The sequence below is a fragment of the Haematospirillum sp. 15-248 genome (genome assembly GCF_012102665.1).
Lineage (GTDB): Bacteria > Pseudomonadota > Alphaproteobacteria > Rhodospirillales > Rhodospirillaceae > Haematospirillum.
Genome location: NZ_JAAVTF010000008.1, coordinates 1 through 57,546, shown reverse-complemented (window position 1 = coordinate 57,546; position 57,546 = coordinate 1). Strand labels below are relative to the sequence as shown.

The 57,546-nt window shown below is 56.0% G+C and carries 50 protein-coding genes, 1 tRNA gene and 2 pseudogenes; 20 read left to right on the top strand and 33 right to left on the bottom strand.

The annotated features are described in order from the left end of the window. Positions 1–91 precede the first annotated feature (91 nt). The 4 genes from HEQ72_RS08100 to HEQ72_RS08085 form a co-directional block, all read right to left on the bottom strand. Positions 92–772, bottom strand: coding sequence for a phosphatase PAP2 family protein (locus tag HEQ72_RS08100; protein ID WP_168020819.1), 681 nt, complete (start codon positions 770–772; stop codon positions 92–94). Further along, positions 769–2,460 (bottom strand): ArnT family glycosyltransferase, encoded by a 1,692-nt coding sequence (locus HEQ72_RS08095; protein WP_245183218.1) that lies wholly within the window; start codon positions 2,458–2,460, stop codon positions 769–771. Before HEQ72_RS08095 ends, HEQ72_RS08100 begins: the two co-directional genes overlap by 4 nt. Next, complete coding sequence (locus HEQ72_RS08090) at positions 2,441–3,001, bottom strand: helix-turn-helix domain-containing protein (RefSeq protein WP_245183219.1); 561 nt, start codon at positions 2,999–3,001, stop codon at positions 2,441–2,443. The genes HEQ72_RS08095 and HEQ72_RS08090 overlap by 20 nt, the downstream gene beginning before the upstream one ends. Positions 3,002–3,064: 63 nt before the next feature. Then, complete coding sequence (locus tag HEQ72_RS08085; protein WP_168020821.1) at positions 3,065–3,268, bottom strand: hypothetical protein; 204 nt, start codon at positions 3,266–3,268, stop codon at positions 3,065–3,067. A gap of 397 nt (positions 3,269–3,665) precedes the next feature. On the opposite strand from HEQ72_RS08085, the gene HEQ72_RS08080 reads away from it, so the two are divergent. Then, positions 3,666–4,355: a helix-turn-helix transcriptional regulator gene (locus HEQ72_RS08080; RefSeq protein WP_168020822.1), complete on the top strand. Its 690-nt coding sequence runs from the start codon at positions 3,666–3,668 to the stop codon at positions 4,353–4,355. Between the two features lie 127 nt (positions 4,356–4,482). On the opposite strand, the gene HEQ72_RS08075 is transcribed toward HEQ72_RS08080, so the two are convergent. The 5 genes from HEQ72_RS08075 to HEQ72_RS08055 all read right to left on the bottom strand — a co-directional run bounded on the left by HEQ72_RS08075 (position 4,483) and on the right by HEQ72_RS08055 (position 8,909). Continuing rightward, positions 4,483–5,181 carry an autoinducer binding domain-containing protein gene (locus tag HEQ72_RS08075; RefSeq protein ID WP_168023079.1) on the bottom strand — a complete coding sequence of 233 codons (699 nt, stop codon included), beginning with the start codon at positions 5,179–5,181 and terminating at the stop codon, positions 4,483–4,485. Between the two features lie 224 nt (positions 5,182–5,405). Further along, the gene (locus HEQ72_RS08070; protein ID WP_168020824.1) at positions 5,406–6,275 is read right to left on the bottom strand and encodes a 3-hydroxybutyryl-CoA dehydrogenase; all 870 of its coding nucleotides are present in this window, start codon (positions 6,273–6,275) and stop codon (positions 5,406–5,408) included. Positions 6,276–6,474: 199 nt separating this feature from the next. Further along, positions 6,475–7,410 carry an electron transfer flavoprotein subunit alpha/FixB family protein gene (locus HEQ72_RS08065; RefSeq protein ID WP_168023078.1) on the bottom strand — a complete coding sequence of 312 codons (936 nt, stop codon included), beginning with the start codon at positions 7,408–7,410 and terminating at the stop codon, positions 6,475–6,477. A 1-nt stretch (position 7,411) separates the two neighbouring features. Continuing rightward, positions 7,412–8,161, bottom strand: coding sequence for an electron transfer flavoprotein subunit beta/FixA family protein (locus tag HEQ72_RS08060; protein ID WP_168020826.1), 750 nt, complete (start codon positions 8,159–8,161; stop codon positions 7,412–7,414). 148 nt (positions 8,162–8,309) lie between these two features. Next, positions 8,310–8,909: a cob(I)yrinic acid a,c-diamide adenosyltransferase gene (locus HEQ72_RS08055; protein WP_168020827.1), complete on the bottom strand. Its 600-nt coding sequence runs from the start codon at positions 8,907–8,909 to the stop codon at positions 8,310–8,312. Positions 8,910–9,030: 121 nt separating this feature from the next. On the opposite strand from HEQ72_RS08055, the gene lptG reads away from it, so the two are divergent. Genes lptG through HEQ72_RS08040 form a run of 3 tightly spaced genes read left to right on the top strand, consistent with a single transcriptional unit; the run spans position 9,031 to position 12,396 of the window. After that, positions 9,031–10,140, top strand: a complete 1,110-nt coding sequence (gene lptG, locus HEQ72_RS08050; protein ID WP_168023077.1) for an LPS export ABC transporter permease LptG — start codon at positions 9,031–9,033, stop codon at positions 10,138–10,140. A 7-nt stretch (positions 10,141–10,147) separates the two neighbouring features. Beyond that, entirely contained in the window at positions 10,148–11,671 is a 1,524-nt protein-coding gene (locus HEQ72_RS08045; RefSeq protein WP_168020828.1) for an ArnT family glycosyltransferase, read from the top strand. Beyond that, a complete protein-coding gene (locus HEQ72_RS08040; RefSeq protein WP_168020829.1) occupies positions 11,668–12,396 on the top strand; it encodes a phosphatase PAP2 family protein in 729 nt (242 codons plus the stop codon). Before HEQ72_RS08045 ends, HEQ72_RS08040 begins: the two co-directional genes overlap by 4 nt. On the opposite strand, the gene HEQ72_RS11755 is transcribed toward HEQ72_RS08040, so the two are convergent. Then, positions 12,351–13,700 (bottom strand): S1C family serine protease, encoded by a 1,350-nt coding sequence (locus HEQ72_RS11755; protein WP_168023076.1) that lies wholly within the window; start codon positions 13,698–13,700, stop codon positions 12,351–12,353. The two genes, HEQ72_RS08040 and HEQ72_RS11755, sit on opposite strands and share 46 nt — an antisense overlap. A 214-nt stretch (positions 13,701–13,914) precedes the next feature. Here HEQ72_RS11755 and HEQ72_RS08030 point away from each other — a divergent pair, with 214 nt between their 5' ends. Further along, on the top strand, positions 13,915–14,244 hold the full coding sequence (locus HEQ72_RS08030) for a phosphoribosyl-ATP diphosphatase (RefSeq protein WP_168020831.1): 330 nt from the start codon (positions 13,915–13,917) through the stop codon (positions 14,242–14,244). Positions 14,245–14,298: 54 nt separating this feature from the next. Beyond that, positions 14,299–14,661, top strand: coding sequence for a histidine triad nucleotide-binding protein (locus HEQ72_RS08025; protein WP_168020832.1), 363 nt, complete (start codon positions 14,299–14,301; stop codon positions 14,659–14,661). 13 nt (positions 14,662–14,674) lie between these two features. Here HEQ72_RS08025 and HEQ72_RS08020 read toward each other — a convergent pair whose 3' ends face one another. Continuing rightward, positions 14,675–15,655 (bottom strand): hypothetical protein, encoded by a 981-nt coding sequence (locus tag HEQ72_RS08020; RefSeq protein WP_168020833.1) that lies wholly within the window; start codon positions 15,653–15,655, stop codon positions 14,675–14,677. Between the two features lie 136 nt (positions 15,656–15,791). Continuing rightward, positions 15,792–16,937, bottom strand: coding sequence for a GTP cyclohydrolase II (ribA, locus tag HEQ72_RS08015; RefSeq protein WP_168023075.1), 1,146 nt, complete (start codon positions 16,935–16,937; stop codon positions 15,792–15,794). 211 nt (positions 16,938–17,148) lie between these two features. Here ribA and HEQ72_RS08010 point away from each other — a divergent pair, with 211 nt between their 5' ends. Both HEQ72_RS08010 and HEQ72_RS08005 read left to right on the top strand, forming a co-directional pair. Continuing rightward, the gene (locus HEQ72_RS08010; RefSeq protein WP_168020835.1) at positions 17,149–17,841 is read left to right on the top strand and encodes a response regulator transcription factor; all 693 of its coding nucleotides are present in this window, start codon (positions 17,149–17,151) and stop codon (positions 17,839–17,841) included. Positions 17,842–17,945: 104 nt separating this feature from the next. After that, the gene (locus HEQ72_RS08005; protein ID WP_168023074.1) at positions 17,946–20,363 is read left to right on the top strand and encodes a DUF4175 domain-containing protein; all 2,418 of its coding nucleotides are present in this window, start codon (positions 17,946–17,948) and stop codon (positions 20,361–20,363) included. Between the two features lie 13 nt (positions 20,364–20,376). Here the strand turns inward: HEQ72_RS08005 and HEQ72_RS08000 are convergent, their stop codons facing one another. The 7 genes from HEQ72_RS08000 to HEQ72_RS07970 form a co-directional block, all read right to left on the bottom strand. Beyond that, on the bottom strand, positions 20,377–20,856 hold the full coding sequence (locus tag HEQ72_RS08000) for an RNA pyrophosphohydrolase (RefSeq protein WP_168023073.1): 480 nt from the start codon (positions 20,854–20,856) through the stop codon (positions 20,377–20,379). Positions 20,857–20,902: 46 nt separating this feature from the next. Then, positions 20,903–22,870, bottom strand: coding sequence for a divergent polysaccharide deacetylase family protein (locus tag HEQ72_RS11750; RefSeq protein WP_168023072.1), 1,968 nt, complete (start codon positions 22,868–22,870; stop codon positions 20,903–20,905). 98 nt (positions 22,871–22,968) lie between these two features. Then, entirely contained in the window at positions 22,969–24,315 is a 1,347-nt protein-coding gene (locus tag HEQ72_RS07990) for a S41 family peptidase (RefSeq protein ID WP_168020839.1), read from the bottom strand. A 9-nt stretch (positions 24,316–24,324) separates the two neighbouring features. Further along, on the bottom strand, positions 24,325–25,515 hold the full coding sequence (locus HEQ72_RS07985; RefSeq protein ID WP_168020840.1) for a murein hydrolase activator EnvC family protein: 1,191 nt from the start codon (positions 25,513–25,515) through the stop codon (positions 24,325–24,327). A 25-nt stretch (positions 25,516–25,540) separates the two neighbouring features. Further along, on the bottom strand, positions 25,541–27,124 hold the full coding sequence (gpmI, locus tag HEQ72_RS07980) for a 2,3-bisphosphoglycerate-independent phosphoglycerate mutase (protein ID WP_168020841.1): 1,584 nt from the start codon (positions 27,122–27,124) through the stop codon (positions 25,541–25,543). A gap of 100 nt (positions 27,125–27,224) precedes the next feature. Continuing rightward, a complete protein-coding gene (gene bfr, locus HEQ72_RS07975; protein ID WP_168020842.1) occupies positions 27,225–27,713 on the bottom strand; it encodes a bacterioferritin in 489 nt (162 codons plus the stop codon). A 91-nt stretch (positions 27,714–27,804) separates the two neighbouring features. Next, positions 27,805–27,993 (bottom strand): bacterioferritin-associated ferredoxin, encoded by a 189-nt coding sequence (locus HEQ72_RS07970; protein ID WP_168020843.1) that lies wholly within the window; start codon positions 27,991–27,993, stop codon positions 27,805–27,807. 527 nt (positions 27,994–28,520) lie between these two features. On the opposite strand from HEQ72_RS07970, the gene HEQ72_RS07965 reads away from it, so the two are divergent. The 3 genes from HEQ72_RS07965 (at position 28,521) to HEQ72_RS07955 (ending at position 30,419) form a co-directional block, all read left to right on the top strand. Continuing rightward, the gene (locus tag HEQ72_RS07965; protein ID WP_168023071.1) at positions 28,521–28,694 is read left to right on the top strand and encodes a hypothetical protein; all 174 of its coding nucleotides are present in this window, start codon (positions 28,521–28,523) and stop codon (positions 28,692–28,694) included. Positions 28,695–28,755: 61 nt separating this feature from the next. Further along, entirely contained in the window at positions 28,756–29,406 is a 651-nt protein-coding gene (locus tag HEQ72_RS07960; protein WP_168023070.1) for a LolA family protein, read from the top strand. Between the two features lie 326 nt (positions 29,407–29,732). Beyond that, positions 29,733–30,419, top strand: coding sequence for a fumarylacetoacetate hydrolase family protein (locus HEQ72_RS07955; protein ID WP_168020846.1), 687 nt, complete (start codon positions 29,733–29,735; stop codon positions 30,417–30,419). A gap of 4 nt (positions 30,420–30,423) precedes the next feature. On the opposite strand, the gene HEQ72_RS07950 is transcribed toward HEQ72_RS07955, so the two are convergent. From HEQ72_RS07950 to HEQ72_RS07940, 3 genes are all read right to left on the bottom strand, one after another. Continuing rightward, the gene (locus HEQ72_RS07950; RefSeq protein WP_168023069.1) at positions 30,424–31,662 is read right to left on the bottom strand and encodes a UbiH/UbiF/VisC/COQ6 family ubiquinone biosynthesis hydroxylase; all 1,239 of its coding nucleotides are present in this window, start codon (positions 31,660–31,662) and stop codon (positions 30,424–30,426) included. A 105-nt stretch (positions 31,663–31,767) separates the two neighbouring features. Further along, positions 31,768–34,245 (bottom strand): DNA translocase FtsK, encoded by a 2,478-nt coding sequence (locus HEQ72_RS07945; protein WP_168023068.1) that lies wholly within the window; start codon positions 34,243–34,245, stop codon positions 31,768–31,770. Positions 34,246–34,534: 289 nt separating this feature from the next. Continuing rightward, entirely contained in the window at positions 34,535–37,033 is a 2,499-nt protein-coding gene (locus HEQ72_RS07940) for a Lon protease family protein (protein WP_168023067.1), read from the bottom strand. Between the two features lie 315 nt (positions 37,034–37,348). Between HEQ72_RS07940 and HEQ72_RS07935 the strand changes: the two genes are divergently transcribed. Next, on the top strand, positions 37,349–37,663 hold the full coding sequence (locus tag HEQ72_RS07935) for a 4a-hydroxytetrahydrobiopterin dehydratase (protein ID WP_168023066.1): 315 nt from the start codon (positions 37,349–37,351) through the stop codon (positions 37,661–37,663). Positions 37,664–37,670: 7 nt separating this feature from the next. Here HEQ72_RS07935 and HEQ72_RS07930 read toward each other — a convergent pair whose 3' ends face one another. Further along, a complete protein-coding gene (locus HEQ72_RS07930; protein ID WP_168020851.1) occupies positions 37,671–38,393 on the bottom strand; it encodes a J domain-containing protein in 723 nt (240 codons plus the stop codon). Between the two features lie 340 nt (positions 38,394–38,733). Beyond that, positions 38,734–38,809, bottom strand: a tRNA-Thr gene (locus HEQ72_RS07925). Positions 38,810–38,965: 156 nt separating this feature from the next. On the opposite strand from HEQ72_RS07925, the gene HEQ72_RS07920 reads away from it, so the two are divergent. Next, on the top strand, positions 38,966–39,511 hold the full coding sequence (locus HEQ72_RS07920; protein ID WP_322099502.1) for an HAD family hydrolase: 546 nt from the start codon (positions 38,966–38,968) through the stop codon (positions 39,509–39,511). Between the two features lie 13 nt (positions 39,512–39,524). On the opposite strand, the gene HEQ72_RS07915 is transcribed toward HEQ72_RS07920, so the two are convergent. Beyond that, on the bottom strand, positions 39,525–40,517 hold the full coding sequence (locus HEQ72_RS07915; RefSeq protein ID WP_168023065.1) for an ankyrin repeat domain-containing protein: 993 nt from the start codon (positions 40,515–40,517) through the stop codon (positions 39,525–39,527). Positions 40,518–40,629: 112 nt separating this feature from the next. Here HEQ72_RS07915 and HEQ72_RS07910 point away from each other — a divergent pair, with 112 nt between their 5' ends. The 5 genes from HEQ72_RS07910 (at position 40,630) to HEQ72_RS07890 (ending at position 44,951) form a co-directional block, all read left to right on the top strand. Beyond that, positions 40,630–41,475, top strand: a complete 846-nt coding sequence (locus tag HEQ72_RS07910) for a sulfite exporter TauE/SafE family protein (protein ID WP_322099501.1) — start codon at positions 40,630–40,632, stop codon at positions 41,473–41,475. A gap of 33 nt (positions 41,476–41,508) precedes the next feature. After that, positions 41,509–42,099 (top strand): SCO family protein, encoded by a 591-nt coding sequence (locus HEQ72_RS07905; RefSeq protein WP_245184258.1) that lies wholly within the window; start codon positions 41,509–41,511, stop codon positions 42,097–42,099. Between the two features lie 367 nt (positions 42,100–42,466). Continuing rightward, positions 42,467–43,720 (top strand): polyhydroxyalkanoate depolymerase, encoded by a 1,254-nt coding sequence (locus HEQ72_RS07900; protein WP_168020874.1) that lies wholly within the window; start codon positions 42,467–42,469, stop codon positions 43,718–43,720. Continuing rightward, positions 43,710–44,192: a YcgN family cysteine cluster protein gene (locus HEQ72_RS07895; protein ID WP_322099235.1), complete on the top strand. Its 483-nt coding sequence runs from the start codon at positions 43,710–43,712 to the stop codon at positions 44,190–44,192. Before HEQ72_RS07900 ends, HEQ72_RS07895 begins: the two co-directional genes overlap by 11 nt. Before the next feature lie 3 nt (positions 44,193–44,195). Next, positions 44,196–44,951 (top strand): M48 family metallopeptidase, encoded by a 756-nt coding sequence (locus HEQ72_RS07890; RefSeq protein WP_168023064.1) that lies wholly within the window; start codon positions 44,196–44,198, stop codon positions 44,949–44,951. A gap of 74 nt (positions 44,952–45,025) precedes the next feature. Here HEQ72_RS07890 and HEQ72_RS07885 read toward each other — a convergent pair whose 3' ends face one another. The 6 genes from HEQ72_RS07885 to HEQ72_RS07860 form a co-directional block, all read right to left on the bottom strand. Further along, the gene (locus HEQ72_RS07885) at positions 45,026–45,418 is read right to left on the bottom strand and encodes an FkbM family methyltransferase (RefSeq protein WP_168023063.1); all 393 of its coding nucleotides are present in this window, start codon (positions 45,416–45,418) and stop codon (positions 45,026–45,028) included. Positions 45,419–46,110: 692 nt separating this feature from the next. Then, complete coding sequence (locus HEQ72_RS07880; RefSeq protein ID WP_168023062.1) at positions 46,111–46,884, bottom strand: hypothetical protein; 774 nt, start codon at positions 46,882–46,884, stop codon at positions 46,111–46,113. Further along, on the bottom strand, positions 46,884–49,238 hold the full coding sequence (locus HEQ72_RS07875) for a hypothetical protein (RefSeq protein ID WP_168023061.1): 2,355 nt from the start codon (positions 49,236–49,238) through the stop codon (positions 46,884–46,886). The genes HEQ72_RS07880 and HEQ72_RS07875 overlap by 1 nt, the downstream gene beginning before the upstream one ends. Continuing rightward, complete coding sequence (locus tag HEQ72_RS07870; protein ID WP_168023060.1) at positions 49,226–50,455, bottom strand: hypothetical protein; 1,230 nt, start codon at positions 50,453–50,455, stop codon at positions 49,226–49,228. Before HEQ72_RS07870 ends, HEQ72_RS07875 begins: the two co-directional genes overlap by 13 nt. Further along, entirely contained in the window at positions 50,455–51,468 is a 1,014-nt protein-coding gene (locus tag HEQ72_RS07865; RefSeq protein ID WP_322099500.1) for an NAD-dependent epimerase/dehydratase family protein, read from the bottom strand. The genes HEQ72_RS07870 and HEQ72_RS07865 overlap by 1 nt, the downstream gene beginning before the upstream one ends. A 19-nt stretch (positions 51,469–51,487) precedes the next feature. Continuing rightward, a complete protein-coding gene (locus HEQ72_RS07860) occupies positions 51,488–52,837 on the bottom strand; it encodes a UDP-glucose dehydrogenase family protein (protein WP_168023059.1) in 1,350 nt (449 codons plus the stop codon). A gap of 423 nt (positions 52,838–53,260) precedes the next feature. Here HEQ72_RS07860 and HEQ72_RS07855 point away from each other — a divergent pair, with 423 nt between their 5' ends. Beyond that, positions 53,261–54,034, top strand: a complete 774-nt coding sequence (locus tag HEQ72_RS07855; RefSeq protein ID WP_168021403.1) for a class I SAM-dependent methyltransferase — start codon at positions 53,261–53,263, stop codon at positions 54,032–54,034. Between the two features lie 41 nt (positions 54,035–54,075). Then, the gene (locus HEQ72_RS07850; RefSeq protein WP_168023058.1) at positions 54,076–56,784 is read left to right on the top strand and encodes a hypothetical protein; all 2,709 of its coding nucleotides are present in this window, start codon (positions 54,076–54,078) and stop codon (positions 56,782–56,784) included. A gap of 32 nt (positions 56,785–56,816) precedes the next feature. On the opposite strand, the pseudogene HEQ72_RS07845 reads toward HEQ72_RS07850, so the two are convergent. After that, positions 56,817–57,343 (bottom strand): annotated as a pseudogene (locus tag HEQ72_RS07845) (IS5 family transposase); the annotation flags it as partial. Between the two features lie 96 nt (positions 57,344–57,439). Further along, positions 57,440–57,546, bottom strand: a pseudogene (locus HEQ72_RS07840) (IS5/IS1182 family transposase); the annotation flags it as partial.

The following is a 57,546-nucleotide window of genomic DNA, read 5'->3' as shown; positions in this document are numbered from 1 at the left end:
AAACCCCTATAAATTATGTGTGTACAGGGGAGGACGTAGCACAGTCTTCTCTCTTGTTCCAGTGTCTATACGGTTTTTCTGGCTTGCTGAATCAGCGCACTGTCAGAGACGTTGTTCTATTCTGTTCGAACCAGCGGTGTACGCCTACGGTTATGACGATTGCCAAGGTTCCCCCCATGACAATGTCGGAAAGATAGTGAGCGGTCACTACGACACGTGAGAAACCGACCAGGCACGCTGTTGCCCCCCATACAAGCCGCCAGCGTGGGAACAGGAACCACAGGGCAGCCATGGATGCAAAAATCACCTGCGCATGACCGGAGGGGAAAGACGTGTGCCCTGAAAACGGCGCAAAACCATACAGATCCTCGGCAAACAGCATCTTCGGGCGATAGCGGCCAAAAAGCTGCTTGAGGACGGTTACGGCCAGCCCTGATGCCACCAGGGCAGTCAGTGCAAAAATGAAGCGGCGTGTCCGGGCCCGCCATACATCATACCGGTCCATGGTCAAGGCCAGCTTCGATGCCGACAGACAAATCAGGACCGCCAGAAGGAACCCGATATACCAAGGCCACCCGAGCCCAATTTCCGTTACAAAGGAAAAAAAGTGCCCCATGGGTGTATCCCGCATGTCACGCATAAAGAAGGCTAGGGGGCGGTCAATTGTCCACTGCAAAAGCAGGGACAGGATGAAGGCGCCAAGCAGTGCGGTTGTGCACGGCATGTTGCGGACCCACGCCAGCCATGAACGTGCGGGACCATGACCTTTCATTCCGGTATTTTCCCTTTAATAAAGATATGAAGCACAACAGGCTTCCCGCGTGAGTAATTCAGGCCGCTGATGGTGGTTGCTTCCTGTATATCGGGCTGACGGGATGCCATAGACAGAAAAGCGGGAAGCTCTCTTTCCTCTATAGCAGCGGCGCCTGCTTTTCCCTGTATAAGGGATTGGGCTGCGCCCGCCGCATCCTGCAACAGGGTTTCAGTTCCGCACAGGAAGACAAGGCTTGGTTCATGATAGCCAGCTGCAGCAAGGCGTTTGCCCGGTGCATAACGATCAACGGCAGAGGCAATTTCTTGGCTGACCCACAGGCTTTTCAGGCTGGGCAAGAGAGTTCCGATGATCATCGGAAAGGCCACGGCAGCTCCCGCCATGGCAAAAACAAGCGCAGGCAAAAAGTGCTGGCGCACGATACTACGCCACACCAATAGCATAACCCCACCCAACGCAACAGCAGGCAGGAGTGACCATAAGAACAACTCACCCTGGAGGTATATGGGCAGGGCAATAGCTGCTCCAGCCAGTCCGAGTCCGACCAGACTCCAGACTCCGTACCACAGCATGGGGGAAAGCCGCGATAAATCGGCGCGCGTTGAGTCGCGAACGGCCAGAACAGTTGTTGCAATCATCAAGGCCAGAGGTGGGTACAGCGGCAGCGTATAGTGAGGCAGCTTGGTTGGAATCATCTCCAGGACCAACCACGCAGGGATAGTCCAGGCGAGGAGGAAACGCAGCCCGGGCAGGGCACGCTCTTTCCACGAACGCCACACCGCAGGCCACAGAAACAGGGACCCGGGCCAAAGCGTTACCCCGACCAGAAGCAGGTAATAGCCGGGCGGGGCACCGTGGCTTTCCTGCCCGCCGAGCAGTTTGGGAATCAGGTCTTCTTGTATGGCTCGTGTTATGAAAGCGCCTTCCGTTTCCGCAGAGACGGCTGCCATCCACGGGGCGACCATGGCGATGCTGAGCACCACTCCCATCACGGGGCGTAGACCGTGCAGCCATGATGCCTTGCGATCTGCCAGACACAAGCTTATGACCGCCAGGATGGCAATCATGGGCGTGACCGGTCCCTTGACCAGAATGGCTGCACCCATTGCAAGCCATAGAGCCGGAGAGACCCATGACGGAGCTGCTTTCCCGCCACAGGACTGCATGTAAACCATTCCCATCCCACCCATGACGGCGGTGGTCAGGGCAAGAAGGACGGCATCCGTTTTGGCCAGGTGGCTTTCGCTGAACAGGAGCAAAGAGCTTGCCATGACCAAGGCGCCGACAAAGCCAGTGCGTCGGTCAAATAAGGTGCTGCCGAATCGGAATACCAGAAGTACTGTGGCCAGTGCAGCAAGGAACGATGGAACGCGATACGGCCACACTGCGGTATCGGCGGGATGGCTGAACAGACTGACGGCAGCAGCTTGTAACCAATAAATCCCGACAGGCTTCTTGGCCCGTAGCTCGTCCTGGAATCGAACAACAATGTAGTCGTTGCTTTCGGCCATTTGCCGCGTGGCCTGCACAAAACGAGCCTCATCACGGTCCATGACCGGAAGCATTGCCATGCCGGGCAGATACAGGGCGCAACACAGCAGGGCTAGAATAACCCAAGGCCGTATACCGGAAAGCAGGGCTTGCACAGACACCTCGTTGATGAAGAGGTCAGGGGTCAGGATGACCAAATGCCGGTTTTACCCGAGAAACAGGCGCACGCAAAGTCTTGTTGCCTTTTCTGCACGATATGGAGATCCGCTGTATTTTACCCTGCATGATGCGTTGTTTCATAGAATACTCTATGCGCTTTTTTTCTGCTTCATGGTGTGTGTCAGCCAGCGTACGCGTCAGATCAAAAATCTGACGACGGACAGACTTTTTGTTGATCTTGTTGAATGCAACCAGAAGAGATACAAGCTCGCGGGTTAATTCAGGTACGGATTCTTGCTGGTGTGCCTCTTCACGGGACATCGCATCGGGTAGATCATCAAAGAAATAGGTTACCGGGACTCCCAGCGCCTGACTGATATCCCACAGGCGGGATGCGCTGATACGGTTTGTTCCCCGCTCGTATTTCTGGATTTGCTGAAAGGTCAACCCCAGCGCATCGGCCAGAGTAGTCTGGCTGATGCGCTGTACGGTGCGGCAAAAACGGACCCTGGCGCCAACGTGTATATCAACCGGGTTTGGTTGACCTTCGCCGTACCCATAGGAATTCTCGGTTCTCATTGACGTTTTCATTGTTTAATGTCCTATCGTTGTTGTTTAACGTGAAGTGTGGTACCATAGTACCTATGGTTGTGAGGTTGTGTAGCGGTTCAGGGCATCGGCGATGGTTTGTGCGATGGCTTCGTTTTCATGACCCGACAGCGTGCAGACCGGGTTCCCGAAGGTCATGGCCAGAAGGCGCCCGTCGGTGTCGTACCGGCAGAGCGTACTACGGTAGACACAGCGTCCCTGTGCGTAGAACGGTTGTTCAGTATTATGGTTGCTCATGGTCTTTTCCTTGGCACACCTTCCGTGTTCAAACGTCACAGCATCGTCAATTGCACAGCATACCGCTGCCCCGACGGCAAAGACGCGGGGCGCGGATCCGGCTTCGATACAAGCAGACGAAAAAGGAAGGTTGTGTACAGACAGGTGCCGGCCATCTGTAGATGGGCGGGCACGTTATCATTGGGTATAATCAGGTCTCTTGCTCATGGTACCAAATATGTTTTTCTGTTTTCCTGCTGACAGGCGAGCGAGACATGCATGCAGCCAAAACTTCGATGGAAAAGGTTTGTTTCGGTTGATACGATGCTGCTGTTACAGTGCAGGGATGTGTTACTACACCATCATGTAGTAATAAAAATTGCAAGTTTTTCCACACCCTTGTCAGGGGATTGTTTCGGTGGTTGAAGATGTGAAGAGTCTAGTAGACTGCAAAAGCACGAAAGAATTATTTGAAAGCATTTGTTCTGAGGCATCAGGCTTGGGGTTCGAGCATGTTGCCTTTCTTGGTGTTGCCGGTGATGACGCCGCCTCCTTCGCGCTTGGCTACCCCTTTGTTTTGTCATCGCTTCCAGTGGAATGGCAGCGGAGGTATATTGATTGCTCGTACCATAAGCTCGATCCGACTGTGCGTTTGGCTCCGTTTGGATCCACGGTCATGATCTGGAGCAAGCTGCGTCGTCTGGCGCCAGACTTTTTTGACGAAGCTCGTTCCTTTGGTTTGTGTACCGGTCTCTCGGTGCCTGTCCGTTTGCCCCGAAGGGTCTACCTTCTGAGTTTTGCAACGGCGCGGAAAGAAGAGGTAACCAAGCCTGTCCGGTCTGCTCTGGCAGGATTGTCATTTGGTTTTGTGCAGGAGTATGTCAAAAAATCTCCGCCGGTTCCTGTGTCCATTGATTTGCACGAGAACACGCTGAAAATTTTACATATGTCCCTTGCCGGATTTTCCAACGAGGCCATGGCAGCCTCTCTTGGTATGACTGTGCATGGCATTTCCTGGCACTTGCGGGATGCCAGGGAAAAGCTACGATGTCAAACAACGCTGCACGCATGTGGCAAGGCGTTGTCTCTTGGCTTGATAGATCTGTAATTTTGTTATGCAGACACTGCGTCCGGCTTAGGCAACGCTGCAAGAAGTCACGCTTTTGCCTGGAAGATGGGACCATTCTTGCGGCGTTGCGCTTGTCGTCAGACTCTCATGCTCCGCAGGTTAATATTCAAGTAAAGATCGTTATAAGGCCTGCGCTCTTGCGATCAGATTCTTGTATCAATGCCGGAGCACGGTGTCGTTTGACTGCGTTCTGAAGGTGTCTTGAGACTTGATGTTCGGTCATTCCCAAAGCATAGGCGATATCACCACTTGAGAATCCAGACAGGGCCATCTCTAGTATTTTTGTGTTTTTTTCCTGCTCTCTGTCCCGCTTCGCTGCATGTTGATCAGCATGCATGTAGTCCTGCAGAAAACGGAAGGCCATGCGCTCAAGGGTTGATCGGGTATCTGCCTCGATCAATGTGTCCCTGGCTGTTGCAAAACTCACAGCATAGAGACGCTGGGAGACATGGATGGGAATTGTCAGACCAGCACGTAAGCCAAAAGTCGATGCCTCGTTGAAGAAATCGGTATTCAGTGTGCTGACGGCTTTCCAGTCCATGGTGGTATCGCTGGCCGGAGCCAGATAAACTACGGGATCAATTTCATGATAGGCTCTTTCCACATACCTCTGCACCCATTCCCGTGGATAGGATCCCGCGATAAGGGGACAGCCTGTCTCTTTCATCACGGTCTCTTCGCCCTCGATACCGCCAAAGGCAGCAAACTCGAACCCCAAGGCCGAACAGTCGCTCAACAGATCCTGGAACAACGGGCTAATATCTTTGTAGGAGTTTACGATCTCAAACCGCTTGACTGCTTCCACAACTGTTGTCCCCTGTCCTGACAGCCGACTGGACGCATAGCGCTGACTGTAGCGCGGGTCAAATGCTCCGGCTGGTATTTTTGTGTGTTCTCAACACAAAAAAATACCAGTATGCGTTATGAATTCCAGAAAAATATTTAAAATACCCCCATAGAGTGTTTGCGTACCGCGTACACTTTTCGTCCAGACTGAACCAGATAAAGGATGTAAGGCCCTTGTGCCTCTTAGCGGGTCGGGACTGGTTTCTCCCCTGAATAGTCATAGAACCCGCGGCCGGTCTTGCGGCCAAGCCATCCCGCTTCTACATACTTCACCAGCAGTGGGCAGGGGCGGTATTTGGTGTCGGCAAGTCCCTCGTGCAGGACATGCATGATAGCCAGGCAGGTATCCAGGCCGATAAAGTCTGCCAGTTCCAGCGGCCCCATCGGGTGGTTGGCTCCAAGGCGCAGGGCGTTGTCAATGGACGTGACCGACCCCACTCCTTCATACAGTGTATAGACTGCTTCATTGATCATGGGCAGTAGGATACGGTTGACGATAAATGCCGGAAAATCTTCGGCAGAAACGGCGGTCTTGCCGATTCTTCCGGTAAATTCGTGCACCTTGCGAAAGGTTTCTTCATCTGTGGCAATACCACGAATCAGCTCCACCAGCTGCATAACCGGGACCGGATTCATGAAGTGCATGCCCATGAAACGGCCGGGGCGGTCCGTTGTGGCACCAAGCCGTGTGACCGAAATTGACGATGTGTTGGTACACAAGATGGCGTCGGGCTTGAGAGTGGCGCAGACGGCGGCAAAAATCTTTCTCTTGATGGACTCATCTTCCGTTGCAGCTTCGATGACCAAGTCGGCATCCGGGAATGCGGTGGTGGTCGACGTGCTGATACGTGCCATGGCGGCTTTGACCTCGTCCTCGGTCAGATTCCCTTTTTTCTGCTGGCGTCCAAGATTGCGTTCAATCAGGTCCACTGCCTTGTCCAGTTGCTCTTGGCTCAGGTCAACCAGCTTGACGGTATAGCCTGCCACAGCGCAAACGTGGGCAATGCCGTTTCCCATTTGCCCTGCACCGACAACACCAACGGTCTTGATCATGACCAGGCTCCCCTTCCGGTCTGTAGTGCCGTACCCGCTGCCGGCGCCTGCATCATATCAAACCAGGTGGGTGGAGCAATGACCAATGCCGCTTATGCGTGTTGGCCTGTCGTGCCGAGGCTGCATATGGCCAAGATAATACAAGAAAAGAGGGAGCTGTCTGCTCCCCCTTGTGTCCTGTTGTTGACGGGCGCTGTGTTCAGCGGGACAGCTCTTTCTCAAGCTCGGGCAGCGCCTGGAACAAGTCTGCCACCAGGCCGTAATCAGCAACCTGGAAAATGGGTGCATCCTCGTCCTTGTTGATGGCAACAATGACCTTGGAATCTTTCATGCCGGCCAAGTGCTGGATGGCCCCGGAAATGCCAACGGCTATGTAAAGCTCCGGTGCCACAATTTTCCCGGTCTGACCGATTTGAAGATCATTGGGGACAAATCCGGCATCGACCGCGGCGCGTGATGCTCCGATTGCGGCGCCCAGCCGATCGGCTACAGCTTCAATCAGCTTAAAGTTCTCGCCTGATTTCATGCCGCGCCCGCCCGAAACAATCACGCGGGCCGATGTCAATTCCGGCCGGGCCGAGCTGGACAGCTCTTCCCCCAGGAATGTGGACAGATTGGGATCTTCACCCGGCGTCAAGGTCTCTATACCAGCATTCCCGCCTTCCGGGGACGCTGCGTCGAAAGATGTGGTGCGGACGGTTATGATCTTCAGCGCATCGCTACTTTGCACGGTTGCCATGGCATTGCCGGCATAGATGGGTCGTTCAAAGGTATCCGGGCTGATGACGGCAGATATATCAGACAGCATTGCCACGTCACTCAGGCCGGCGACCCGTGGCATGATGTTTTTCCCCGATGTGGTGGCGGGTGCCAAAATGTGGGTGTATCCCCCGGCCAAGGAATGGATCAGCGTCGCAAGCGGTTCAGCCATCGCATGGGCGTAGCAGGGGGCATCGGCTATCAGAACCTTTGTGACGCCTGCAATACGGGATGCTGCCTGTGCGACTGCGGCACATCCCGCGCCTGCAACCAGAACATGGATATCACCGCCAGCCTTCGTGGCGGCAGAGACGGTGTGCAGGGTTGCGTCCTTCAGGGTAGTGTTGTTGTGTTCGGCAATAACCAGGACCGCCATGTCAGATCACCTTTGCTTCGGTCTTCAACTTGCCGACAAGCTCGGCCACATCCGCAACCTTTATGCCAGCCTGGCGCTTGGGAGGCTCGGTTACTTTCAGCACTTTCAGCCGGGGAGAAACATCAATGCCAAGATCTTCGGGCGTCAGGGTTTCAAGCGGCTTCTTCTTGGCCTTCATGATGTTGGGAAGAGAGGCGTAGCGCGGCTCGTTGAGTCGCAGGTCAACGCTGATCACGGCAGGCAGGGCTGTTTCAATGGTCTGCAGTCCGCCATCAATTTCCCGCGTGATCTTGGCCTTTTTGCCGGTAAGCTCTACTTTTGATGCAAAGGTTGCTTGCGGCCACCCGGTCATGGCGGCCAGCATTTGTCCGGTCTGGTTACTGTCGTCATCGATGGCCTGTTTCCCGACCAGCACAAGATCCGGTTTTTCACGATCAACGATAGCCTTCAATGCCCTGGCAACGGCCAAGGGCTGAAGATCGACGTCTGTCTGAACCAAGATGGCGCGATCTGCCCCCATGGCCATGGCGGTGCGCAGCGTTTCCTGGCAGGCGGCAACCCCGAGAGAGACGGCAACAATCTCGGTCACGGTGCCAGCCTCCTTCATCCGGATTGCTTCTTCCACCGCAATTTCGTCGAAGGGGTTCATCGACATTTTAACGTTGGCCAACTCAACGCCGGTTTCATCTGTCTTGACGCGAACCTTCACGTTGTAGTCCACGACCCGCTTTACTGCCACAAGGACTTTCATCTGCTCTTCCCTGCTCCGCCTTCGGTCTGTTTTCTGCCCCCTCTGCCTGGAACATGCCGGGCACACGATGTCCGGTATTTCCTTGCAGGGCCAGACACTCTATCGCCTGTTCTGTCCACGCGCCAAGGGTTTGTTCCGTGCTCCCCGCTCAACGGTCCTTGTGATCTGTTTCATTTTGGCGATTGGCCCCGGGGATCCACAGGACATCGCCATTTTTCTCCACATTCGCGTGGCGGGCCAGGACGAAGAGATGATCGGACAGGCGGTTTGTATAGGACAGGGTGCATGGGTTGATGGTCTCGCGCAGGGACAGGCCAACGATAAGTCGCTCTGCCCTTCGCACAATGGTTCGGGCCATGTGAAGGTGCGCGGCCATTGGTGATCCACCGGGCAGGACAAAAGATTGCAGGGGGACAAGCCCTGCATTGATCTGGTCGATTTCTCGCTCCAGTCGCTCTACGTGTTCATCGGTTATGCGCAGGGCTTGTATTGGCGGATCACTTTCAGGCATGCACAGGTCAGCCCCAAGATCGAACAGGTCGTTCTGAATCCGGCCCAGTATGCTGTCAAAAAATGCGGCCTGATTCCCTGAGGAATACAGGCGGGCAATCCCGAGCGCAGAGTTGGCCTCGTCGATGGTTCCGCATACATCGACCCGTGCGTCGGTCTTGGGAACCCGTGTCCCGTTTCCAAGTGAGGTCTTGCCCTTGTCGCCGCTACGGGTATAGATGCACGTAAGCTGTACCATTCGTCATGTCCCCGGGGGCTGTGAGAGGGTATAACGGCCAAGGGCCACGGTGGACCCGGTCCGGTTGGTTTTAGACAAACTTATTGCCAACCCCGCATTCTTGTCACGGGAAAGGAAGTCAGTGCTGCGTCTCCATACCACATTGTTCCTGTATATCGGGCGCCATTTTGCAATGGCGTTGCTGGGGACGCTGACTGTTATTCTTGCGCTGATCCTGATGCTTGATTTTGTGGAGCTTTTGCGGCGTGCTGCCGGGCGCGATGCGGGGGCGACCGTTTTGTTCAGCCTGTCCCTCATGAAACTGCCGACCATGGCCCATCAGGTTCTGCCTTTTGCCGTTCTGGTGGGAGGTATGATTGCCATGTGGCGGCTCAGCCGCAGCCATGAGCTGATCATTATTCGCGCATCGGGTGTTTCGGTCTGGCAGTTTCTGGCCCCGATGGTTCTATGTGCTGCTGTTGTCGGAGTCCTGGATGTAACAGCGGTCAATCCGCTTTCGTCCGCTCTTTACCGAAGTTATGAGAAGCGCCTTGACGAGGTCTGGATGCCTGCCCGGGCTGGTGCATTCAATCTTTCAGAATCAGGCATGTGGCTGCGTGAACCTGTCACGGACGGAGGGCAGACGGTTGTGCATGCCGGGCACGTCCGTCAGGATGGCGATGTTTTGCATATGCGCGATCTGATGTTCATCATGCTTGACTCCAATGGGGTCCTGTACCGTCGCATCGATGCAGGTCAGGGCGCGATGAAGGACCGTGCCTTCATCCTCCGGGATGCCTGGATCATGGAGCCCAATCATCCCGGTGTCCGCATGGATGAGGTGCGCCTGCCGACGGGGATGACCCTTGCCCGTGTCCAGGAAAACTTTGCCAGCCCGGAAACCCTGTCGTTCTGGGATTTGCCGGGTTTTATACGCTTCTTTGAAACATCGGGGTTCTCGGCCCAGCGTCACTGGATGCACCTGCATGGCCTATTGGCATCGCCGGTTTTGCTGTGCGCCATGGTCATTGTGGCGGCTGTATTCTCGCTGGACCCTGATTTACGCTCCGGTCGGGGTTTGTCCCGTATTCTTGGTGCTGTCGGGGTTGGCTTTGTCCTTTACTTTTTCACCAGGTTGTCCCTTGCGCTGGGGTTGTCATCAGCGGTGCCCCTGTGGCTTTCAGCCTGGACACCAACGCTGGTGACGCTTTTGCTTGGGACAGCAACCCTGTTGCATCAGGAAGATGGTTGAACCTGTCATGACACGTGAGTCCTGTTGTCGGAACGGCTGGTCTTCCCCTGCATTCCGGGTTGCGTTGACGGTTGTTCTGGCTGTTACCGTGTGGCGTTTGTTCCAGTTGTTCGGGACGCCGGTTAACCTGTCGTTTGACGAAGCCCAGTATTGGAGCTGGTCAACTGATCCGGCATTTGGTTATTTCTCCAAACCGCCGTTTATTGCCTGGGTTATTGCCCTGACGACCAGCCTTGGCGGCGATTCCGAGCCATGGGTCCGGATCGGGGCGACATTGGCCCATGCCGTGACCGCGCTTCTGGTGTATGGAGTCGGGTTTGTCCTGTTTGACCGCGACCATGCGGATGACAATGCCGGACGTCGTGTAGTTGGTGTCTGGAGTGCGGTGATCTATATCACTCTGCCGGCGGTTTCCCTGTCATCGATGCTGGTATCAACCGATGCATTCCTGTTGATGTTCTGGGCGCTGTCTCTTCTGGGGTTGGCTTGCATTGTAACGGGCGGGTCTGCCTGGTGGTGGCTGGCTGTCGGTCTTGGTCTTGGCTTTGGCCTTTTGTCCAAGTACGCGATGGTCTTTTTCATTGTCTCGGTTGTCCTGGCCCTGCTGTGGCATGCGCCTTGGCGTCGGTTCCTGAGGTCTCCCGGATTGTGGGGTGCTCTGGTTCTCGGGGCGGCTTTTTATGCGCCGAACATCTGGTGGAATCTGGCGCACGGGATGGCCAGCTATCGGCATACCGGGGATAATGTGAACCTTGGTGTCGATGTCTTCAATCCTTTGAACATGGTTGCATTCCTGGCTTCCCAGGCAGGGGTTTTTGGTCCGCTCCTGCTGGCGGTTCTGGTGCTTGCCCTTTGTGTTCCCGCACGGTCACGCTTGCACGTGGATTGGCGTTTTCGCTTCCTGGCGGCTTTCGTTGTGCCGGTTCTTGTGATCATGTCTGTGCAGGCCCTGATATCGCGGGCCAATGCAAATTGGGCTGCCCCGGCTTTTGTTGCTGCGGTTCCTCTTGTTGTGTCCTGGTGCCTGGGGACAGGATCCCGCGCGTGGGTCCTGCGGGCATCGATTGTGCTCCATGTTCTGGTCGCGTCCCTGGTCTATAACGCAGACAGTCTGGCAGCAGCCTTTGGTGTGAGGGTTCCCCCGGCCCTGGATCTCCAGAAGCGCGTGCGTGGGTGGGACGATGCCGGTCGCTGGGTTCGTGAACTGAAGGCACAGAACCCCGAGCGTCCGTTGTTGTTTGATGACCGCAAGACCATGGCAACACTTTTGTATTACGCCCGTCCCTTGGCCTGGGACAGCTTCATGTGGCACCCCGGTGATGTTGTGCACAATCACTATGAACTGACCATGCCGCTTCCTGATGTGCCGGGTGGTCGCTTCCTGTATGTGACCCGCCATGATCCGAGCGTGCTGTACCAGCGGTTCCAATCTGTTGAGCCTGTGGCTGTGTTCCGCTCTGCCGGGGTGGCTGGAGGGACGCTGGAGCTGTCGGCTTGGTATGTGGACCATTTTCTGGGATATGGGCCATGAAGGTGCGGGCGTCATACGTTTGGCGCGCTGGGATGCACCTGTCCTGGCTTCTGTTGTCCGCAGCTGTTTTCTGGACTTTTCCGGGCATTGATCTGGGCATCAGCGGGCTGTTCTGGACACCGTCCGACGGGTGGTTCCTGGCCCACGATCCCGTACCCGAGTTTGTTCGCAAGGATTTTCCCCGCCTTCTGATTGGTGGGGTTGTTTTTCTTGTGTGCTTATGGGGTATTTTGCGTCTGTGTCACCGCCCTTTGTCTTGGTTGACCGGGCGGGTCTGCGCCTATCTGGTGATCAGTCTGGCAACCGGTCCGGGGCTTCTGGCCAATGTTCTGTTCAAGGAGAACTGGGGTCGTGCCCGTCCTCGCCAGATTATGGAATTTGGTGGTGACAGTGTGTTTACCCCGCCGTTCCTGGTGACAGACCAGTGTATTTCAAACTGTTCCTTTGTCTCTGGTCATGGCGCACTTGGATTCTGGATGACGGCACTGACCTTTGTGGTTCCCCTGCGGTGGAGAGGGCGAGTTTTCCTGACGACCTTTTTGGCCGGATCGGTTGTAGGCCTGGTGCGGATCCTGCAGGGTGGGCACTTTTTCTCCGATGTTTTTTATGCTGCTGTTCTGGTCATCGGGGTTAATTATCTTCTTGCGCGCTGGATTCTGGGAATCAAGGGTCTCTCCTGTCAGAAATCTGGTACCTGCAGGTCTCCGTCGTCCCACCCATCTTGACGCGTATCATTGGGGTGACGAATTTTCAGGTTCAGGTGTTGCAGGGCATCCCGGATGGGAATGAAGAAATTCAGTCCGCTTGACAGTTTTCCCGGTTTTTCACTGATGCCGATGACATTGCCAGAGGCATCAAGCAATGGGCCGCCGGCATGACCACCATGAATATTCGCATCGGCCTGAATGCGCTGGAGACCATGGGTATTATTCCCAAACCGGTTGATGATTCCGCGGCTGATGGTTCCGGCCATGGACCGGCTGCGGGGGGTGCCAATGGCATAAACAGCCTCTGCTATACGGGCTTGGCTTTGCCGGATTGGCAGGGGCAGATGCCCCGCTTTTTCGACCTGTATCAGGGCGACGTCCCGTGCTTCGTCATAACGGACGATATCACCGGAGAATGTTCGTCCGGTGTTCAGTGTAATACGTACAACGTCCATTCCTTCCACAACGTGGTAATTGGTCAGGATCAGATCCGGGGCGATAAAAAAGCCTGATCCATGGTCAGTCCCGTTGTCGACCGTGACAACAGACCGGCGTACGCCCTCGACATGCTGATCCAGCGGTGTATCAAAGAGAGAAACCGATGGCAGCCATATCTCGTCCCCGGTTTTTGCAGCCAGTGTGCTGCTGCGGGTTGGTCGCGGAGCCATCACCAGACGACGCATCCCTTCACTGGCGGCAAAGTTGCCGGCAGCCTGTGCAAACGCCTCTGCCACCAGAACGGCAGCCGCGTCAACAACGGGTGCCCTTAATGAAAAGAACCCGGATGTCCTGTCCTCGTGCACGATTTTTCGTTCCACAACGGAAAGGACTTGCCAGTACACGCGAACAGTTCCGGATCCGCTTTGTGCGTCCAGCCTGCTGCCTGTCCATAGATTGAGGGTGTCACACAGGTTGAAGCGAATGTCCTCGATCTGTGCGGATACCAGATAGGCAGCCCGGGGCATGTTGCCGATCCGATCCCCGAACAGGTTTGCAGGATCGCCGGTTACGGTATAGCCGGCCATGCTGAACTGTTCATGGAACATATCGTTGAATTCAAGGCTTTTTATTTTGCGGCTTGTTGCATCACCAGTCCAGTGGATCTGTCGTCCACCGTCCACGCATTCCAACCCCATGCGGTATCCCCCGATCAGGCTGCCCCGGCGCACACGGATTGTTCCCTTGTGGAAACGAATGGGAGCCAGGACTGCATCTTCAGGAAAAGGGGGAGCGTTGGCGTAGGGAACCTTGTCAACCTTGATCCCGTCCACGCAGCCAGCAAGACCGGCCACTGCGATCATTGCCAGCAGTTTGTATCGCACGTTATGCCCCGTATCTATAATTGATGATAGAAGTATCGTCTTTCACAAACAATCTCAAGGATCTTTTGCAGGGCTATAGTGCCAGAGCGGTGGATACGATCTGCCGGTTCTCGCTTTTCCGGTACGGTACGTATAACATTGCGGCTTCGTGATAGAGCCCTGCTGCCCGGGCGGTGTGCAGGGTTCGGGATATGTATACAAGGACATGCGTGCAATGGCTGAAGGCAGCCCGGATATTCTGGAGAACTTGTTTGCCCTGATCAACAGCCGGAAGGATGCTGATCCGGAATGTTCCCACACAGCAAGGCTTTATGCGAAGGGTCGCAAGAAAATAGCCCAAAAAGTCGGTGAAGAAGCAGTGGAAATTGCTATCGCATCACTGGTGGAAAGCCGTGAGGACGTTGTCGGTGAGAGTGCGGATCTGCTGTATCACCTTTTGGTCCTGTGGTCAGACTGCGGTATTGTTCCGTCCGATGTATGGCAGGCCATGCAGGATCGTTTCGGTGAAGATGGCATCGACGGGAAGAAGGCACGCCCGTTATAAGCGCACTTGGTGCCATGCTTTTCATGTTTGTTCCGGTGACGCAAGGAGACAACGATGAGTTACGATTCCGGTAATATTTTTGCCCGTATCCTGCGTGGCGAGGTTCCCTGCAACCGGGTCTATGAAGATGATCATGTTCTGGCCTTCCACGATGTCAATCCAGCCCGCCCGGTTCATGTACTGGTCATCCCCAAGGGTGCCTATCGATCCGTCAACGAAATGGCTGCCGATGGCAAGGATGTGGAAATCGCCGCCCTGTTTCGTGCCATCGAGAAAGTGGCAGCCCTGACCAAGGTTCGTGACAGCGGTTATCGTGTGGTTTCGAATGTTGGTGCGAATGGGCATCAGGAGGTACCGCATCTGCATTTCCATGTCCTTGGCGGTGGGCCGGTTGGTCCGATGGTAAAGCGCGACTGATACCGTTTTGTTTTTATCGGGGGAGTTGGTTTGCCTTCCGGTAGGCCTCGCTGGCCTTGTGCAGGGCGGGTATTTCAGTGCCCGTTCCATGCGCGGGGATTCCCGATTGTAGCAGGCTGACCGGTACAGGAGGCGTTGTGGGCAAGGATACAAGGCCCTGGGCTTCAAGGGCTTTGCGCTGCTGGGCCTTGTTGTCTCCCTTGTCTCCATTATTGTCTTCGTGCTTTGTGGCTGACGTCTCTTTCTGGTCCGTGTTGTGTTGGGGTATGGTTTGCCGTTCTGGTGTTGGTGCAAGGTGTGATGATTCGCGTACCAATTGCTCCAGGGCCGTCATGGAGGAAACCTCACCCATCGGTCGGATGGTCGATGCCGGAATCCGTGATGGTGTAATCGGTCTGGATGCTTTTGGCATGACGGCTGTGGCTGGATGGGCAGGAAACATGCGCAGGGGGGTGATGATTGCGGTTGCATCGGCTGCGGCCATTGATGGTTCGGTGACGGTTTGTGTTGCTGCAGGCTCCGGGATTGGGGTGGATGAAGAGACCGCTTCATTTCCTGCCTCGGCCGGGGGTACAGTCTCTTCCGTGACAGATGCAACCCGGGTCTCTGCTTTCTTCTTGTTCCTGATGGCGTTTTGCCCCGCATCTTCGCCATTGAACATGGCTACGACGTGTTCATCGATCGGGGCACCTGTAATTTCTTCTACCCCGACATCAAGGGCGGCAAGACCAAGCCCGATCGGGCCGAAGAACAAGGCCCCACCGGCCAGTTTTGCTTCACCCCGAATTGTATCTCCGGTCAATTCCCGGTAAAGACTTCCAACAATTGGTATGTGCTGCAGCGGATTCACGACGTCCAGGAAATCCCAGAAAGACAGAGGATTCTCGTCCGTCTCGGCTGAGGCGCTTGTGGCGACAGTTCCCCCCCCGGGTTCCATGCTGATACCCGGCAGATAGGGGGCGTTGTTCCATCCTTCATACGGACTGACGGGCATGGTCCTGTTTGCCTTGTCCTGACAGTATTCTGCCCTTGGGCAATGCAACGATTATGCCATTTTGCTCAGATCGCCTTGCCGCGCGGCGTCGCGTCGTGGACTGTTCGTGTCAGTCGGCAAAATGTGCCGCCCGGTTCTAGAGGATGTGCCCACCTTTTTCGGCTTTGGTTCGCAGATAGGACAGGTTGTGCACGTTGCTGGCAAAGACATGGGCCACACGTTCATCAATACGGATGCCATGACGGGCCAGTGCGGCAACCTTGTCGGGATTGTTTGTCAACAGGCGAACACGGCTGAAGCCCAGTTGCAGAAGCATTTCGGCGGCAGGCAGGAACAGGCGCTCATCATCATGGAATCCCAGCTGCCCGTTGGCATCCATGGTGTCAAACCCACGGTCCTGCAAATGATAGGCACGCAGCTTGTTGACCAGGCCAATACCCCGGCCTTCCTGTGCCAGGTACAGAAGAACCCCGCTCCCCTCGCGGGCGATAACATCGATAGCCCCGCGCAGTTGGTCGCCACAGTCACAACGCAGCGACCCCAGCAGATCTCCGGTGAAACATTCCGAGTGCAGACGGACCAGTACTGGTTGCTCCGGATCCGGGTTTCCTATGATGATGGCCAGATGCTCGATTCCACCATCAGCCGGGCGGAAGGCTACGATACGGGTGTTCTCGGCACCCTGCAGCGGAACCCGGGCATCCCCGACCGGGCGCAGACTACGGGCTGCTGTCGGCAGGTAGGACAGGATGTGGGCACTATCAACGGTCAGAAGGTCGCGCTCGGCAGCCCAGTGTCGTATGTCAGTATGCCCGGGCAGAGATGTGGCCACCACGACAGGCAGCAGGCGTGCAATCTTGGCCAGAAGGACGGCAGCGTGTTCCAGACCTTCCGGGGCACCTGGACGCATGGAGTCCGCAGTACATGCCATTGTCGGCCCGGTACGGTCTGTTCCGTGTACGGGATCACCAAGCATGGTCACCTGATCGACCGTAAGAGGGACGGGGGGCCGGAACGCTATGACCGGCGCGTCTGTTGCCTCGTATCCAAGAGCTTCTGCCCGCCGGCCTGTCATCAGAAGAGCTGGCGCTGTGTTTGTCAGATGACCAAAGCGTTCCAGGCTTTCTTCTGTAAGGGTTTCGGCTGACTGGATCAGCAGACCCTTCCCCGTAAGGTCTGTCAGGACAACAGTGCCACCACGCCGGAATTCGGCAACAACACGATCCACCGCTACAAGGGCAGATGGTGGTGGGGAGCTGGCGGGTGGGACGGGTCTGGTCATGCTGGAATGTCGGAATCCTGACTATCGGGTCCGGTCATGGATGACCCGGTTCGTAGAAGAAAGTGTCACGGGCTTGGCGTCCGCGCTTCCCGATGGTAGATAGGACAGTATTGGCGTTGTGAAAAGACAGTGTTTTTGCACTGGCGGGAATTTTTCCCCGGTTACCCCCGTATTTGTAGCGTGTTGTCTTGAGGCAGAGGAGTGTCCGCCCATGGCCGATGGCCGTTTTATACTCCTTGTTGATGATGATGTGGTTCTGCGGCGCACTCTTGCGATGCAGCTTCAGGACCAGGACGATATTGCCACTGTAACCGAAGCGGCTTCAGGGGGTGAGGCGATCTGTGCCGCGACATCCTCCCCCGTTCCGCTGGATCTTATTTTGCTGGACCTGGGCCTTCCGGATATGGACGGGCGTGATGTCTGTCGCCAGTTGAGGGCAGAAGGTGTGCGCTGCCCCATTATTATGCTGACAAGTCTTGATAGTGAATACGACACGGTAACGGGCCTGGAAGCCGGAGCCAACGACTACGTGACCAAGCCGTTCCGTATGGCTGTGTTGCTGGCCCGTCTCAGGGCGCATATGCGTCAGCACCGTCAGTCTGATGATGCTGTGTTTGCTGTTGGCCCTTATCGTTTTGTGCCTGCGTCAAAGATGTTGGAAGAAGCTTCAGGGCGGAAGATTCGCCTGACAGAAAAAGAAGCTGCAATCCTCAAATATCTATACCGGCAGGGGCGGGCGGTGGACCGGGAAACCCTGCTGCATGAGGTGTGGGGATATAATGCCGCTGTCAGTACTCATACGCTTGAGACTCATATCTACCGGCTGCGTCAAAAGATTGAACCTGTCAGCGGCGAGACAACCCTGTTACTGACCGAAGAAGGGGGATATCGGCTCAGTCCCTGATATTCCGCTATTTTTCAGGATCCAGGCCCCTTGTGATGGCCTTGTTTGTGACAGCGTGCCTGCGCTGTCTTCGTCCTTGATGGATGGCCCCGTAAACTGGGGGCATGATGATGCCCCTGCTGATTCTGCCCCGCATCCTGCAATGGCGGCTGTTCCTGTCCTGGCTCTTCCTGCTTTGGGAACGTCTGTGGCAGGCCTTGTGGATACCCTGGTCTGTCGTTCTCGGATTTATCGCCCTGTCCCTTCTGGGGGGAATACCGGTTTCCGGAACCGGTTGGCACTTGGTGTCGTTCATCCTGTTTTTGGTCATTCTGGCGTTTGCTCTATGGTACGGACTGTCCAGTTTTTGCTGTCCAGACATATGGGATGCTTTGCATCGCCTGGAGCGTGGGCATACCGCCCGGCCTCTGACTGCCCTGTGTGATCGCCCGTTTGTTGTGCTTGATCCTGCAACACATGAACTCTGGCAGAGGCATCACCGGCAGATGCTGTTTGAAGCCGGGTTCTTGCAGGTATCCTGGCCTGCCCCCCATATCGCTGACCGTGATCCGCTTGCTGTCCGGGCGGTTCCTGTCCTGGCCCTGGCGGTTGGTCTGTTTGTCTCTGGCCACCAGTTCGCAGACCGTCTGTCTGCGGCTCTGACACCATCCTTGACCGGATCCATGAGTGCCGAGATCTGGATAACCCCCCCGGAGTATACCCGGTTGCCCTCTGTTCGCCGGGTTATGGATGGGGGCAGGCTTGATGTTCCGGATGGAAGTTCCCTTCTGGTCCTGGTTCATGGCCCCGGTCTGCCGACCGGATATCTTGGTGATACCCCTGTTCCTTTTGAGGACAGTGGTCATGATACAGCGCGCATGACTGCTCTTGTAACGGATGATGCCGGATCTGGTGTTGAACTCCGGATACGGCGCGGGCTGTGGTATAGCGCCAGGCAGCAGCTGGCCATTATTCCGGATGCGCCGCCGTCTGTTGCAGGAGGACCCCTTGTCGCGGCCACGACACCGGATGGTCCGGACCCCCGTCTTTCATTGCATGTTGCTGCGTCTGATGACTACGGCGTGACAGAGGCCCGCCTTGAGTTGCGTCGTCCGGGGGAGCAGGAAAGGGATGTGGACTTTGTTTCCCGTTCCTATCCGCTTCCTGTTCCCGGTTTGCCTTCGCCCCATGTTGATACCGCCGTTCTGTTGGATCTTGCTGGGCACCCCTGGGCCGGTCAGGATGTTGAGGTCAGGGTGTTGGTTTCTGACGGGGCCAGCCACACAGCAGCTTCAGACTGGTATGCAACGCATTTGCCAGAGCGGCAGTTCACGCATCCGGTCGCGGCCCTTCTGGCGTCGGCCCGCAAGGTTCTTTTCACGGGGTCACCTGCACAGAAAGCAGAGGTCTGGAGACGCCTTGATGACTTGTCCCTCAGGCCGGATGATTTTGGTCATGATCCTGTAGTCTTTCTTGGGTTGCGGATTGCTGCGTTGCGTTTGTCACCTTCTTTTGCTGTGCATCCACCTGGGTCTGTGGCTGATCTTCTCTGGAACCTGGCTTTGCGGATAGAGGATGGCACCATCGACAATGCACGAACCCAGCTGGAACAAGCCAGGCTGGATCTTCTTAATGCGACAGGGGATCCCAAGGCGGTGGCGGATGCTATAAACGCGGTCCGTCGTGCCTTGGTATCCTTGTTACAGGATATCGTCGGTCGTGGTGGTGGATTGTCTCTGGATGAGCTTGATGCACTGGCGGACTCCCTTGGCCCAAATATTCAGGCCGGTGACCTTGCCCTGGAGAAAATGCTGGCTGAACTGGAAGAGCTGACCCGCCTGGGGGCACAGGATGCGGCACGTGCCCTGGCCGAGCATGTTGATGCTGTGCTCTCCGGATTACGGAATGCGCGCTTTTCGTCGGCATCCGGCGAGCTGCGGGACATGAGGGATATCATGACCGGGTTTGACCGTCTTGTCCGGGGCCAGGAGCAACTTCTGGAAGATACCTTTTCCACAATGGCAGAGGGGACAGCCCTGCCGTCTGTAGCACGCCATTCCGGGTTCTGGACTTTCCCTGCTGCAGAGTTGGCGGGGCGGCAGGAAAGCTTGCGTGGTCAGTTGCGGGCACTGGGCGGGCAGGTCGGTCGGAAAACCGGTTCGGTTCCGGAATGGTTCGGTGTTGCCGGGGATCATATGGATACGGCATCCCGTGCGCTGGGTGAATCCCGTCCTGATCTGGGACAGCAGGCTCAGGGGGAGGCATTGGATGCCCTGCGTCAGGCCCGTCGTGATGTTTCACAAACCATGATGCAGAACCTGGGGCAGACAATTGGCCTCTTGCCGGCTCCTGCGGGGGCAGGGGGGCTGGATCCGGCAGGACGTCCCGGTGAAGGCATGACCCTTCATGGTGAGAAGGTCCCGACCAAACCGGAACGCACCCGGGCGCGTGACCTTCTGCAGGAGCTGCGACGGCGTGCTGCCGAGGGCAATCTGGATCGTCAGGAGCAGGATTATCTACAGCGCCTGATCCGGATGTTCTGACGTCTCTCCGGGATCAGGCCAGGTGCGGGGCAAATGCGGCGCAGACTTGGCGATAGATAGCTTGCTTGAAGGGTACAACAAGGTCGGGGACATCGCGAAGCGGCACCCATCGCCAGTCTGAAAATTCCGGGTGTTCCGTATCCAGACAAATGTCACGGTCGTGTCCTGTGAAGCGCATCAGGAACCATTTCTGTTCCTGTCCCCGCCAGCGTCCTTTCCAGACCTTTCCGATCAGGTCATCGGGCAGGTCATAGCGGACCCACTCTTCCATCTCTGCAATGATTTCAGCCCTGTTGGTACCAATTTCTTCCTTCAATTCGCGCAGGGCTGCGTCCCGTGGGTCTTCACCGCGATCTATACCTCCCTGTGGCATTTGCCAGGCGTTTTGTTCCGTATCAAGGCGCCGTGCGACAAAAACCTCGTTGCGCTGGTTTACAAGCATGATGCCGGCACAGGGACGCCAGGGGAGATCTGTTTTCAGGGACGGGGTCATCAGTGGTCAACACCCTTCAGGGGGGAACAAAAGACGGACGACCCTATCAGCTTGCCGACGTGTTGACCACAGCGGTTGCGGGAACCAGCCGGGTTCCGTTGGTTGCCAGCCCCTTGTTCCAGGCCATCAGGCGTTCGAAGGTCAGGGGGGACGGGAACAGGACAACCAGCGCCGTGCCGCGTGTCTTGGCCATGTGGGCGGCATATTCAAGACGTGCATCGACAGAAGAACGCCAGGAACGGGCTTCTATGGTCAGGTCAGAGACCGCCACAGGGCCTGTGTCCTTGCGATAGCCTGACAAATTGCCCTTATTGTCAGGACTGTCTGTGGCAGGGGGCATGCCGGCCTGAATATACAGGATTCCGGATTTCCCCAAGGCATCGAGAATGGCCTGCATCGGCAGGCCCGAGCCGGTAAAGTGACCGGGACGTCCCAGAAGCCCGACGTATCCCCCTGCTTTGCCCATGACCATCTCAAGGCGCGTCAGGTTTTCGGACGGTGGCAGAGCTGTCAGCAGACCAAGGGGACCGGGGTCTGCCGAAGGAAAGGTCTGCTCTTCCATGGGGAGATCCAGCATGACCTCGTGCCCATAGGAGCGAGCCCGCTGCACCAGGTTCTCAAGCTGCGGGGCATAGGGGCTGAACGAGAGCGTAATGTCAGGCGGCAGTTTGGTGATGGCTGTTTCCGTCGCTTCCGGGTGTAGGCCAAGCCCCCCGATCACAACCCCGATCTTGGGTCCCTTGGTGTCGGGTGCAGGTCTGCGATAAACCTTCCACGGCATTTTTCCCTCGCTGCTGATCATGGGGAGGGAGCCGAAGCGGGATGTCCTGATCAGGCTTGGATCCGGTGCGGGTTCCAGTCCTTTCGGATCGCCCTTGTTTACCGGAATGGCCGCATAGCTTGGCATCGCCTGTCCTGGTTTGCGGGGTTCCGGAAGAACCGGGTCCCGGAATGGAGGCAGTCCGGCAATAACCGTAGTCTTTGCGGGCTCGGGTGCTTTTGGTGCAGCAGGAGGGGGCTGTGCTGTTTCAACAGCCGGTGCGGCGGCTGTTTCGTTCGGGGGTGGAGGTGTGGGTTCGGCTGGTTTATCGGCAGACTCAGTCTTTCCAGCCTCTGTTGTCTGTGCAGGGGGTGGGGGCGCAGCCTGATCTGTCGGCAGCGGTTGTGTTCCGTCCCCGGCCAGCCATGGACGTCGGTTCTTGGAGCGTTCTGCGGATGGATCCGATGCGCCCTCGGCCAGTTTTGGCTCTGGAAGCGGTTCCGGATTGGCTGGTGGAGGGGGAGGCATCATGAGGCTGATCTTGTCGCCCGATGCCATAGGCTCTGGCGCAGGGACAGCAACAGCTTCACCCTTTTCATTGATGACAACCAGCCCGGGGTCAACCTCCGGCGGAAGTGGTTTTGGCTGCATGAACCACCACAAAGCTCCACCTCCCCCGCCTAGAAGCAGTATGGCCAGAACGGACCCGACCAGGGCCTGCTTCCTCTGGCGATTGCGCCAGTCCTGCTCTGCCCTGTCCGGGCCAGACAGGACCGGTGGTAAATCAAAGTCATCCAGATCGGGGCCGCCACCTTCATCCTCAATGCCGGCGCCATCATCCATGCCTGCGGCTTCGTCGTCAGGCATCACGGCATCAGCTGGAGATGGACCAGGAGCCGCAGCAGAACCCGGTGCTGCTGCGGCTCCATCATCCCCGGATGTTTCCGGAGGGGGGAGATCAGCAACTTCCGAGGCAATCAGGGCCAGAAGGGCAGGGTTGTCAAGGGGATCAGCCCCTTCACCCGCTGTGTTGGCCTCATCCCCCTTGCTGCCCTTTTTTCCCTTTTTTTTCTTTTTTCCCTTACCCAGAATTTTGTCCAGAAGGCCAGGCTTCGGCTTCTTTTCCTCTTCGATACGCCGTACTTCTGACTCCGGTATTTCTTCCGGCTCCGGGCGAAATGGCAGATCCTCCTCGCCAGAACTGTCTGCCGATTCCTTTTTGCCGCCGAACAGCGATTTCAACGAAAACGCCACGCCATTCCCCAGAAGTCAGGACTCCGGGCAAGAGTAGCCCGACGTCAAACAGTAATCAGATAACCCCTAACGAAATCCTTACTGCCCGGCATTACAGGCTATTGGAGCCGTGTTTGTTTCTGACGTTCGAGTGCAACCCCTCTCAGGATATCCAGGGCCCGTGCCAGCTGCAGGTCTTCCTCGGGTTTGCCTTGGGCTACGCCGACGTGGGGAGCTGCCTGCCCTGCTTTCTCATCCGCCAGGTCCGGCTGTGATGTTGAGCGCTTGCTTCTGTTGACTTTCTCATCCGGGTTGCTGAGTGCATTGGGCAGGTCGGCCTCACTGCGGCTGCGCACCGGGTGGGAGCTGGCGTTGACCTCGATGTCAGGCTCGATCCCGACGGCCTGGATCGAACGGCCGGAGGGGGTAAAGTAACGCGCGGTTGTTAGACGCATGGCGCCGTGCCCGGCCAGCGGAATGACCGTCTGGACCGATCCCTTTCCGAAGCTGCGGGTTCCGACCACAATGGCCCTGTGATGGTCCTGCAGGGCCCCGGCAACGATTTCCGAGGATGAGGCAGAGCCATCATTGATCAGGACCACCATGGGAAGCCCCCCGGTCAGGTCGCCCTTCTGCGCATTATAGCGTTGGGTATCATCACTCCGGCGCGACCGGGTAGAGACAATTTCGCCGGAATCAAGGAAAGCATCCGATACGGCGATAGCCTGGTCAAAAAGACCGCCAGGGTTATTGCGAAGATCCAGCACAAAGCCACGGATTTTGTCAGGGCCGATATCCTTGTTAAGTTTCTCGATCCCATCCCGCATGGCATCAAATGTTTTTTCGTTGAAGGCTGTCAGGCGAATATAGCCAATATCACCTTCTGCCTTGGCGCGAGCCGAACGGATCTTGATAACATCACGAACCAGTTTGACCTCGAATGGGTCACGTCCTTCCCGGCGTATGGTCAGCACAATTTCACTGCCGGCCTTGCCGCGCATATGCTCGACAGCATCCTGAAGAGTCATGCCCAGGACCTGTTTGTCATCAAGGCGTATGATATAGTCACCCGGCTTCAACCCGGCCCGGAAGGCCGGTGTGTCATCAATGGGAGAGACAACCTTGACCAGGCCATTCTCCATCGACACCTCGATTCCCAAGCCGCCAAATTCCCCCCGTGTCTGGGTCTGCATGTCACGGAAGCTTTCGGCATTCAGATAGGACGAATGAGGATCAAGGCTGGTCAGCATACCGTTGATGGCGGATTCCACCAGCTGCTGGTCAGTGACATCCTCGACGTAATCGCGTCGTACACGTTCGAAGACGGTGCCGAACAGATCAAGCAGACGATAGGTTGATGCGTCGGCTTTAGCCTGTGCCTGCAACGAGGGGAAGACCAGTGTCACCCCCACAGGCAGGGACAGAACCAGGACGGCCAACGCCGCAATAAGGGACTTCCGCATCATCAGCCAGTTCTAACCTTTACGAGCAGAGAGCCAAGGGAGGGGGTTTACCGGTTGCCCATCCCGGCGTAATTCCACATAAAGCCGCGTACCGTCACCCGGCCCCATGATACCGACCGGTTCTCCCGAGCGCAGGCTCTGACCAACAACGGCATCGATACGGGACATACCGGACAGAAGGACATGATAGCCACCGCTATGCTCCATGATCAAGAGGAGCCCGTATCCCCTGAACGGTCCGGCAAAGGCAACTGTTCCTGTAGCCGGGGCAGTTACCTGTGCTCCGGGGCGTGTCCGGATGGTCACACCACGTGCACTCAGACCTTCTTCTGTTTCTTCGCCGTAGCGCATCACAATTTGTCCGCGCGCCGGCAAGGCCATTGTGCCGCGCTGACTTTCCAGTGACGGGCCGGGTTCAGGTGACGGTGCGGGCGGTTTTGGCATGGCCAGCCGGGCCAGCCGTTTTGTTTCCGCTTCCCGTTTGCGCCGGTCTTCCTCCAGTTTTGCCAGAAGATCTCTCAGATCCCCGGCATTCCGGGCCAGTTGCTCGGCGCGACTGGCGGCAGCCTTGCGCTCGGCTTCAGTGCTTTCGGCCAGTTTTGCCTTGCGTGCGTAGAGTGTTGCCAGTCGGGCATGTTGACGGTCCAGCTTGGTCAGTGCTGTGGCCAGTTCGGCGCGTCGGGTAGACAATTCACGCCGGATGGTCGACAGACCTGCAAGTTCTTTCCGCAGGGACCCCGCTTTTTTCTGGAGTTCGGGAATAACGGCGCGCAGCAGGATAGCGCTTCGAATCGTATCGTCATGGTGGCCGGGTTGCAGGACCAGAACTTCCGGTGGGCGTATGGCCAGACGTTCCAGGCCGCCCAGAACGGTTGCCATCTGGCTTTCGCGGTCTCCCAAGTGTGCCTGAAGGTCTTTCTCTTTCTGACCCAGGTCACGAACGCGCCGTTCCAGAGCCGAGAGCAGTTCTTCGTTGTCCTGTGCCGAACGGGCGGCGGCAACGATTTCTTCGCGCAGCGTTTCCAGTTCCTTTCCCAGTCCGCTGGCTTTTTCGCCCAACTGTTTTTCACGATCCCGGCTTTCCTGAAGCTGTTTTTCCAGCTTCTTCAGTTCTTTTTCGGATGCAGAAGGCGATGCAGCCCCGGTCGGCGGGGCTGTTGCGCACAGGACAGCAAAGACGAGCAGTATACGAAAAACCAGCATGACCTCCCGGACCGGGCTATGTCTCTCAGCCAAAAGCCACAGAGCCCCGTGTCGCGTTGGTTGCCTCCTGGTCAAGCAGGCAGCGTCCGGTCATGGCAGCGGGTTGGGGTAGCCCCATCAACGCAAGGACCGTGGGAGCCAGGTCGGACAGCCTGCCATCACGAAGCCGGGTCACAGCCTTTGGCCCGTTCACCAGGAGAGCGTGAACCTTGCCGACAGTATGCTGGGTATAAGGCTCTCCGGTTTCAGGATCTTTCATCAATTCTGCGTTACCGTGATCAGCCGTGACAATCATGGTTCCCCCGCTGTCACGGATGGCCTGCTCCAGGCGGCCCAGCCCGTCATCAACAGCTTCGGCAGCTTTGATGGCGGCTTCCAGGATACCTGTATGTCCCACCATGTCTCCATTGGCATAATTGACGACGATCAGGTCATAGCGTCCTGAACGGATGGCCTCTTCCAGATGACGTGTGACCTCCGGTGCAGACATTTCCGGCTGCAGGTCATAGGTGGCAACCTTGGGGCTGGGAACCAGGATACGGTCCTCACCGGGATACACGGTTTCTTCGCCCCCGTTGAGGAAGAACGTCACGTGGGCATATTTCTCCGTTTCGGCAATGCGGAGCTGTGCCAACCCGGCGCGCGAAATGACCTCCCCAAGGATGTCGGACAGGGGTTCGGGCGGGAACAGGGTATCCATGAAGGCGGTATGGGCCCTGGAATATTCGGTCATACCCAGTGCAGCCGAGAAAGCGGGGCCATTCCCGCGGCTGAAACCATCAAACCCCGGATCCAGAAGGGCCCGCGTTATCTCCCGTGCCCGGTCAGCCCGGAAATTGGCCACCAGAATCCCGTCGCCATCCTTCATGCCTGCATAGTTGCCCAGAACACACGGGCGCACAAACTCGTCACCGACAGCGGCGGCATACGATGCATCCAGCGCGGCGACAGCATTGGGAGCACGCTCGCCCTTTGCGTATACCATCGCGTCGTATGCCAGCTGTACACGGTCCCAGCGGTTGTCGCGGTCCATGGCGTAGTAACGCCCGCCCAGTGTTGCAAGGGAAAGGTTGGGGACGTCACGGGTTTTGGTCAGGAATGCTTCGATGAAACCGCGTGCGGAACGGGGTGGCGTATCCCTTCCATCCGTGAAAATGTGCAGGCAGACCTTCAGTCCTTCTGCTCCCAGTGTTGCGGCAAGGGCTGCCATGTGATCCTGATGGCTGTGCACACCGCCGGGAGAGAGAAGCCCCATCAGGTGAACGGTTCCACTCCCCTGGCGAACCTTGCTGACAAAGCGACCGAAAGACTCCATGTGGCCAAGGCCGTTGTCTGCAACACAGGCATCAATGCGGGGCAGATCCTGCATCACGATCCGCCCGGCACCAATGTTCATATGCCCGACTTCCGAGTTGCCCATCTGGCCGTCCGGCAGGCCAACATCAAGCCCCGAAGTTTCCAGAAGACTGCCGGGACATTCCGCCAGCATCCGGTCCCATACCGGCGTATGAGCCAGGGCGATGGCATTGTTGTCACGCTCGGGCCGGTACCCCCAGCCATCAAGGATGCATAGAACAACAGGACGGCCGGGGCGAGAGGGAGATGTCATGGCAGAAACTCGTACTTTCCGGATCAACTGAGGACACGCCGGGACTATAGGCCAAAGTGTGCAGAAAGCGAATATTCCTGAGACAATCTGTATTAAAGGATCAGGATGTTGCGCCGTCTGCCGGGGCCATTTGTGACTGGATATAGTTCTGTAGACCGACCTTTTCCAGAAGGGAAATCTGAGTCTCCAGATAGTCTATATGCTCTTCGGTGGCATCGAGGATTTCTTTCAGCTTCTCACGCGAAATGAAGTCACGCGCTTTCTCGCAGGCGACAATGGCATCCACAACATCGTTGCGGGCGCCGTGCTCCAGTTTCAGGTCATTTGCAAGAATCTCCGCAACATTCTCCCCGATCATCAACTTGCCCAAGTCCTGCAGGTTCGGAAGTCCTTCCAGAAAAAGGATCCGCTTTACCATCCAGTCGGCATGGTGCATTTCCTCCACCGACTCCTGGTACTCATGCTGCCCCAGGCGCTCCAGCCCCTGGTCCTGTAGCATGCGTGCGTGAAGGAAGTACTGGTTGATGGCTGTCAGTTCGTTTCTCAAGACCTTGTTCAGGTGCTTGATGATCTCTTTGTCGCCCTTCATGGTGCTCTCCACAGCAAAGATTCCCGTCGCCGCGAATACTACTGCCGGAGAACATGTTTTTCCAGTTTTTGGAATAACTTGAGAAGCGTTCTCATGATGCCCTTGGCATCGGCGTTTGTTGCTTTCCTTCGTCCAGGATCACTCTCATGCAGTCTATGCACTTGCCGCACCGGGGTTGCAGCCCGTGTGCGCGGAAGACCTGGGAGGGGGTTCTGGCACCTGAATCCCGTGCGGTCCGCACATCGCGACATTTCAGGTCATTACAAAGGCACACATACATGAATGGGACGCTCCATACCCATTAACCAACTGATCTCAGGACAATCCGCAATGGATATCGGGAAAACCGCCTGCCTGGAATCTAATGCAATCCATTATCATCCTCAAGTGCAACATGCGTTTATCTGGCGCCTTGGTCACATTGTCGGGGTGGCCGGTTTTTCTGCGTTGTATCCGGGTTCCGGTCCTGCCCTTCGCTTCTTGCAGGGAGCCGATGTCGGGAATGTCGGGAGAGAGCGACACATCGGCAGGAGAGGCAACAGGCAGGGGCCGGAACCCGGGGTACAGGAGACGGGTTGATAATCACCCGGTTCAGCAATCCAGATCAGCCCTTCCAAACCCGCACCGGTCCGCACCACATGGGCCCATCTGAATCGTGAACGAGGTGACTGTATCGTTCCTTGTCGATAAATGCAATTGCAAATCGTTTGCAATTTTTCAGGGCCAAAATTACACTGCGTGCATTGGTTGGGTATCCGCTCAGAGTCCGGGATCAGGGATATCCCGGCCCGTTCGGGGGACGCGAATATGGTTATATGCAGGGGGCTTGATCCCCGTACACTGGGAACATTGATGGTGGCACTGGCGGAACGGCGTCGTGGGTCTGACGAAAGCATTCCCGATGATCAGTCTTGTGTTGCACCACAGACACGCTCGTCTCCAGATCATTCGTCCTTCCGGAATACCTTGCCTCAGGCTTGATGCTCCGTTACCTGTGAAGTCAATTCTTGGCTGCTATACAGGCAACGTGGAGTTTCCGGCTTTGACCCTGCTGTTTTTTAGGCGCTGTATTCTGGTTGCTGCTTTTCTGGTTTTCATGTGCCCTGCCTTGGCTGCTGCTTCCTCGTCCGGTGTGGTTCCCTACCGTCCGAATGCGGAAGAAACGGCACTCCTGAAGCGAGCCGAGGAGACGCTCGGGACTGTACGCACGATGCAGGCCCGCTTTCTTCAAATCAGCAGTGATGGATCTTCCAGTGAGGGCACCGTGTCCATTCAGCGACCGGGCAAGATGAACCTTACCTATGACCCACCGTCAAAGATCAAGGTTGTCGCGGACGGGACGTGGCTGGTCTTTATTGATAATGCTGTGGGGCAGGTCAGCAATCTTCCCCTTGATTCAACGCCGGCTGGCATTTTGCTGCGCAAGAATCCGCGTTTCTCTGATCCTGATATTGTTCTGAAAGATATACGCCGTGCTGCCGGTGTTGCGGAGATCGAGCTGGTGATGGCGGATGATCCTGCTGCTGGGTCCTTGATGCTGGTCTTTACTGAACACCCCTTCGAGCTGCGCCAGTGGCGGGTTCGTGATGCCCGCGATCTGGAAACAGCGGTGTCCTTGTTTTCCGTACGCACGGGGTTGTCTTTTGACCAAGGCCTGTTTTCCTGGAGCAATTTGCCAGCACGATACAGGTGATATTTCAATGCACTGCATGCCTATTGTTGGTGTGCCATGCAAATTGCAGGGGTCTGTTATGCGACACCGATGCTGGTGTTGCTGCGGGCTATGCCATAGATCCTTTCGTCACGGACAGGGCGCAACTTGTGCCCGTCCTTCCCCCCGGAAGGTGGCCTCCCCTGCCCCTTCCGAGCTCCTTTACAGGAGCAGAGCGCCCGGTTCCCCCCTGACCGGGCGCTCACCCCTCCCCAAAAATATAGATCCTGTTGTCTACCGCATCGTACGGCTTTAATGTCCTTGCGTACGGCGCGTCTTGGCGTCCTGCTTCAGGTAAGGAAAGTGCGGTGGGTTTTGTCATTCCGGAATGTCCTCCCTCGTCTGTTGCTGTGCATGGAACAAGCGACCGCTTTCCGGTTCGCCGTATTTTCTGTGTCGGGAGCAATTATGCCGCCCATGCCCGTGAGATGGGGCGTGACCCAGCCGCAGAGGCACCATTTTTCTTCTCAAAACCAGCTGATGCGGTCTGTGAAAGCGGGTCTTCCATTCCATTTCCGTCTGTCACCTCCAACCTTCATCACGAGGTCGAGCTGGTTCTTGCCCTGAAGGCCGGAGGTGAGAATCTTGATGAACAAGCTGCCGGGGCATGCTTGTTCGGGTGCGCTGTCGGTCTTGACCTGACGCGACGGGATCTACAGGCTGAAGCCAAGAGTATGGGGCGCCCTTGGGATATGGCCAAGGGATTTGACTTGTCCGCCCCTGTGGGAACCATCATGCCCATGGAAACGGCGCCATTGCGCGGTTCTATACAGCTGGCTGTCAATGGCCGTGTTCGTCAGGACGGGAAGCTGGAAGACATGATTCTGGGGCCGGTTGGCATTCTGGTTCATCTGTCGCGCCTGGTCCGTCTTTCTCCCGGGGATTTGATCTTTACCGGTACGCCCCAAGGTGTCGCCGCCTTGCAGCCCGGTGATACGGTGCATGCGAGCATAGAGGGGCTTCCGGCGCTTGAGATTACGCTGGCTTCCCGCTGATCACCTAGACCGGCAGACCGCGCATCAGGCGGGGCAGATCACCAACTTCGCCCATGGCATGGCGCATGAAGAAACGACGGAGACCCGGCATCTGGTTCACGGCGGCCAGTCCCATGGTACGGGCCAGTCGAAGCGGGGCGTTGTCATTGGAGAACAGCCGCACCAGGGCGTCGGTCATGCCCAGCATCAGGACATTATCGAAACGGCGCCAGCGTTGATAGGACTCAAGGACAGTGCCGGTTCCGACATCCAGCCCAAGCCTGCGGGCCTTGACAATCTCTTCCACCAGGGCGGCGACGTCCCGCAGGCCAAAGTTCATGCCCTGCCCGGCAACCGGGTGCATGCCGTGGGCTGCATCGCCAACCAGAACCAGCCTCCGGTCTGTATAGCGAAGGGCGTGTTGCAGGGATAGCGGGTAGGAGAACCGGGGACTGACAACATCAATCTCCCCCAGGAAGGGGCCAAAGCGCTGGACCAGCTCCTCCTGGAATGCGTCATCAGGCAAAGCGAGAAGGCTTTTGGCTGTTGTACTGCTCTCGGTCCAGACGAGTGAGGAATGATACCCACCCACCAACGGCAGGATGGCAAATGGGCCTGCGGGAAGGAAACGTTCGTGCGCAATGCCACGATGATGCTTCTCATGGCGCACCGTCAGTACAATACCGGTCTGATGATAGGGAAGGCCCTGTGCAACAGGTATGCCGGCCATATCCCGGATCCGGCTGTTGCGCCCGTCGGCCGCCACCAGCAGCGATGTCCGGATAACGCGACCGTCATCCAGCTTGACCAGAACGGTGTCTATGCTCCGGCTGGTTTCCACAACACGGGCCGGTGCAGCCAATGTTGCCAGTTTCAGCTCTTTCAGGCGGGCCAGAACAGCCTGACGGATGACCGTGTTTCCTGCCATATAGCCCATGGGGCTTCCGATCTCGCGGTGATCATAGTGCAGGTGCAAGGGGCTGTTGCTGTCCGTGACCCTGATATCCAGTATGGGCTGTACGGACTCACGCATATGTTTCCAGATGCCGACGGTGTCCAGAACTTTCTGGCAAGCCAGTGCAATGGCAGAGCAGCGACCATCCTGTGTGGGGGCTGTCAGCGTGGCGGGTTGCTCGGTATCAACACACAGGACCGGTATGCCGTGTGTGGCCAGTGCACACGCCAGCGTTCCACCAACCAGTCCTCCCCCGACCACAACAACGTCTGCTTTCAGGGTGGTATCGGAAAGGACAGTTGTGTTCATGGGGACTCTCCGCCGGGCAGGGTATTCTTGGTGCGGACTCTGTCGGCAACTGGCTGCGTTGTCCAGAGAAACCGGTTGTCCTTCGGCCCTGTGGACAGGACGCCTCTATCCTGCTTCATCATGTGGGGGAGGAAGAAGAACCTCGCGCTTTCCGACGTGATTGGCCCGCGACACCATGCCTTCCTTTTCCATTTGTTCAATGATGCGGGCGGCACGGTTATAACCGATCTGCAGGTGGCGCTGGATGAAGCTGGTTGATGCCTTCCGTTCCCGTGCGACCAGGGCAACCGCTTGGTCAAATAATCCACCCGGGCTGTCGCTTCCCGCGTCCAGGCCCTCCGTTCCCGGAAGAGCCTGGGTTTCCGTTGTGTCCTCAAGGATGGCCCCTACATAATCCGGTGTTCCTTGGGCACGCAGGAACGTGGCGACCTCTTCTACCTCGGCATCCGATACAAAGGGTCCATGTACACGGGTGATCCGTCCGCCTGCTGCCATGTATAGCATATCGCCTTGGCCCAGAAGCTGTTCAGCGCCTTGTTCGCCCAGAATGGTGCGGCTGTCGATCTTGCTGGTGACCTGGAATGAAATGCGGGTAGGGAAATTGGCCTTGATGGTGCCGGTGATCACATCGACGCTGGGGCGCTGGGTGGCCATGATCAGATGGATCCCTGCTGCTCTGGCCATCTGGGCAAGGCGCTGGATGGCCGCTTCCACATCCTTGCCTGCAACCAGCATCAGATCGGCCATTTCGTCGACAATCACTACGATGTAGGGGAGAGGCGTGGTGTCCAGCTGCTGTTCCTCGAAAACAGGTTTGCCGGTCTCGGGGTCAAAGCCGGTCTGAACCGTTCGTGTCAGAGGCTCGCCACGGGTGCTGCCCTCGCGCAGTTTCTGGTTATAGCCCCCGATATTGCGGACACCCATCTGACTCATGGCACGGTAGCGGGTTTCCATTTCACGCACGGCCCATTTCAGGGCAACCACAGCTTTCCCGGGGTCGGTTACAACCGGGGACAGAAGGTGTGGAATACCATCATAGACAGACAGCTCCAGCATCTTGGGATCTATCATGATGAAGCGCACCTGGTCCGGGGTCATCCGGAACAGCAGGGAGCAGATCATGGTGTTGACAGCCACTGATTTTCCGGACCCCGTTGTTCCTGCGATCAACAGGTGTGGCATCCGGGACAGGTCAACCTGTACCGGGCTTCCGCCGATATCGCGGCCCAGCGCCAGGATCAGGCCCTCTGGATGTTCATTGAAGCTGTCATCGGACAGGAGGGCCCGGAAGCTGACCATTTCACGTGTACCGTTGGGTAGCTCGATCCCGATTGTGGACTGCCCCGGTACAACAGCGATGCGTACACTCAATGCACTCATCGACCGGGCGATATCATCTGCCAGACTGATCACCCGGCTTGTCTTGGTTCCCGGTGCGGGATCAAGGGCATACAGCGTGACAACCGGGCCGGGGCGAATTTCCACAATGCGCCCGTTGACACCAAAGTCCTGCAGGACACTTTCCAGAAGACGTGCGTTGGTGGACAGGAGGCGGTCATCCTGAAGGGCACCTTGCAAGGCAACAGGCAGGGACAGGAGATCAAGGGGCGGGATCTGGAAGCCTTGGTTCCGGGCAGGAGCCAAGTCATGGATATGTTGGGGGGGGCGGGCTCGTGCCTGAACGTGTGGTGCGCTTTTTGTTGTTGTCGGAGGCACAATGGTGATCGTATCTCCCTCGTACTCCGTTGTTTGTTCCAGTGGCACCACAGGATCCGGAGTGTGTGATGGTCCCGGAACAGGCTCCATCCGGGGTTCTATTCTTGTGTACGGATCGGCACCCCGGCGCTGGGCGGGTCCCTCAGAGGAGTGATGCCATGCAAGAAGGCTTTCCTCGTTTGTATCTTCGTACCCTCTATCCTTGGCAGGGAACGGGCGCCAGCTGACAACAGCTTGTATGGCTCGACCCGTTTGACGGCCGGCGGTAGACAGGGCTTTTGCTACAGCCCGAAATTCCCGCCAGCGCAGCATGGAGGTCCACAGGACCAGGGCTGTACCGGCCAGGCCGCACAACAGGACCACAACCCACATCAGGGAGACGGATCCTGTACCGGTCATCAGGCCTTGATGTGCGCCGTCCAGCAACAGTGATCCAGTCAGGCCGCCTGTTCCGGTTGGAGCTGTCCATGAATCAGGTCGTGGCAGCCAGGCGGGAACAATGCTGATCATCATTGATCCTGGTATGCACAGGACCAAGCGTAGCCAGCCCCATGTAATATGCCCGGCCAGAATCATGCGGATGCCCCAGGCAGACAGCATCAGGACCGGCAGGGCAGAGGCCATACCCAGCCCCTGTATCATGGCATCGGCAAACAGTGAGCCCGGTTTTCCCAGTGCGTTGTTGACCAGATGAGGTCCGGCTGTGTTCAGGGATGGATCTGTTGGAGCATACGTGGCCAGTGCCGTTCCAAGGGCAAAGGACCCTGCAAGCAGCATCAGGCCACCAAGGCGACGCCCGATCCGGGCCAATGCCTGCCGGGCCCCGGAAGACAGGAGGCTGTTGTTGTCTGCTTGGGCGCGGGCCATGAGGGAAGAATTCCTTGTACAGCAGGGCAAAAACTACACAACAGGGACAGAGTGCTTCTGCCTTTCGATGACCACGAATCCAGGCAATCAGGCACCCGTGTTGCCGCAGATAGCGGCGTCGCATGTTACTCTCTTCCGGTCGTGGAGGGGAAGCACACGGACGCATGTTTCCTGCCATAGGGACGGTATGGATGGCAAGACCGTCGCCGTAGTCAGCTTATACGGAACGTGCTCCGTCTTGCTGTCCGTGTCCGGGCTGATTGTGATGATGGTGCGTGCTGTGCTGTTATCAGGGCCGCCGGTCGCCGGCGGTTCCCTGTGTTCCGCCCCATGATCCCGTGCTGTCACTGTTGCCATCGGCTTCCTGTGCGGCAATCCGTGCGAATGTTTTCAGGCGTGACGCTATACGGCGGTTTATGCTGCCCGGTGTCCATTGGCCGGTCGTGCTGTCCTGTTCCCCGGCAGGGAGTCCGGTAAGAAGGGCAATGCCGTCATCGACATGTGTGATTGGCCACACATGGAACATCTGCCGGCGGCAGGCATCGACAACATCTTCACGCAGCATCAGGTTGATAACGTTGGTTTGCGGGATGACCACGCCCTGTCGTCCGGTCAGGCCACGGGCCTCGCAGAGGTCAAAGAAGCCCTCGATTTTTTCGTTGATGCCGCCAACGGCCTGAACAGCGCCGAACTGGTCAACCGATCCGGTTACGGCTTTACCCTGGTCAACGGGCGTATCGGCCAGAGCGGACAAAAGCGCATACAGTTCCGTGGAGGAAGCGGAATCGCCGTCGATCATGCCATAGGATTGCTCAAAGGTAATGCTGGCCGAGAACAGGATCGGCCCGTCATTCCCGAATCGGCTGCGCAGGAATGAGGACAGGATCAGCACGCCCTTGGAGTGGGTTGGTCCCCCCAGGTCAACTTCCCGTTCGATATCATCAAAATCACCGCGCCCCACCCGAACCCTGGCTGTGATACGTGATGGCTTGCCGAATTCTTCCGTTCCGATGCCGATGATAGCAAGGCCGTTGACTTGCCCGACTGCCGATCCATCGGTCTGGATGGTAATGGTGTTGCGGGTAATATCTTCCTGCATGGCAACAGGAATACGGTCTGATCGCCGTCGCTGGGCTTGTATGGCTTTTCTGACGTGTTTGGCCTGTACGGTTTTGCATGTCTCTTGCCCGGCAACCCATGCCGCCTCACGCAGCAAGTCGGTCAGCGCCCCCATGCTGGCGGTCAGCTTCCCGGCATCTTCTGCCAGACGGCTTCCATGCTCGATGATGCAGGCTACTGCTTCGGCTTCCAGGGGAGGAAGATTTTTGCGTTGCCCTATTTCGGCCAGAAGGAGGGACATGGCGCGTATGGTTCGTGGTTCGCGGGGGAAGACGGTATCAAAGTCGGCCACAACCTTGAACAGCTCACGAAAATCAGGATCGCTTTCTGCCAGCAGGTAATAAAGGGCCGGTTCTCCCAGAAGGACCACCTTCAGGTTCAGGGGAATGGGTTCGGGTTCCATGCTCTGCGTTGACATGATGCCCCACGATGTTCCGGGGGCTTCGATCCGGATTTCCCGGTTGCGCAGGGATCGTTTCAGGTCTTCCCAGGCAAAGGGATTGGCCATCAGCTTCCGTGCTTCCATGACCAGGAAACCACCGTTGGCCCGGTGCAGGGCGCCGGGGCGCAGCAGGTGGAAATCGGTGCTCAGGGTTCCCAGATGTTGGCGGTATTCAATACGGCCCACCAGGCCGGGCTGTGTCGGGTGATCCTCGATGATCAGCGGAGCTCCGGTGGCATCCCCGTGGTCAATCAGGACGTTGACATGATAGCGCCGGAAACGGAGATCATCACCGGCCTTGCGGATCATGGTGGGTACGTTCTCGTCATCATCCTCGTCACCGTCCGGGAGGAACAGAACGCTGTTCTCCAGAATATCGGCCCGCACGGCATCAAGATATTCCATGGCCTCATGGCAGTCATCGCCGGAAAACGCGTCCCGGATGGAAGCCATCTCACGGTCCAGGACAGATCCGGTCAGTTCGTGGTCCAGGATGCGGCCCTGCTCGCGTTTTTCGCGTTCCCACTGTGGTATCCGTCGTACGGTTTCTTCCAGGGCATCCTGCAGGCGACTGATTGTTTCCTTCAGGGCTTTTTGTTCATCTTCGGGCAGATGGCTGAAGTCATCCGGCCCCAGTGCCTCGCCGTTTCGCTCTGGTGCCAGGGTCAGGCCCATCGGTGTGCGAACCAGGGCAATGCCATCGGCCTCTGCGGCCCGGCGGTGTTCGTCCAAGGCTGTTTCACGGCGCTGGCGGAAATCCTCTTCGATGTTGCGCTGGCGGCTGTGATAGTCCTCGGTTTCAAAGGCCGCGGGAAGGGCGTGACGGAGTTCCTCTACAAGGGCTGCCATGGCTTTTGAAAATGCCCTAGCCCGACCCGCTGGCAGGCCCAGTGCCTTTGGCCGGTAACTGTCCTCAAAATTATACACATAACACCAGTCCCGTGCGGGTGGCCTTGACGCTGCGGCTTCTCCTACAAATCGCCGGATCAGGCTGGCTTTTCCTGTACCTTCCGGCCCCATGCAGAACAAATTATAGCCTAGGGCAGACATGCTGATTGCAAAGTGTACTGCCTCAACGGCACGCGATTGGCCAACAGGGTGGAGGGTTTCTTCATGGCTGGGGGGAAGATCGGATGAAATCGCAAAGGGGATTTCCGCCGAGTGTACTGTACGGCGCAGTGTCTCTGGATCAAGAGATATGACGGGGGTCCTGGCAGGCGGCATCATGGCATCCCTTGAGAGGAGCAGGCAGACGGATCAGGGTGTTGACTTGACCCGTCCCATGTCATCGTTGAACAATCCAGGACAGAAACCGGCTGTGCAAACGGTGACATAGTGGACCAAGTTTCCGGGATCTTTGCCGGTTGTGCATCAGTATTCCGGTCCGGGACGACGGCAGAGAAATATAAGGCTGTGCTTTTTTGTTCCTGTACGGACAGGCAGATCCTTGTAGCATGCCGTGGTTCGTGTGTTTCTTGGGCTATTGCCATTTTGCCCGGGTGATGCCGGCTTTGGCATGGCAGGCGAAGAGAGGGAAGAAAAATGGTCGTTCCCCTGACAACGAGCCGCAGGGCTGAGCTTGCGCAGCAGCTTCCGCTGTGGTGTATGGTGCCCGGTCGCGATGCCCTGTTCCGCAGTCTTGTGTTTTCCGACTTTAGTCAGGCTTTTGGTTTCATGAGCCGGGTTGCTCTGGCTGCCGAGGCGATCAACCATCATCCTGAGTGGTTCAATGTCTGGAACCGTGTCGAGATAACCCTGTCCACCCACGATGCCGGTGGGTTGAGCGAGCGTGATGTCGATCTTGCTCTCCGGATTGACCAGCTGGCGTTTGAATCCGGGGTTCGTTCCGGTGTCTGAACATGTTTCAATGTGGGCGTGCCTTGCGCAGGAGATCCATGGCTGCATTGAGCTGGCTCATCCGGCTATGACTTCCGTACGGGTTGTCCGGGTGGTGGACCGTGGCCAGCATACGGAAGCGCAGCCTGATCATGCGGGCGTCAGGGTCGGAGTAAGGCGGGAACCCCAGAACGTGCAGGGCCTCGGCCCGTGATGTGATGCCCCCGGGAATAGGGTCGAAGGCGAGGACGCTGACCGTTGCACGAAGCTGCTCCAGCTCGTCGTGAAGTTCGCGCATTTCAGCATCGTAATCGCGCGACGCCTCGTTATGCAGGATGCTGATGGATGGCGCCGGTTCGGGAGGTGGAAAGGGAGGAGGTGGTGGCGGAGCTTCCTCTTCCGCCGGTCCCAGTTTCAGCTGTAAAACCCCATAGTCCAGAGCAAGTGCCAGATTGAGGGCCTTGCGTATGAAAGGAATCTCCAGCCCCGATGGAAGGCGAACCTGTAAACGTGGCTTGCGTCGCCAAGGGCGGCCTTCGGCCCGTCCGGACTTCAGCACCACCGTTTCACGGTCATCCCGGACAGGTTCTCCTGGGTCTGCAAAGGATTCAATAACGTGTTCAGGAACGACCAGCATGACGGACCGGGCTACGTCGGCGGCATTGACGCGTCGTCTGTGGGCCAAGGCAAGAATGGAATCCCGGAAGTCCGATGGGCAGGACAGGGTGTAGGATTGCTTGATCTCGGGCATGGGTTAATCCTGGTGCGCTCGGATGGCCCCGCCGGGCCGCATACATGGGAATAGCAAGGAGGCAATGGTCAGGGTCAGCAACCAAAGAAATTTTTATCATGCTCTATGCAATCTGCCCTTGTAGTCAAGGTCGCGCAAGAAATGTGTTGAACCGTGCGGCCATGTGTAGCCGACAGGTCAACAATGCCGGTCGCAAGGTGGATTGGGTGCTTGTTCTTGGTGATGGTTCGGGTGTACCGCTCGACAGAGCGTGCTTATCCTGGATTCGGCGCGGGCAATCCCTGTCACCGTCACTACATATGAATTCAGGGGTATGTTTCCGGAACTGGCAGGAGGAAGATGGTGCCGCAGAAGGGACTTGAACCCCCGACCCACGCATTACGAATGCGTTGCTCTACCAGCTGAGCTACTGCGGCATACGCTCCATGCTTCCTGTTTCGGGGCGGATGGGCTATCCCATACATCCCAGGATGCGGGATTTTGACCCGAAGCATAGCCAAGGCGCGCACAATAGTGCCGCCATTCCGGTTTTGCAAGGGGCTGGTTGTGGAGATTTTCCGAAAGGACGCGCTGTGGCTGCCCGTTATATCATGTTGGACCGCGATGGAACGTTGAATGTTGACGTTCATTACCTGTCCGATCCGGATGATCTTTGTCTGGAACAGCACGCTGTGGCCGGATTGAAGGCTCTTGCCGGGGCTGGTTTCCGCTTTGTTGTGCTGACCAACCAGTCCGGCATTGCCCGCGGGTTACTTACCCCGGCCCTATTGTCCGATATCCATGCCCGTCTTGATGCAATCCTGGCCCCAGATAGTATTGTTATTGATGGGTATTTCTTCTGCCCCCACGGCCCGTCAGATGGATGTGCGTGCCGGAAGCCCATGCCCGGTCTGGCGCTGGAGGCTTCCCGCACGTTGGGATTTGATCCATCTGCGTCATGGATGATCGGCGACAAGGCTGCTGACATTGGCCTTGGTCAGGCTGTTGGAGCCGGAACAGTTCTGGTCCGTACCGGTAAGGGAACTGTGACGGAGGCGGAACAATCCTGTCGGCCCGACCTGGTGGCAGATCATTTGCTTGACGCAGCCCGCCTGATTCTGGCCCGCGAGTCGTCATGATCCCCGGGTTGTGTCAGGATGCTCCCTCCAGGGCACGGAGAGTACGGGTGTTGCCGCTTTCCCGGGCCATGTCGAGGGCATCGCGACCGGTGTAGTCTGTCATGCTTGTGTCCACCCCCCTTTGCAGAAGAAGCTCGACAACGGGGGCGTTCCCACGGCGTGCTGCCCGCATCAAGGCACTCATCCCCTGGCGATTTTGCAAGTCAGGGTTGGCACCGGCATCAAGCAATTTCTTGGCAAGGGTCAGGTTGCCTTGGTCTGCGGCCCACATCAGGGCTGTGTTGCCAAAGGAGTCGGTCGCATTGATCCGGGCCTTGTGCTTGAGGAGAAGGTCGACCGCAGCGTCCAGATCCCGACGCGTTGCCAGTACGATCAGGGGCTCTCTGTTGCGGCTGAGGGTATCCGGGCTGGTTCCTCCAAGAAACATCCGCTTCATCTCGGGCCAGTTTCTGGACACCATGACGCCGATAATCGGCGCTTCCAGTGGCAGGTCTATGTCAGCCACCTGAAGTGGGAGAGCGCTCTCGTTCCGTAAAGATCCAGGAAATTCATGCCCTTGTGGCCCCCATGCTCCCGGATCAGGTGGCAGGCCCTGTGGTGGCCAGGAGGGCGTGTAGCCAGAGAGGGGGCGTGTGTCATCTGTCCGGCTCTCTTTTTTCAGTTGTTCACGATACTCCCGTTCCTGTTCGACGTATTCCTGATACTCTTTCCGGAGTTCCTGTAATCGCCGTTCTTCCTTTTCCCGGATCGTTCTTTCAAACATGCTTTCGTTGGTTATGCCGGGGCTGGGAATATGGTTTTCTGTCTCCGGGAGGCCAAGCCGCAGCGTGTTGCTCCCTGGCTCGGTCGTCCGGAACCAGCGGTCTTGTTCCTGTCGCTCGTGCCATTTTTGAATCGCTTTCTCGCTTGCCGACCGTTCGGCGTGGACAGGCATCTGTAGCAGGCAGAGCATCAGGGCCGCAGTAAGCGCAACGTTTATTCCGGTCATGACAGGACGACGAAACATGTTTCGGGTACTCTCCACAGAAGTGGTTCTTGCAGGCTTCGGGCATGCCTCCTGTACGAGGTTTTGTCAAGGAATGTGGCAATTCCTTGGGGGTTGATGCCGGATACAGGCTGTGCGACACAACACCCTGCGCTGCTGTGATGATGGCAGCAAGCCGGGGCTGGAGGTGGTTGTGAGCGGACCTGATATCCTGTCTGTCCTGTATGGTGGGGTTGCGCATTGTTCGGCCGTGATTTCCGGTCATGCCGGCCTTATGGGCGGGTTGTTCATGGCGGGGTTGGGGGGCGGCCTGACCCATTGTATCGGCATGTGCGGGCCTTTTGTCTTGTCGCAGGTTGCCTCAAGTCTTGAGCGGATCCCTGCATCACAGATGCGCGAGTGGCACCGTCTGACCGGTGCGGCGCTGTTGCCCTATCATCTGGGGCGGGCGACGACCTACACAGCGTTGGGTGCTGCTGGCTCCGGTTTGGCTGGCTACGTGGTCCCGGCTTCTGTTCCGGGTTGGGTATCTGCTGTTCTTCTGATGGTGGCGGGCTTTTTGTTCCTTGGTCAGGCATTGCCCCGGATGCGTGTATCCTTGATGCCGGCTTCTGCGGGCTCCTTGGTCACAGGGCCTTTGTCCGGTGTTCTGGATGATCTGTTTACATCGCCACAAGGGTGGCGGGGCTATGCCTTGGGGGTTGTTCTTGGATTTATGCCATGTGGCTTGCTGTATGCGGCTTTGGCTGCGGCATTGTCTACAGCAGATCCTGTGGCAGGTGCTGCCGGCATGTTTCTGTTTGCCATGGGAACGGTTCCGGGTCTTTTTGTGACGGGCTTGGCCGGATATTGCGCGGGCATGCGCTGGAAGCAGCTTGTACGGATCTGGGCTCCTGTATTGATGATCCTGAATGCTGTTGTACTGTTCTGGCTGGCCTTTCGTGCTCTTTCCGGCGAGGGTACTCAGCTTCCTTTTTAAGGTTGGTATTGTGTGTGTTGTGGGAAGTGGGCGATGCGTATGTTGAAGGGTGTTCGTTATACGGCTGTTGTCCTGATTGCTGTTGTATTGGCTTTGGTCGGCAGATTTGCGCTTTTACAGCCAGAGACTTCTCCACCATCCCCCGGCGGGCCTTTTACCTTGGTTGACGGACAGGGGAAGGCTGTAACGGATCAGGATTTCCGGGGCCGGTGGATGCTGGTGTATTTCGGCTATACCTATTGTCCTGATGTATGCCCGACAGGACTGCAGACTATAAGCCAGGCGTTGCGGCTTTTGCCGTCTGCAAAGGCTGAAAAGGTCCAGCCCCTGTTTATCAGCGTTGATCCACAGCGCGACACGCCCGAGGCGGTGGGGGCCTATGTTCAGGCATTCGATCCGTCCATGATTGGGCTGACAGGAACGGAAGAGCAGGTTGCTGCTGCTGCCAAGGCCTATCGGGTTTATTATCGGAAAGCCTCGGAATCCGGTCGGGCTGCGGATGATTATCTGGTTGATCACTCGGCCATGACTTGGCTTATGGGGCCGGATGGGCGCTATGTGACATGGTTCGCACACGGTCTGTCTGCAGAGGAGATGGCAGCCGGCCTTGCCCGTCTTCTCTGACAGGACAAGGCATGCCCTGTGATGTGTCTGTACGGACGAGAGGCCTATAATCCCGGTTCCCGCCCTTCTTTCCCTCCGGGCGGGTGTCTGTTGTTGTGGGACGGGCCTTGCTGAACCGGCCATGCCGGGCTGAATGTGCTGCATACAGCCATTTTTTTGTTTTACCCTCTTGTTCCGGTGCTTTTGTATGCTTGCATCCGGGGTCCAAGTGGCCAACATTGGGTGGTCCACGCAGTTTTACCGGGCGGCCTGCGGGTCAGGCGTTGTGTCCGGGATTGTACTGCAGGATCGTGTCCCGCCTGAATTTGGGTTCCATTTATTCAGGGACGGGGCAGGGTTGCCGGCTTCGACAGAGGGTGTTTGCAACATGCCACTCTACCAGATTCATGAAATGCAGCATGCCGCCCTGGCTCCGATGCGTATGGTGGCGCAAGCCGTGCATGTGCTGTTCTCCAACCCTCTCTTGCCCTTTTCCTATACCCATGCTGCAAAATCCCTGGTCGCCGGGGCGGATCTTTTTGAACGGATGACCCGCCAGTACCTGAAGCCGGAATTTGGCCTGCTGACAACGCATACCGACTGTGCCGGCACGGTGGCTGTGCACGAGGAAGTCGTCATGCGGCTGCCGTTCTGCGACTTGCTGCATTTTGCCCGCGACTGTGCACGGAAGGACGATCCCAAGGTCCTGATTATCGCGCCGATGTCCGGTCACTATGCCACCTTGCTGCGTGGCACGGTGGAAGCCATGCTGCCTGATCACGATATTTACATCACGGACTGGATCAATGCCCGTGATATCCCCTTGTCCGAGGGACCGTTCACCTTAAGTGACTATGTCAGTTATCTGCGTCGCTTTCTGGCCTATCTTGGGCCCGGGGTTCATACCATGGGAGTTTGTCAGCCCAGTGTACCCATGCTGGCAGCTGTGTCGTTGATGGCCGAGGATAATGATCCCAACCGTCCGCTATCGATGGTAATGATGGGTGGCCCTATCGATACACGCTGCAACCCGACAGAAGTGAACACGTTTGCATTAACCCGCGAGATCAGTTGGTTCGAGACAAAGGTTGTTCATGCCGTTCCTGCTGGTTATCCCGGCCGGGGCCGCTTGGTGTATCCGGGCTTCCTCCAGCTTTCGGGCTTTTTGTCCATGAATCTGGAGCGTCACGCGGACGCCCATGCGACCTATTTTGGTCACTTGATCCGTGGTGACGGGGATTCTGCGGAAAAGCATCGCGAGTTTTATGATGAATACCTGTCCGTTATGGATCTGCCGGCAGAGTTTTATCTGGAGACTATCCGCGAGGTTTTCCAGAAGCATTCCTTGCCACAGGGGCAGATGATCATTGCCGGACGTCCGGTCCGGCCCGAGGCGATTACCGATGTGGCGCTGATGACTGTTGAGGGCGAGAAGGACGACATCACCGGCGCCGGCCAGACCAAGGCCGCCCACGATCTGTGCTGTAATGTTCCGGAACGCTTGCACCTTCATCATTATGCTCTCAAAGTGGGGCATTATGGTATTTTCAACGGGCGCCGCTGGCGCGAGGAAATTTTGCCCCATGTCCGAGAGTTCTTCCGTTTCGCAGAGAAAGAGCAGACACATCGCCGTGTCCTGTGATGCGGTATCCCCTGTTGTTGGGTCCGAGCCATTCTGGAAGAGCAAGTCACTGGAGGAGATGACCCGCGAAGAGTGGGAATCCCTGTGTGACGGTTGCGGTAAATGTTGCCTGCACAAGCTGCAGGATGAGGATGATGCTGACGGAACGCCAGGGGCTATTCATAACACCAACGTGGCGTGCCACCTTCTGGATCCGGGTTCGTGCCGGTGTTCAAACTACGAGCGACGCTTTGACTTTGTGCCGGATTGCGTTCAGCTGTTTCCCCAGTTCATCAGCCGTCATACCTGGTTGCCACGCTCCTGTGCCTATCGCCTGATACACGAAGGGAAGGATCTCTCCTGGTGGCATCCGCTGGTATCGGGGGATCCCAACAGCGTGCACGAAGCCGGCGTCAGCGTTCGGGGTCGTGTGGTGTCGGAGCGGCGGGCGGGTCCCTTGGAGCATCATATCGTTGACTGGCCGGATCTGTAGGGCATGGGGCATGTGTCTCTGAAGGGGCGTGCTTCGGCCCTGCAATGTCCGGAGGCTTTTGTTGAGGTGGACGGAGACAGGCTGGCCGTTCGCTTCCGCCCTTTGGTTCGGGCGGTCAATCTGACCCTGCGTCTAGAGCAGGATCATTCCACTGTTGTGGTAACACATCCCCCGCAGATCTCCCGTCGCCAGCTTATGGGCTTTGTTTCGGATCATGTGGGCTGGATCCGGCAGAGATTGCGCTGTGTTTCCCCCTCTATCCCCTTTACGGATGGGCAGGTAATCCCGGTGCTGGGAATTCCCCGGACCCTGTGTATACGCCCTGAAGGACGGCGGAGTGTTATTCTGGAGGAAGGACGGATTATTGTGACTGGCCCTGTTGTATCGCCCGCCAACCGCCTTCGGGACTGGTTGCGCCAGTATGCCCTTCGGGAGGTTCGGTCACGTGCCTGTGTCATGGCCGAGCGTGTGGGCCAGCGTGTCCGGTCAGTTACGGTGCGTGATACCCGTACGCGCTGGGGGAGTTGCTCGGTTACGGGGGATCTGTCTTTTTCATGGCGCCTGATCCTGGCACCAGAAAAGGTGCTGACCTACGTTGTTGCGCACGAGGTTGCGCATCTGGTGGAAATGAATCATTCCCGGCAGTTCTGGTTCGTGGTTGATAGCCTGGTCGGCTCCTGCCGTGACGAACGTGACTGGCTGCGCCGCAACGGCTCCAGCCTTCTCAGGTATGGACCGTGCCATAGTGGCCCTGTCTGATTGAGTGTGTGTATTGGTGCTGGAGAGATACCCCAGATTCTGTTGATTATTTCTGTCCTATGGCCCCGGATATACTAGAAGAGTCTGGGGTTGAGCCAGCTTTGAACTCCGTCCAGAAAGAACACATCGCCAAACTCGGTTCTGACTGTAGAGGACGCCCGATAGGCGCGCGTACAAAACCAGCCTTCGTTGATTAATGTCCGGTAGATCGTGTCTTCAATGTTATGACCGTGCGTACCGATGTGGATGCGTCGAACCCTGGAATTCAGCAATGACACAGACCCGGTAATGATTTCGGCTTCCACGCCTTGTACGTCCATATCCAGGAGGTCGATAGTACCCACACCGTCTACGGCTTCTTCCAAGGTAATGGCCGTCATTTGAACCTCTTTTCCCTCTGGCCAGTTCCCGAATCTTGATCCAGAAGGTATGATAGATTGTCCATACCGCTCTTGGGGGGTGGCCAATCACGAATGATACCTTTCCTCCTGTTCCATTTACGGGAGATTCAATCAGTCGATGAGAAGTAGGGTCAAGACCGTTATCAGAGAAATGGAGTTTCATCCATTCAAAGTGTGTTGGTTCTGCCTCGACAGTGACCAGTTTCACCTTGAGATCAGGTCTTCTTGTTCGCGCTGCGCATGCTGCTGCGACGGACCACTTTCCGAAACCGGCACCTAGTTCTACAACGACCAACTCATCGATTGCATCCTCAACGGCTTCGAGCACATCAATCCACTCGAAATAATCCTCATCAATACTAGGAAATCCACCATGAAATAAGACCTGACCAGTTTTTTGTTTGTATGAATGGTCCTTAAAATATCTGCGCATCATACTCCCGGAAAAAAATCGATAATAGTTTATGTCAACGAGACCAGGCCACGTTTTGTAATGTCTGAATATAGGGTGATGTGTAGCTATTGTAGATATATTATAATTTTTGATCTCATATTCACATAATTCGTCTGCATCCATGGCAGTATTAACATTTCTATGTGATAATTTACTTCATTTACGATTAATTCATTTATTTATAATCGTCAATCTTAAACATGTTCTTATCTATGCGTTTAATAATACTAATATTTATGAATAAATTTTGTTGTAATTGATGTTTTTAGGCGACATGTATGCTCTTTGGTCAAAAGAGTACAAGCTAAGGAAGGTTGGCAATCCAGCCTCGTTGTCGCAGGTGATATCGTGTCCATGTATCGCGGAGTGCAAGGATAGCTCGATACATGTGGGAGCGTGGCAGCCAGCGTGCTTCCAAACCTGCCATCGCAGCCATGCGTACATCGGAATGTATGTTGTCGCCTGTGTGCAGGATTGCTGAGGATGGTACGCCAAGATGCTCTGTCAGCCAATGAAACAGCTTTCCACTACGTTTTGTTGCTGCTCTGTCGGAGCTGACAGCTAGAGGAAGTGATGCAAGCTCCGGAATCTGTTGCTTAAGTATGGCGCGCAGAGCTGTTTCCGGTAGATACATATCTGAAGTCAGAATAACAGGTTTATGGGCCACAATGTCGGTGCAGAGTGTGATCAGTTCGCGGTTTGACTTTACAGCACTGTATTCCCACTCTATCTCGGCTTGGGTCAGAATATGGTCTGCTTCAGGTGGAAGATTGCACTGCTGTCGCAGGGAGCAGATCATTTCTGCATGTGTCACTTCGGCGCTCTTTCCATGTTTGACCCGTTCAAAGGCGTCTTTCTGGATTTTCAGCCGGGCCCTGTACAGAGCTTCTGCCTTGATTGCAAAGCTGATGGACAATGCTTTTGCTTGAGCGGCGGCAATATCGCCAAGACGTGAAAGTTCAGGCTGACAGCGGCGCAACAGAAGCGTGTCGAACAGATCGAAAGACACGGCCCGTACGGAGTCCGAGAGTGCATCGCGGCGCAGGTCTTTGAGGGATGTTGCCTTGTATTCCGCCATTACAGGATGTCACTGCGCTGGAAGAACCATGTTGCGGCCAAGGTCATGTCATCCTTGACCATAAGGTCCAGTGTCAGAGCGGAAACCCCGACCGGGGCCGGAGCAAGAAGCCTCCATCCCGGCAGTTCAGGTGGCGGTATGGTCTGGTCCAGTCGTACATTTTGAACGATAACCAATATACCGCCGGGAGTTACCAATCGGGCTGACTCTGTGTTGTTGGTGATGACCAAGTCAAAGGTCTCTTGGTCTGGGCATGTATCCAACCCGTTGATGCGGTCTGGGACGTAAATGTTGTCGCTGTCTCTCGCATGACCGAGAAGACTGACCTGTTTCATATGGCGGCTCAGGATATCCGGTAAATGGGGTATTGGGTTTGTGATCAATGCCTTCTTGTTTTGGTCTGCGACACCAGTGTGGCGGGCCGTGGCAACAATATGGACTGCGCTGAATATCTCCTGGGTACGGCGGAACAGGTTGGCGGCACAGGTGCCTGACAGATAACGACGATTCAGGTCAAGCCAGGTGTGATCCTCCCAGTCTTCGGCTCCTGCCAGTCGGCTGGGAGCTTCCAGGGGGCCAGGACGCTTGGTCAGCAGAGGGATGGCAAGGCGTGGTATCAAACGGGTTGAAGGACGCAGATCTGTGACCCGGTTGCGTGCGGCGCACAGGGTGTCTTCCCGATAGCGTCTGGTCAGTGGCGGAAAGGAGAGAGCAGCCAGAACAGCTTCTCCGGCGCGGCCAGCAAGGTCTTCTTGCCAAACTGTTGGTGATCCCTCCAGGATTCCTTCAATCACGCTGGACAGTCGTACCGCTTCTGTGACGGGGACAGGTTGCGCACGCTGCATATGGAGCTGTAGCCAAGCCGCAAGGTCGTGGGGGGCTAACCGCAGGGGAAGTTGACCAGAGGGCAGTACGGTCCCGTGTCGGACACGTCCACTGAAAGGGCTGCGGGCACTATTGATGCAAGCATTGACCATGGTTTCGAAGCGGTTGTGAATGGCATTGATGGTAATGACCATACGTGGGCTTAGGCCCTTGGATATACGATTCTGTTCGATATCCACCATTCTCAGGAATGTATCGTGCACAGGGGCCAGTGCATCAAGGTCGGTTTCGTTCCATCCTGCCGGATGACGTTCTTGTGTTTCTTCCGTCCGTCCAAATTCGAAGACAAGGATATTGGCTGTTTCCAAGGCTGTGTTGTTGTTTGTGTCAAATGAACCTTGGAACGCCATATCGTTCCAGGCTGTTTGTGCCAGCTCAAGCATGTCTGTGCGGGTACCAAACCAGGCCAGATGACAGTCGCGGGGCAGGTGTACCAGCAGGTCCACCAGAAAAGGCAGGGCATGGTGGGGATTGTAGCCCGCCATGTCAGGGCAATCGGGCCTGTAGGTTGAAAAGGTAGGGGTGCGTTCTGGCGGTGGCAGGACATTGGTCAGCAAACCAGACACAGTAAACGTTCTGTGCCTTAGCCGTATTTCTTCCAGTTCTGTGTTTGCCAGTCCCCAGCTGTCAGCTTGGTGAGGGAGCTTGGCCTCTGTAATATCCCGATAGAAACTCCAGTAGTCGTTTTCTGCATGGTTATGCTCATGCAGGATCCCTCCACCCCGGGTATGGTCACAGTGAAAGCCGAGCAGACGTGTTTCCAGGCTTTGTGGGGGACCCAAGTGTATGAGCAACCGTTTCGCAAGGTTTGAATCAACGATCCAGCCATTGAGCATGCGTTCATCAAAGCCGTGGATGGTTTCCAGTGCTGTACGTGGGATCAGCTGGAAATCGCCGTGGTTGTCAAAGCGGGCGGGTGGGCTGCCTTCGACCACATGATGCAGGTGAAGGCGTGCACCTTTTTCTGCCAGAAAAGCAATGGTGCCAGCCGGGTTGCTGCGATCACATTCTTCCCATATTGCCTGTGGTAAATCAAAGCGTGGCAGATGGTGACAGGCTTTCGGGAGCGTTGCCACGATCTCGGACAGGGGGCACATATCCGGGCGTGGTACCAGCACCATGTCCGTGTTTGTGGACAGAACCCATGGATTGGCCGGATTGGCTCGGCGCAAGGCTGTATTGCGGGCCACAGGCTCGCATACATTCATGTGGGTCCGATCCCGGATGGGGTCATGATGATGTGGGCGTACCCTCAGGATCCGCAGGTACCTTTTCGCTGCTGTCGTCAGGGTATCTGCAATCGCCTCTGGGAACGTGGGAAGGGTATCGGGGGTATTGTAGTCAACGAACAGGATTTCATCATCTGTTCCGGCCATGAGTTCAGCCATGCAGTTCAGGCTGATTGCGGCTCGTTTGTGAAGGTTGTGGCCATGAGAGTCATTGCGGCCATAAAGAATCAGGGACAGCATTGGTTCTCTGGTCCAGGTGCAGGGGTCGCAAGGGCTTTGGCTTCATACAGCAGCAGTTCGTCTTTCCAGCCTGCCTGACGGGCTGCACCAGCCGGCCATGGCATGGCGTTACGATCCAGCTTCCATGGATTGCCGGTGGCAGTGGGTGCCAGTGGCCGTGTGCTGGCGTCCAGGGTTTCTTCATAAACCCATGGTGCCAGGATGCTGGTTTCTTCAAAGGTTGGTAAACAAAGGAAGCGAGCCAGCTTCAGTCGTGCCGCTGCTGCATGGGTTTCCAAGAATGTTTTTACTTGTGTCAGCAAAGCTGCTTGTAGCTGCTTGACGGCTTCTGTCTGTTCCAATGGCAACAGGGACGGGAGACGTACCGGTAATCCGTCGACAGTATAATCGATCAGTGGGCCATCGGCATTCGTGCATAGGGTCTCGAGTGGCTCTGGTGCCCGGGTGAACAGGTGGGTAAACCACTCCGGCTTTCCCAGATGAGCCAAATACGAACGCACCGCCCCACCGCGCTGGATAGTCCAGCTGGCACCGGGTGTTGTTACAAGATACAGCCCCAGTGTGGTGATATCTTTTTTTTCATGTTGCAGAATTTTCTGCAGGGCATTCTGGATATTCGTGGCATAGCCCAGGTCTGCAAGGATAATCTGCCTGTTGTCCAAGGCCCCGATACGTTCAAGATAGGCAAGAAAACGGGTGCGCAGACCCGATGTGGCGGTTAGCAGCGCTGTTGCTGGGCCAGGCTCCTGGAGCCAAGAAAGGAATGCTGCAAGTTCAGGAGAATTGGCGACCAGTCGTGTGTCTGCAGGGAGCGGAGGGTGTGGAAGTTCCAGTTCTGTCATGGCTTCCGTGACCGTCATGGGACATCTGCGGGCACGTATCAGAATATTCAACAGACCTTCTTCATCCTCGGCAGAGAGAACAGCGGCTTTCAGACACAGGCGACGGTTCAGGCTGATATCATGAACTGCAGGTACACCCAGAGCCTGAACCAAGCGCCCGATCAGTTGTCCTTCGCGTAATACGCAGAACAGTGGTTGGGCCGGATCATGCTGCGAAGCAATCCAATGCGCAAAAGAGCACAGGACAGGTCCAACCGCATCCAGAAGAATATGGTTCCATTGGACTCCGGGACATGGATGCCATTTCTCTCCGATGCTTTTTGCCAGCGCTTGCTCCAGAATCAGGGGGGTCGGAAGCCACAATGTGTTATCCATCAGCAATACGCGGGATGTCTTTTTTTTGCAGGTACCGTCATTTGGTCATGGATCCACCGATAGGTTGTTTCAAGTCCATCGCGGAGCGGCGTACACGGCGCCCAGCCCAGTAGCTCCCTGATCTTTGTATTGTCCGAGTTGCGCCCGCGAACGCCCTTGGGTGCGTTCAGGTTATAACGGCGCTTCAGTTTGATGCCGGCAATATCCTCCGCAATATCGACAAGCGTATTGATGGTTACAAGTTGGTCAGATCCAAGATTAAGTGGATCATATACAGGGCTTGAGGTGATCAGGTCCATGCCGTGCAGGCAGTCATCTATGTACATGAAGCTGCGTGTCTGTTCGCCATCACCCCAAATCTCGATTTCATGGTGCCCGCTCAATTTTGCCTCGATAACCTTGCGGCAGATGGCGGCCGGTGCTTTCTCCCGGCCGCCATCGTAGGTACCGTGTGGTCCATAAACATTATGGAAGCGGGCTACCTGTGTGGGGATCTGGTAATCCTCCCGGAAGTGGCGGCACATCCGTTCCGAGAACAGTTTCTCCCATCCATAACCATCTTCTGGCATTGCAGGATAGGCATCGTCTTCACGAAGGGGAACAACGGCTGCTTGTTTCTGTTTCTCAGCATTGTAGACGCAGGCTGACGATGCGTAGAAGTAACCCTTGAGATCCTGGTTGCGGGCAGCCATCAGGAGATGTGTATTTATCAGAACCGAGACCATGCAATCGGCGCGGTGATTTTCGATGAACCCCATCCCGCCCATGTCGCAAGCCATATTGAATATCCTGTTGGTTCCCGCAACAGCGTGTTGAGCTGCGTCACTGTTGCGCAGGTCCAGTTGCAGGTTCTCCGCTTCCGGAACCAGTTGGTACCATGTTTCTTTTGGCTTGATGTCTACGACCCTGACGTGGCGCACTCCGGCTTCAACCAGTTTCTTGGTCAGAAAGCCGCCAATGAAACCACCGCCACCAGCCACAAGAACAGAATCTGCTGTCGTTACACATTTCACGCTCTGGTCCCCCCTGTCGTCAGGCTGTGACAATGGCTTCATCATGCTGCAGCATTGATTTGCTGTGTCGGCCGGGTATTTCCATGTGAGCGATTCTGGCTATGGCATGTGGCATGATTCTCCATGGGTCGATAATGGTTACGGGTCGTCCGGTGCGTTGAAAAGGTTCAGGAGAGAGGGCACCGTATTCTTGCCAGGGTGTCATCACCACGACTGTCTGGGCGGCTATGACAGCCTCGGCTACAGATGTGACAATTCTTGCATCCTGACCCAGAACAGCCTGTGCTGTTGACCCGGCACTGGGATCGTGACAGAGAACCTTGAAACCTGTTTTAGCCAGTCTTTGTGCCAGCTTGATCCCGTGGCTTTCTTCCACAACACTGGTATCAGGTTTATAGGACAGGCCAAGGACTGCCACAGCGTCACCCTTTCTTGTGCAGGTTACGACCTTCTCAGCCATGCGGTCCAATTGCATCTGGTTTATGGTTTCTGTTGCTTCAGCCAGAAGTGGGCTGGCGCCCAAGGTGCGTGCCATGGAAGAGAATGCAATATTGTCGCGCGGGAAGCAGGGGCCTCCATATCCGGTTGCACCCTGCAGGTATTTGCCACCAATTCTGCTATCAAGACCCACGGCTGAGGTCAGGACTTTTACATCGGCTCCTGGCAGGCGATCGCAGATATCTGAAAGCATATTGGCATAAGAAATCTTTGTTGTGACAAATGTATTGATTGTGATCTTGGTGAGTTCTGCATTGACCAGATTCATACGCTGTACTGGAGGATGGTTGGCGCAGGCGGAGAGAATAAGCTCGGAGACAATTTCGCCGGCGCGGGGGTCTGATTCTCCAACCAGCACCATGTCGGGGTGCATGAGGTCGTGGATAACCCGGCCCAGGGCAATGAACTCCGGGCTGTAGCACAGCCCGATATCAACACCAACGCGCCGCCCCGAAGTCGCTTCGAGGGCAGATCGGATTTCACCGTCACATGAGCCGGGCATGACTGTACTGGTGATACATACAACATGATAGGAAGACTTGGTTTCTATATGGCGACCAAGTTCGGCGATGGCCTGTAGTACATGCGTGTTGGTGAAAGCACCGCGTGCATCGCTGGGAGTAGGAACAATAATGCATGTAACATCTGATTTCAGCGCTGCTGTCCTGAAGCAAGTTGTTGCCGACAGACAGCCCTGCGCTTGGTTGATCATGTCCTGAAGTTGCGGCTCATCAACTGGTGCTATACCTTGGTTAATCGATTGCACAGTGCAGGGATTGAGATCAGCGCCAATGACATGGTGGCCTTTGGCAGCAAGAACAGCGGCCAAGGGCGCCCCCAGCTTTCCAAGGCCAATGACGGAAACGTTCATGTTTGTTTGCCCCTGTGTATTTTATTTACCCCACGTAGACTGACGTGCAGTCGCAGTTCATGTCTTGATCAGGTCTGTCTTTGTAGATGGCCCCATTTTCTAGTTTCGTTCATGCCAGTAAACATTCAATGTTTGTCTTGTGGTAGTCCCGCTGCGGGGAAGGACCCAATTCATTGTTTCATAGAGGCTAAATCTGTTCTGCATTTGGTGCAATGCCATATTGTTCTATATCAAAAACAAATGTATTTTGCAGTAGCCTTGTGTGCATGTGATGAAAGCTTATTTCATGTGAGAAGATCATAAATTAATGTTAATTTATTTTATTGTTTTGTCGGATCTGTGCAAAAATGACCTGATATACATGTTGATTGCATGGATTATTTTGTATAGCGTTGCGATCTGTGTTGTTCTTATGGACCCGTCATGATTGCCGATATAGAAAATATACGCACCTATTGGAATCTTCGTCCTTGCAACATTCGCCATTCACGCCTTCCTGTTGGTACTGTTGCCTATTTTGATGAGGTTGAGAGGCGTAAATATTTTGTTGAACCCCATATCCCCAGCTTTGCAGATTTCTCGCGCTGGAACGGGAAGAAAGTTCTAGAGATCGGCTGTGGTATAGGGACTGAAGCTGTAAACTTTGCCCGAGCCGGGGCAGATTATACCGGGCTTGATTTATCGGAAGTCAGTCTGGATATTGCGCGCACCCGGTTCCGGGTTTTTGGCCTGAATGGACAACTGATACAGTGTAATGCTGAATATCTACTGGATGCTGTTGGGCCTGATTCTTTTGACTTGGTCTATTCGTTCGGAGTGCTCCACCATATACCCTGTCCGGAAAGAGTGGTTGACGGCATTCGCAAGGTTATTCGGGCTGACGGCGAGTTGCGAGTCATGTTGTATGCCCGGAATTCTTGGAAATCGATCATGATTGACGAGGGATTTGACCAACCGGAAGCCCAGAGTGGCTGTCCTTTGGCCAGAACCTATACCCCGGAAAGTGCTGCGGCTCTTCTGCAGGGGTTCAGGATGACTTCCATGCAGCAGGATCATATCTTTCCATATGTGCCAGAAAAATACGTTCACCATGAGTATGAGAAACAGCCTTGGTTTGCCGCTATGCCGGATGAGGTGTTCCGGGCCTTGGAGCGTCGACTGGGCTGGCATCTGTTGATCAAGGCAATGCCTGTGTGATTCTCTTGCTTGGTTTGGTACGCATGGATTAGGGGGGGCCTGTGATATCGATCGTTGTCTATGGCCGCAATGACTCTCATGGCTATAGCTTGCACAAGCGGGCTGCTATCAGTCTTAATTGCCTGGCAGAGATGCTGGGTGATCCGGATGATGAGATCATTTTTGTTGATTATAATACGCCGGATGATCTACCGACTTTTCCTGAGGCCATAAGGGACACGCTTACGCCCACAGTGTGGGAAAAAATGCGTATTATACGGGTCAGGTCTCGTCACCATGAACATATTCGGCTCAAGACGCATTTGGTAGCAATAGAGCCTATAGCCCGCAATGTCGGTGTGCGTCGCTCTAATCATCAAAACTCTTGGATCTTGTCTACAAATACGGACATGGTTTTTATTCCACGTGAGCCTTTTTCTACATTCTCTGATGCCTTCTCCAGTCTTGAACGTGGCTACTACTGTTTGCCCAGATTTGAGGTTCCTGACACTCTATGGGAGTGCTTTGATCGCTTCAAACCGAGGCAGGTTATCAAGGGGCTGAATCAGCTTGGTCTTGATTTGCATCTGAAAGAAGTTGTTCGTTGCCCTTATCCTGTGCAATTTGATGCACCGGGGGATTTCCAGCTGGTTACCAGGGGGGACTTCTTTTCTGTTGGTGGCTTTAATGAACAGATGCTTCATGGTTGGCATGTAGACTCAAACTTTGCAAAGCGCATGCAGATTCACTTTGGTGACGTTCATGATGCTACTGATTTTTTAAGTGGTTTCCATCTCGGCCATACTCGTGTTGTTGGGACCATTCACAGCGGTCATCAGCGTCCTGAGAACGATCTTCGACGTTTCTTTGATAATGTTACTGTTGCCGATGTACCAGAATGTTCTGAAACGTGGGGACTTAACGGCATTGAGCTTGAGGAATTCTGTCTTTCTTCCGTACGGAGTACTGTGTTTGTTGATGGATTGAAGGCCGTTCTTCCCAGAATGTCTGTGCATCGTTTTGAAAGTCGTTATGAGCTTGATACTTATGATAGTCTGGATTACCCAGTTGAGCATACGGTTCCCCATTTGCTTGATCTTCTGATTAATCTTGCCCCACACGATATTATCGGCTGGTTTGGTACCGGTGATTCCTTACTCCAGTTGTTCGGTGATGCCATGGTAGCTTCTGGAGGCGCATCCAACCCTGTGTGGGTAGCGGAAAGTGTGGCCCATCTCATTAATACACAAAAAGGAAAGAATATTAAGATTGTTGCCGATAGTCAGGTGCTACGGCATGCGGATGTCTTTGTCTTTGAGTTCGGGGTGTGTTCACGGGGAGAAGACGGGTATAGGCAGCGCAAGTGGTCGACTGCCGACATGAACGCCGTTGCGCCGGTACGTCGTGGGTTTTTGCGGCTGGTTGACATCGAGGCGGAAGCTCATGCTTCTGGGCAGCCCTTGCGAAGGATCATCGCTGTCAACGCCATGCACAACCACTTCGAGGGGTTGGTTCATAGTCATCTCTCTGTTAATCGTACGCCCTTCAGTACCCGTGTCCGACAGGGATACGTTATTGTTCCGGAACGCGATGCAGATGAAAGGTGCGATCCCCGGGAGTTAGGGCAGTGGTTGAGGACGGCTATGGGGCGGCTTCAGCCCGTGCCTATCACGGAAGCTGTACGTTTATCTACAATACTGTATGAGATGGTAGAAAGTCCTGTGGTTGTGCCAAGGTCTTGGAGAGAGGCATTGCGGGTGGCCGATGGTCTTTTAACCTTGTCCATGCATCCAAAGCTAGCCCAGGATATTGACGAGCAGAAACTTTCAGTCCTGCGGCGACGTATTGAAGCTGGTCGTTATTCGGCTCATCTGCGCCGACGGGTGAGTGTACCCGTTCTGGATGCGGCATCGGATCCTGAACAGTATCCCTCGCGTCTTTCTGCTATTGAGGATTGGGAGAATCCTGATTTCTTGCGCTTTGCAAGGTATTATTTTACCGGGGCCTTTGCTGCAAATATTCTTCGGAGATCTCGCGGGATTTGGTTCCGTTGTCATGTTCTTGCTGTTCTGGAACGTTTGGGATGGGGTGATGGGGGGCAGCGTGCATTGGTCATTGTCGGGCAGCATCCGGATGCTATTCATCATTTTTTGAGTAACCACTACCACCGTGTCGATGTTGTTTTGGATGCTCCACATGACTTTCCTCATGTTGAGAAAGTGTGGTGTGAGCCTTCCCGAATTCACGTCCTGCCTGCTCTTCCGGGGCGCGATATTCCATATGGAGTTGCTGTTGCCCTTGTTAGAGATCGCTTCCGTAGCGAAGCTGACTTGAGTGATGTTTTTAACTATCTTGCCGTTCTTTCTGAATTGGTTGACGTGGGTGGTATCATTGCGATTGTTTGTCATATGGATCTGGGAGTGTCAGACAATCATGACTGTTTTCATCTCAGTCTAGTGGCAGATAAAGGATTTGCGCAGGCCTGCAAGGCTTGTCTTGGTCTGGAACTGCTGCCCGCAGCACCGGCGGGGATTAGTGTTTCAACATTAGACAGATATGCGGCAGAGCCTGAAGATTTGTCTGCGCCTCACTTTGTTTACGAAGATGAAGGCAGGTTGGTTGCCAGCGCTGTTTGGTTCTTTGTCAGGCGTGATGTTGTCAGTGATGATGGGGTGTCGAAATTGGTTAGCATCGCCCGACATATAAATGCAAGCTTAAGGGAGGGATGGCATAACGAACGAATTATGGATAGCTCAGTGGCCGTTCCCTGATGTTTACATTTATGCCTAGGGTCGAGACTCACTCATATCCAGAATGCGACGAGGGTTGCGAGTGCGACGGCGGAGAGGAAGTTTCTTGCGAGCTTGTCGTAGCGTGTGGCGACCCTTCGAAAGTCCTTCAAGCGGCAGAAGGCGTTTTCGATGAGATGGCGGCTTTGATAGCGCAGCTTGTCATATCTGATGTCCTGCTTGCGGTTCGAGCGACCGGGAATGACAGGCACGATTGCAGATTGGCGCAGATGCTTTCGCAACTTGTTGGCATCATAGCCCTTATCAGCGAGCAGGTATCTTGCTCCCTTCAGTCCGGCCAGCAAAAGTGGCGCGACCGTGTTGTCTGCGACATTGCCGCCGGTCAGCATGAAGACGAAGGGACGACCGATGATGTCCGTAAGGGCATGGATTTTGGTGGTTTGGCCACCCCGCGACGATCCGACAGCCTGATTTTTCACCCCCCTTTTCCCCCGTGAGTGGATCGATGCGCCTTGACGTAAGTGCTGTCGATGGATGTGCTTTTGGTCACCGCACCGGACGTTGCAAGCGCTTCGATCAGATGCGGCCGGAGAAGCGCAAACCGGTGCATTGCCTGGCTGCACTGTTCTTCAGAGAAGTCTGTGAGATTGTCCGTAAGAGTCCGTTTGAGAATGGCTCAATGTGAGATTCTGCGTAGGAGCAGGCTGCCCATCGGGACGTGGATCATGGCTTCGGAGACGTCAATGCGCGCCTCGTAGTTGCGCACGAGCCGACGCCAGCGCG

Bases quoted from the DNA above. Each gene is read 5' to 3' on its own strand.
- HEQ72_RS08100 (WP_168020819.1), bottom strand. From the start codon at position 772: ATGAAAGGTCATGGTCCCGCACGTTCATGGCTGGCGTGGGTCCGCAAC.
- HEQ72_RS08090 (WP_245183219.1), bottom strand. From the start codon at position 3,001: ATGAGAACCGAGAATTCCTATGGGTACGGCGAAGGTCAACCAAACCCG.
- HEQ72_RS08085 (WP_168020821.1), bottom strand. From the start codon at position 3,268: ATGAGCAACCATAATACTGAACAACCGTTCTACGCACAGGGACGCTGT.
- HEQ72_RS08070 (WP_168020824.1), bottom strand. From the start codon at position 6,275: ATGATCAAGACCGTTGGTGTTGTCGGTGCAGGGCAAATGGGAAACGGC.
- HEQ72_RS08065 (WP_168023078.1), bottom strand. From the start codon at position 7,410: ATGGCGGTCCTGGTTATTGCCGAACACAACAACACTACCCTGAAGGAC.
- HEQ72_RS08060 (WP_168020826.1), bottom strand. From the start codon at position 8,161: ATGAAAGTCCTTGTGGCAGTAAAGCGGGTCGTGGACTACAACGTGAAG.
- HEQ72_RS08055 (WP_168020827.1), bottom strand. From the start codon at position 8,909: ATGGTACAGCTTACGTGCATCTATACCCGTAGCGGCGACAAGGGCAAG.
- HEQ72_RS08045 (WP_168020828.1), top strand. From the start codon at position 10,148: ATGACACGTGAGTCCTGTTGTCGGAACGGCTGGTCTTCCCCTGCATTC.
- HEQ72_RS08040 (WP_168020829.1), top strand. From the start codon at position 11,668: ATGAAGGTGCGGGCGTCATACGTTTGGCGCGCTGGGATGCACCTGTCC.
- HEQ72_RS08030 (WP_168020831.1), top strand. From the start codon at position 13,915: ATGGCTGAAGGCAGCCCGGATATTCTGGAGAACTTGTTTGCCCTGATC.
- HEQ72_RS08025 (WP_168020832.1), top strand. From the start codon at position 14,299: ATGAGTTACGATTCCGGTAATATTTTTGCCCGTATCCTGCGTGGCGAG.
- HEQ72_RS08020 (WP_168020833.1), bottom strand. From the start codon at position 15,655: ATGCCCGTCAGTCCGTATGAAGGATGGAACAACGCCCCCTATCTGCCG.
- ribA (WP_168023075.1), bottom strand. From the start codon at position 16,937: ATGACCAGACCCGTCCCACCCGCCAGCTCCCCACCACCATCTGCCCTT.
- HEQ72_RS08010 (WP_168020835.1), top strand. From the start codon at position 17,149: ATGGCCGATGGCCGTTTTATACTCCTTGTTGATGATGATGTGGTTCTG.
- HEQ72_RS08005 (WP_168023074.1), top strand. From the start codon at position 17,946: ATGATGATGCCCCTGCTGATTCTGCCCCGCATCCTGCAATGGCGGCTG.
- HEQ72_RS08000 (WP_168023073.1), bottom strand. From the start codon at position 20,856: ATGACCCCGTCCCTGAAAACAGATCTCCCCTGGCGTCCCTGTGCCGGC.
- HEQ72_RS07990 (WP_168020839.1), bottom strand. From the start codon at position 24,315: ATGATGCGGAAGTCCCTTATTGCGGCGTTGGCCGTCCTGGTTCTGTCC.
- HEQ72_RS07985 (WP_168020840.1), bottom strand. From the start codon at position 25,515: ATGCTGGTTTTTCGTATACTGCTCGTCTTTGCTGTCCTGTGCGCAACA.
- gpmI (WP_168020841.1), bottom strand. From the start codon at position 27,124: ATGACATCTCCCTCTCGCCCCGGCCGTCCTGTTGTTCTATGCATCCTT.
- bfr (WP_168020842.1), bottom strand. From the start codon at position 27,713: ATGAAGGGCGACAAAGAGATCATCAAGCACCTGAACAAGGTCTTGAGA.
- HEQ72_RS07970 (WP_168020843.1), bottom strand. From the start codon at position 27,993: ATGTATGTGTGCCTTTGTAATGACCTGAAATGTCGCGATGTGCGGACC.
- HEQ72_RS07965 (WP_168023071.1), top strand. From the start codon at position 28,521: ATGGTTATATGCAGGGGGCTTGATCCCCGTACACTGGGAACATTGATG.
- HEQ72_RS07950 (WP_168023069.1), bottom strand. From the start codon at position 31,662: ATGAACACAACTGTCCTTTCCGATACCACCCTGAAAGCAGACGTTGTT.
- HEQ72_RS07945 (WP_168023068.1), bottom strand. From the start codon at position 34,245: ATGGCCCGCGCCCAAGCAGACAACAACAGCCTCCTGTCTTCCGGGGCC.
- HEQ72_RS07940 (WP_168023067.1), bottom strand. From the start codon at position 37,033: ATGATGCCGCCTGCCAGGACCCCCGTCATATCTCTTGATCCAGAGACA.
- HEQ72_RS07935 (WP_168023066.1), top strand. From the start codon at position 37,349: ATGGTCGTTCCCCTGACAACGAGCCGCAGGGCTGAGCTTGCGCAGCAG.
- HEQ72_RS07930 (WP_168020851.1), bottom strand. From the start codon at position 38,393: ATGCCCGAGATCAAGCAATCCTACACCCTGTCCTGCCCATCGGACTTC.
- HEQ72_RS07915 (WP_168023065.1), bottom strand. From the start codon at position 40,517: ATGTTTCGTCGTCCTGTCATGACCGGAATAAACGTTGCGCTTACTGCG.
- HEQ72_RS07905 (WP_245184258.1), top strand. From the start codon at position 41,509: ATGCGTATGTTGAAGGGTGTTCGTTATACGGCTGTTGTCCTGATTGCT.
- HEQ72_RS07900 (WP_168020874.1), top strand. From the start codon at position 42,467: ATGCCACTCTACCAGATTCATGAAATGCAGCATGCCGCCCTGGCTCCG.
- HEQ72_RS07890 (WP_168023064.1), top strand. From the start codon at position 44,196: ATGGGGCATGTGTCTCTGAAGGGGCGTGCTTCGGCCCTGCAATGTCCG.
- HEQ72_RS07880 (WP_168023062.1), bottom strand. From the start codon at position 46,884: ATGGCGGAATACAAGGCAACATCCCTCAAAGACCTGCGCCGCGATGCA.
- HEQ72_RS07875 (WP_168023061.1), bottom strand. From the start codon at position 49,238: ATGCTGTCCCTGATTCTTTATGGCCGCAATGACTCTCATGGCCACAAC.
- HEQ72_RS07870 (WP_168023060.1), bottom strand. From the start codon at position 50,455: ATGGATAACACATTGTGGCTTCCGACCCCCCTGATTCTGGAGCAAGCG.
- HEQ72_RS07860 (WP_168023059.1), bottom strand. From the start codon at position 52,837: ATGAACGTTTCCGTCATTGGCCTTGGAAAGCTGGGGGCGCCCTTGGCC.
- HEQ72_RS07855 (WP_168021403.1), top strand. From the start codon at position 53,261: ATGATTGCCGATATAGAAAATATACGCACCTATTGGAATCTTCGTCCT.